Source organism: Halonotius aquaticus (assembly GCF_003605575.1).
GTDB classification, from domain to species: domain Archaea; phylum Halobacteriota; class Halobacteria; order Halobacteriales; family Haloferacaceae; genus Halonotius; species Halonotius aquaticus.
The window spans coordinates 54,198-111,868 of sequence record NZ_QKNY01000005.1 but is presented as its reverse complement, the minus strand read 5'-3'; the positions used below and the strand labels follow the sequence as shown (position 1 = coordinate 111,868).

The 57,671-nt window shown below is 63.2% G+C and carries 49 protein-coding genes and 2 tRNA genes (2 of these 51 cut by a window edge); 22 read left to right on the top strand and 29 right to left on the bottom strand.

Going from position 1 to position 57,671, the window contains the following annotated elements:
• The 6 genes from cruF to DM826_RS03640 form a co-directional block, all read left to right on the top strand.
• A protein-coding gene (gene cruF / locus DM826_RS03660) for a bisanhydrobacterioruberin hydratase (protein WP_120101796.1) crosses the window boundary here: on the top strand, positions 1–218 show its end. 688 nt of this gene lie to the left of the window's left edge; only the last 218 of its 906 coding nucleotides appear in the window; the start codon falls outside the window, past its left edge; it ends in the stop codon at positions 216–218.
• A gap of 24 nt (positions 219–242) precedes the next feature.
• Positions 243–371, top strand: a complete 129-nt coding sequence (locus DM826_RS13270) for an HVO_2523 family zinc finger protein (protein WP_267899960.1) — start codon at positions 243–245, stop codon at positions 369–371.
• Positions 372–562: 191 nt separating this feature from the next.
• Positions 563–1,516, top strand: a complete 954-nt coding sequence (locus DM826_RS03655) for a phytoene/squalene synthase family protein (RefSeq protein ID WP_120101583.1) — start codon at positions 563–565, stop codon at positions 1,514–1,516.
• Positions 1,517–1,579: 63 nt separating this feature from the next.
• Complete coding sequence (locus tag DM826_RS03650; protein ID WP_120101581.1) at positions 1,580–2,029, top strand: universal stress protein; 450 nt, start codon at positions 1,580–1,582, stop codon at positions 2,027–2,029.
• A gap of 63 nt (positions 2,030–2,092) precedes the next feature.
• On the top strand, positions 2,093–2,740 hold the full coding sequence (locus tag DM826_RS03645; RefSeq protein WP_120101579.1) for an L-threonylcarbamoyladenylate synthase: 648 nt from the start codon (positions 2,093–2,095) through the stop codon (positions 2,738–2,740).
• Positions 2,741–2,811: 71 nt separating this feature from the next.
• On the top strand, positions 2,812–3,093 hold the full coding sequence (locus tag DM826_RS03640) for a zinc ribbon domain-containing protein (RefSeq protein ID WP_133304628.1): 282 nt from the start codon (positions 2,812–2,814) through the stop codon (positions 3,091–3,093).
• A 122-nt stretch (positions 3,094–3,215) separates the two neighbouring features.
• Here the strand turns inward: DM826_RS03640 and DM826_RS03635 are convergent, their stop codons facing one another.
• From DM826_RS03635 to DM826_RS03620, 4 genes are all read right to left on the bottom strand, one after another.
• On the bottom strand, positions 3,216–3,737 hold the full coding sequence (locus DM826_RS03635) for a chemotaxis protein CheD (protein WP_120101574.1): 522 nt from the start codon (positions 3,735–3,737) through the stop codon (positions 3,216–3,218).
• 11 nt (positions 3,738–3,748) lie between these two features.
• A complete protein-coding gene (locus DM826_RS03630; protein WP_233735664.1) occupies positions 3,749–6,211 on the bottom strand; it encodes a methyl-accepting chemotaxis protein in 2,463 nt (820 codons plus the stop codon).
• Positions 6,212–6,280: 69 nt separating this feature from the next.
• Complete coding sequence (locus tag DM826_RS03625) at positions 6,281–9,907, bottom strand: PAS domain S-box protein (RefSeq protein ID WP_120101572.1); 3,627 nt, start codon at positions 9,905–9,907, stop codon at positions 6,281–6,283.
• A 354-nt stretch (positions 9,908–10,261) separates the two neighbouring features.
• Positions 10,262–13,429: an adenosylcobalamin-dependent ribonucleoside-diphosphate reductase gene (locus DM826_RS03620; protein WP_120101570.1), complete on the bottom strand. Its 3,168-nt coding sequence runs from the start codon at positions 13,427–13,429 to the stop codon at positions 10,262–10,264.
• A 386-nt stretch (positions 13,430–13,815) separates the two neighbouring features.
• Between DM826_RS03620 and DM826_RS03615 the strand changes: the two genes are divergently transcribed.
• On the top strand, positions 13,816–14,019 hold the full coding sequence (locus DM826_RS03615) for a hypothetical protein (RefSeq protein WP_120101568.1): 204 nt from the start codon (positions 13,816–13,818) through the stop codon (positions 14,017–14,019).
• A gap of 189 nt (positions 14,020–14,208) precedes the next feature.
• A complete protein-coding gene (locus DM826_RS03610; protein WP_120101566.1) occupies positions 14,209–15,093 on the top strand; it encodes a hypothetical protein in 885 nt (294 codons plus the stop codon).
• Positions 15,094–15,117: 24 nt separating this feature from the next.
• On the opposite strand, the gene trpG is transcribed toward DM826_RS03610, so the two are convergent.
• Genes trpG through trpD form a run of 4 tightly spaced genes read right to left on the bottom strand, consistent with a single transcriptional unit; the run spans position 15,118 to position 19,122 of the window.
• Complete coding sequence (gene trpG, locus DM826_RS03605) at positions 15,118–15,768, bottom strand: anthranilate synthase component II (protein WP_120101564.1); 651 nt, start codon at positions 15,766–15,768, stop codon at positions 15,118–15,120.
• Complete coding sequence (gene trpE / locus DM826_RS03600) at positions 15,765–17,456, bottom strand: anthranilate synthase component I (protein WP_120101562.1); 1,692 nt, start codon at positions 17,454–17,456, stop codon at positions 15,765–15,767. The genes trpG and trpE overlap by 4 nt, the downstream gene beginning before the upstream one ends.
• Complete coding sequence (locus DM826_RS03595) at positions 17,453–18,100, bottom strand: phosphoribosylanthranilate isomerase (RefSeq protein WP_120101560.1); 648 nt, start codon at positions 18,098–18,100, stop codon at positions 17,453–17,455. Before DM826_RS03595 ends, trpE begins: the two co-directional genes overlap by 4 nt.
• A complete protein-coding gene (gene trpD / locus DM826_RS03590) occupies positions 18,100–19,122 on the bottom strand; it encodes an anthranilate phosphoribosyltransferase (protein WP_120101558.1) in 1,023 nt (340 codons plus the stop codon). The genes DM826_RS03595 and trpD overlap by 1 nt, the downstream gene beginning before the upstream one ends.
• A 222-nt stretch (positions 19,123–19,344) precedes the next feature.
• On the opposite strand from trpD, the gene DM826_RS03585 reads away from it, so the two are divergent.
• From DM826_RS03585 to DM826_RS03570, 5 genes are all read left to right on the top strand, one after another.
• A tRNA-Val gene (locus DM826_RS03585) sits at positions 19,345–19,419 on the top strand.
• A gap of 35 nt (positions 19,420–19,454) precedes the next feature.
• Positions 19,455–19,598 carry a hypothetical protein gene (locus DM826_RS12955; protein ID WP_165853241.1) on the top strand — a complete coding sequence of 48 codons (144 nt, stop codon included), beginning with the start codon at positions 19,455–19,457 and terminating at the stop codon, positions 19,596–19,598.
• An 88-nt stretch (positions 19,599–19,686) separates the two neighbouring features.
• Positions 19,687–20,769 (top strand): FIST signal transduction protein, encoded by a 1,083-nt coding sequence (locus DM826_RS03580; RefSeq protein WP_165853240.1) that lies wholly within the window; start codon positions 19,687–19,689, stop codon positions 20,767–20,769.
• A gap of 24 nt (positions 20,770–20,793) precedes the next feature.
• Entirely contained in the window at positions 20,794–23,226 is a 2,433-nt protein-coding gene (locus DM826_RS03575) for a PAS domain-containing sensor histidine kinase (protein WP_120101554.1), read from the top strand.
• A 69-nt stretch (positions 23,227–23,295) separates the two neighbouring features.
• Positions 23,296–23,380, top strand: a tRNA-Ser gene (locus DM826_RS03570).
• 307 nt (positions 23,381–23,687) lie between these two features.
• On the opposite strand, the gene DM826_RS03565 is transcribed toward DM826_RS03570, so the two are convergent.
• The 3 genes from DM826_RS03565 to DM826_RS03555 all read right to left on the bottom strand — a co-directional run bounded on the left by DM826_RS03565 (position 23,688) and on the right by DM826_RS03555 (position 26,444).
• A complete protein-coding gene (locus DM826_RS03565) occupies positions 23,688–24,008 on the bottom strand; it encodes a hypothetical protein (RefSeq protein WP_120101552.1) in 321 nt (106 codons plus the stop codon).
• Positions 24,009–24,378: 370 nt separating this feature from the next.
• The gene (locus DM826_RS03560) at positions 24,379–26,031 is read right to left on the bottom strand and encodes a (R)-citramalate synthase (protein ID WP_120101550.1); all 1,653 of its coding nucleotides are present in this window, start codon (positions 26,029–26,031) and stop codon (positions 24,379–24,381) included.
• Positions 26,032–26,093: 62 nt separating this feature from the next.
• Complete coding sequence (locus DM826_RS03555; protein ID WP_120101548.1) at positions 26,094–26,444, bottom strand: DUF192 domain-containing protein; 351 nt, start codon at positions 26,442–26,444, stop codon at positions 26,094–26,096.
• Positions 26,445–26,494: 50 nt separating this feature from the next.
• Here DM826_RS03555 and DM826_RS03550 point away from each other — a divergent pair, with 50 nt between their 5' ends.
• The 5 genes from DM826_RS03550 (at position 26,495) to DM826_RS03530 (ending at position 30,359) form a co-directional block, all read left to right on the top strand.
• Entirely contained in the window at positions 26,495–27,031 is a 537-nt protein-coding gene (locus DM826_RS03550; RefSeq protein WP_120101546.1) for a DUF7097 family protein, read from the top strand.
• A 45-nt stretch (positions 27,032–27,076) separates the two neighbouring features.
• Positions 27,077–27,502, top strand: coding sequence for a VOC family protein (locus DM826_RS03545; protein WP_120101544.1), 426 nt, complete (start codon positions 27,077–27,079; stop codon positions 27,500–27,502).
• Positions 27,503–27,826: 324 nt separating this feature from the next.
• Positions 27,827–28,927 carry a glutamate-cysteine ligase family protein gene (locus DM826_RS03540; protein WP_120101541.1) on the top strand — a complete coding sequence of 367 codons (1,101 nt, stop codon included), beginning with the start codon at positions 27,827–27,829 and terminating at the stop codon, positions 28,925–28,927.
• Between the two features lie 85 nt (positions 28,928–29,012).
• Positions 29,013–29,714 carry a type 1 glutamine amidotransferase gene (locus tag DM826_RS03535; protein WP_120101539.1) on the top strand — a complete coding sequence of 234 codons (702 nt, stop codon included), beginning with the start codon at positions 29,013–29,015 and terminating at the stop codon, positions 29,712–29,714.
• Between the two features lie 93 nt (positions 29,715–29,807).
• Positions 29,808–30,359, top strand: a complete 552-nt coding sequence (locus DM826_RS03530) for a GMP synthase subunit A (protein WP_120101537.1) — start codon at positions 29,808–29,810, stop codon at positions 30,357–30,359.
• A 2-nt stretch (positions 30,360–30,361) separates the two neighbouring features.
• On the opposite strand, the gene DM826_RS03525 is transcribed toward DM826_RS03530, so the two are convergent.
• The 8 genes from DM826_RS03525 to DM826_RS03490 all read right to left on the bottom strand — a co-directional run bounded on the left by DM826_RS03525 (position 30,362) and on the right by DM826_RS03490 (position 39,194).
• Positions 30,362–30,766, bottom strand: a complete 405-nt coding sequence (locus DM826_RS03525) for a PIN domain-containing protein (protein ID WP_120101535.1) — start codon at positions 30,764–30,766, stop codon at positions 30,362–30,364.
• Positions 30,766–30,987 carry a DUF7557 family protein gene (locus tag DM826_RS03520; protein ID WP_120101533.1) on the bottom strand — a complete coding sequence of 74 codons (222 nt, stop codon included), beginning with the start codon at positions 30,985–30,987 and terminating at the stop codon, positions 30,766–30,768. The genes DM826_RS03525 and DM826_RS03520 overlap by 1 nt, the downstream gene beginning before the upstream one ends.
• 59 nt (positions 30,988–31,046) lie before the next feature.
• The gene (locus tag DM826_RS03515; protein WP_120101531.1) at positions 31,047–32,651 is read right to left on the bottom strand and encodes a hydantoinase B/oxoprolinase family protein; all 1,605 of its coding nucleotides are present in this window, start codon (positions 32,649–32,651) and stop codon (positions 31,047–31,049) included.
• Positions 32,648–34,699, bottom strand: a complete 2,052-nt coding sequence (locus DM826_RS03510) for a hydantoinase/oxoprolinase family protein (protein WP_120101528.1) — start codon at positions 34,697–34,699, stop codon at positions 32,648–32,650. Before DM826_RS03510 ends, DM826_RS03515 begins: the two co-directional genes overlap by 4 nt.
• Positions 34,696–35,334: a transcriptional regulator GfcR gene (gfcR, locus tag DM826_RS03505; RefSeq protein ID WP_120101525.1), complete on the bottom strand. Its 639-nt coding sequence runs from the start codon at positions 35,332–35,334 to the stop codon at positions 34,696–34,698. The genes DM826_RS03510 and gfcR overlap by 4 nt, the downstream gene beginning before the upstream one ends.
• Positions 35,318–36,391: a glucose 1-dehydrogenase gene (locus DM826_RS03500; RefSeq protein ID WP_120101523.1), complete on the bottom strand. Its 1,074-nt coding sequence runs from the start codon at positions 36,389–36,391 to the stop codon at positions 35,318–35,320. Before DM826_RS03500 ends, gfcR begins: the two co-directional genes overlap by 17 nt.
• Positions 36,392–36,491: 100 nt before the next feature.
• Entirely contained in the window at positions 36,492–37,982 is a 1,491-nt protein-coding gene (gene gatB, locus DM826_RS03495) for an Asp-tRNA(Asn)/Glu-tRNA(Gln) amidotransferase subunit GatB (RefSeq protein ID WP_120101520.1), read from the bottom strand.
• A gap of 72 nt (positions 37,983–38,054) precedes the next feature.
• The gene (locus DM826_RS03490; protein ID WP_120101518.1) at positions 38,055–39,194 is read right to left on the bottom strand and encodes an outer membrane protein assembly factor BamB family protein; all 1,140 of its coding nucleotides are present in this window, start codon (positions 39,192–39,194) and stop codon (positions 38,055–38,057) included.
• A gap of 138 nt (positions 39,195–39,332) precedes the next feature.
• On the opposite strand from DM826_RS03490, the gene DM826_RS03485 reads away from it, so the two are divergent.
• Genes DM826_RS03485 through DM826_RS03470 form a run of 4 tightly spaced genes read left to right on the top strand, consistent with a single transcriptional unit; the run spans position 39,333 to position 45,534 of the window.
• The gene (locus DM826_RS03485) at positions 39,333–39,674 is read left to right on the top strand and encodes a DUF7518 family protein (protein WP_120101516.1); all 342 of its coding nucleotides are present in this window, start codon (positions 39,333–39,335) and stop codon (positions 39,672–39,674) included.
• Positions 39,675–39,713: 39 nt separating this feature from the next.
• A complete protein-coding gene (gene smc, locus DM826_RS03480; RefSeq protein WP_120101513.1) occupies positions 39,714–43,295 on the top strand; it encodes a chromosome segregation protein SMC in 3,582 nt (1,193 codons plus the stop codon).
• Between the two features lie 17 nt (positions 43,296–43,312).
• On the top strand, positions 43,313–44,233 hold the full coding sequence (locus DM826_RS03475) for a segregation/condensation protein A (protein WP_120101510.1): 921 nt from the start codon (positions 43,313–43,315) through the stop codon (positions 44,231–44,233).
• Positions 44,234–44,289: 56 nt separating this feature from the next.
• Positions 44,290–45,534 (top strand): DUF418 domain-containing protein, encoded by a 1,245-nt coding sequence (locus tag DM826_RS03470; RefSeq protein ID WP_120101508.1) that lies wholly within the window; start codon positions 44,290–44,292, stop codon positions 45,532–45,534.
• Here DM826_RS03470 and DM826_RS03465 read toward each other — a convergent pair.
• From DM826_RS03465 to ubaA, 10 genes are all read right to left on the bottom strand, one after another.
• Positions 45,531–46,253 carry a phosphoglycerol geranylgeranyltransferase gene (locus DM826_RS03465; protein WP_120101505.1) on the bottom strand — a complete coding sequence of 241 codons (723 nt, stop codon included), beginning with the start codon at positions 46,251–46,253 and terminating at the stop codon, positions 45,531–45,533. The two genes, DM826_RS03470 and DM826_RS03465, sit on opposite strands and share 4 nt — an antisense overlap.
• A gap of 77 nt (positions 46,254–46,330) precedes the next feature.
• On the bottom strand, positions 46,331–47,743 hold the full coding sequence (locus DM826_RS03460) for a dihydrolipoyl dehydrogenase family protein (protein ID WP_120101503.1): 1,413 nt from the start codon (positions 47,741–47,743) through the stop codon (positions 46,331–46,333).
• 505 nt (positions 47,744–48,248) lie between these two features.
• Complete coding sequence (gene kdgK1, locus DM826_RS03455) at positions 48,249–49,229, bottom strand: bifunctional 2-dehydro-3-deoxygluconokinase/2-dehydro-3-deoxygalactonokinase (RefSeq protein WP_120101501.1); 981 nt, start codon at positions 49,227–49,229, stop codon at positions 48,249–48,251.
• A gap of 60 nt (positions 49,230–49,289) precedes the next feature.
• Positions 49,290–51,614, bottom strand: a complete 2,325-nt coding sequence (gene mutL, locus DM826_RS03450) for a DNA mismatch repair endonuclease MutL (RefSeq protein ID WP_120101499.1) — start codon at positions 51,612–51,614, stop codon at positions 49,290–49,292.
• Positions 51,607–52,044: an NUDIX hydrolase gene (locus DM826_RS03445; protein WP_120101497.1), complete on the bottom strand. Its 438-nt coding sequence runs from the start codon at positions 52,042–52,044 to the stop codon at positions 51,607–51,609. The genes mutL and DM826_RS03445 overlap by 8 nt, the downstream gene beginning before the upstream one ends.
• Before the next feature lie 249 nt (positions 52,045–52,293).
• A complete protein-coding gene (locus DM826_RS03440) occupies positions 52,294–52,566 on the bottom strand; it encodes a DUF7123 family protein (RefSeq protein WP_120101495.1) in 273 nt (90 codons plus the stop codon).
• A 3-nt stretch (positions 52,567–52,569) separates the two neighbouring features.
• Entirely contained in the window at positions 52,570–52,821 is a 252-nt protein-coding gene (locus tag DM826_RS12780; protein WP_133304627.1) for a hypothetical protein, read from the bottom strand.
• 231 nt (positions 52,822–53,052) lie between these two features.
• Positions 53,053–55,731 (bottom strand): DNA mismatch repair protein MutS, encoded by a 2,679-nt coding sequence (gene mutS / locus DM826_RS03435; protein WP_120101493.1) that lies wholly within the window; start codon positions 55,729–55,731, stop codon positions 53,053–53,055.
• Positions 55,732–55,791: 60 nt separating this feature from the next.
• Positions 55,792–57,141: a bifunctional hydroxymethylpyrimidine kinase/phosphomethylpyrimidine kinase gene (gene thiD, locus DM826_RS03430; protein WP_120101492.1), complete on the bottom strand. Its 1,350-nt coding sequence runs from the start codon at positions 57,139–57,141 to the stop codon at positions 55,792–55,794.
• A 114-nt stretch (positions 57,142–57,255) separates the two neighbouring features.
• Positions 57,256–57,671, bottom strand: the 3' portion of a protein-coding gene (gene ubaA / locus DM826_RS03425) for an SAMP-activating enzyme E1 (protein ID WP_120101491.1). Its footprint extends 409 nt past the window's final position; only the last 416 of its 825 coding nucleotides appear in the window; the start codon falls outside the window, past its right edge; it ends in the stop codon at positions 57,256–57,258.

The window sequence follows — 57,671 nt, the reverse complement described above, 5'->3', positions numbered from 1 at the left end:
TGTTCGATCGCCTCGACGCCTGTGACTTCATGCTCGACGACATGGTCAGCTTCGTCATCCTCTGGGGGGCGATCAACGCGTGGTTCGGCAACTGGCTGCCGGTGGTCGTGGCTACCGGCTTCGGGCTCGGGATCCTCCGAGCCAAGCGGTTCGATGTGGGGCTGCTCCGGCCCTCGACGGGCGTGTATCTCCCGCGGGTCGTCGACCGCGAAAGCTAATTGGCTGGCTCTCCGTGATCCGGTATGGCCGACAGCGAGACGCCACCCGGCCGGCCCTGTCCGCTGTGTGGCGAGTCGATGCAACACCGCCACTGCAAGTACATCTGTCCGACCCACGGCGTCGTCTACGACTGTGCCGATACATTCTACTGAGCCGTCCTGTCGCTCAGTGCCGACACGCAGTTGAGTTGAATCCGAGGCCGCACTCGGCGTGAACGAATACCAAGGAACCCGGATTGTGTACGAACTGTTATGTCGCTTGCGGCCGTATTGTGGCTATATGCTGTGCCGCCGGAACCGGCCGACGAGACCGATGACTGGCCCCCGACTACCCCCCAATTGACATGGTAGACGACGACCAAATCGCCCGGAGTAAGACCATCCAACAGCGCACGGGCAAGACCTTCCATCTCGCCACGCGGTTGCTCCCCGAACGCGTCCGTGAGGCGACCTACGTCCTGTATGCCTTCTTCCGCGTTGCCGACGAGGTCGTCGACGACGCCGACGGGGTCGCCCCCGCCGAGCAGCGCGCCGAACTCGAACGAATTCGGGCGGCCGCCCTCGGCGAGCGCGAGACCGACGACCCCGTCCTCGCGGCCTTCTCCGAGCTCCGCAAGGAGTACGACCTCAACGACGAGGACATCGAGGTCTTCATCGATGCGATGGTGTCGGATATCGACACCGACGAGTACGCCACCTACGACGAGTTAGAGGCTTACATGGACGGCTCAGCCTCAGCAGTCGGTCGGATGATGACCGACGTCATGAACCCCGACGATCCCGAGAAAGCCCTCCCGCATGCGACCGCACTCGGCGAAGCCTTCCAACTCACCAACTTTCTGCGGGATGTTCGAGAGGATATCGTCGAGCGCGACCGGATCTACCTGCCACAGTCGACGCTGGCCCAACACGGCGTCACCAACGACCAGATCCGGAACTTCGAGATGGATGAGAGCTTCGCGGCAGCCATGCAGACCGAACTCCAACGCGCCGAGGAGCTCTATGAGAAGGGTGTTGCGGGGATCAAATACCTCCCTGAGGACTGCCAACTGGCGGTGTTGCTCGCGGCGGTGCTGTATGCCGACCACCATCGGCTGATCCGCACACGCGACTATGACGTGTTGTCGGCGACACCACAACTGGGCACCGCTCGCAAGCTCTATCTGCTGGCCAAAACGCGGTGGCGGTGGATCTGGAACAAGGATCCCGAAGCCGTCTTCTGGGCGGTCACCGGCGATAGCGGCGGCGGGATGTTCACCCGCGGTGCGAAGCTCGTCGACCGGCTTCCGGTACGGTAAGGCGATTCTCACACGCCGGGGATCAACACGAGGTATAACCGCCTGCATGCTGAACCGCGAGCTATGACGCTACTCGTCCCATTCGATGGCTCAGATCTGGCAGTGACCGCACTCACGCGCGCCACCGAGTTCGGCGAGACCCGCGGTGAGGAAGTTGTCGTCCTGACTGTCGTCCCCGACGATAGCTCCTTTGCGGTCGAACGTGGCTGGATCAACGCCGGCGAGCCGTTCGATATCGACCAACTCTGTGAGAACTTCGAACAGCGCGTCGCCGAGCTCGCCCCCGAGGCGCGGTTCCGGTGTGAAACCCCAGCCGAAAGCGACGCCCTGACCGCAACCGCTATCGACGATATCACCCGCACCGTTCGCCGTGTCGCCGGCGAACTGGATGTCTCGATCATCTTCATCGGGACGGAGAACGCCGGACGGATCTCGACGCCGGTGACGAGTGTCGGCAGCCCGCTGTCGAAGGATCCGGAGTACGACGTCCACATCGTCCGACACGCAGAGTAGACTGCAATCGGGTTGCGAAGCGCAAGCACAACCACCAAACAGGATCGGCCCGCACGACGAGCCATGAGCGGCTCCCGACTCGAACCGACACCCGAGGGGATCGAAACCGCGGCCGACTGCATTTGCGACGGCGGCGTGGTCGTCGCGCCCAGCGACACCAACCTTGCACTCACGCTCGATCCATGGAACGAGGCGGCCATCGAACGCGCCTTCCGGATCAAAAACCGCGAGCCGACCGATCCCCTGACACTGTTTATCCGCGATCCAGCCGACTGGGAGCGGTGGGCGACGACCGACCGCGAGGCCGCTGTCGACACGCTCGTCGACGCCTTCTGGCCCGGCCCGCTCAACATCATTCTCGAAAAGACCGAACGTGTGCCCGACCGCGTCGTTGCCGGCGGCGAAACGGTCGCCCTCGGCTGTCTCAGCAATCCGACGTGGCGGGGGCTTTCGGCGGCAGTCGACCAGCCGCTCTGTATGACCTCCGCGAATCTCACGGGGCAGGCCGACGGGCAACTCGTCGATCTTGACCTCGCCATCGAGCAGGTCGGCGATCGCGTCGACTACATCCTCGACGGCGAGGCCCAAGGAACAACACAGTCGAGTACCATCGTCGACCTCACCGACATGGAGCCGACGATCCTGCGACACGGCGATATTACGGCCACCGATCTCGATGCCGCGGTCGACGGGCTTGCGTTCGAATCTTGAATTGAGTTGGGGGCTGAAAGAAATAGCTACTCGTTTGTGTATTGCGGTCGTAGATGCTGATGGAGGCAACCATGCTCGACAGTCAGTGGTACGTCGGCGTGCTGCTCGCCGGCACCGTGCTCCACCTCGTGGTGCTATACGGAGTGTACCGCCGCCAGCAGACAGCCGACAACGCGGCTGCGGCCGACACCACAACGTCGGTGTCCGTCGAGAACGGTGTTGTTGAGTGTCCTGACTGCGGTACCGCCAACGACGCCGATTACCGCTACTGTGGTGGCTGTGCAACGCACCTCCCGCGTGCAGGCGCACTCACCCAGCAGGATACTAGGCAACGGGGGAGCCTCTTTGGGTGACTGGTCGAGCGTGTCAGCGGTGCCGCGTGAGCTCAGTCGGCTGTCTGTGAGGCAGTTGCTCGTATCACGACACGCAGAGTAACCCGCTGTCAAAAATAGTAGACGAAACGGCAAGAAAGACCTCAGAGACGGTATCGGTCACCGCACGTCGTTTCGATGGTCACCGCTCCAGTAGCACCATCAAGGTATACCGAGCGAACCACTTCCCCACCGACATCCATGGCTGCAACCGTGATATCGAGCGTGCTCAGCGTTGCGATTGCCTGTTCGATATTTCGGTCACCGATCCCCCGCCCGACAGCAGCCGAATCGTTTCGCATGTCGATGCCGCCAGCGAGTTTCGCCACCGTGTGGCGACGCGTCGCACCGGCGGATTGCACCTCCCTGTACAGTACCTCGATCCCAGTGTCGGCAAACACAGCATCGGGTGTGGCCTGCTGCTCCGTTGCACGCGGACGTTTAATATGTGCTAAGCCGCCAACACCGGCCTGCGCGTCGGAGAGCACAACACCCAGACACGACCCCAGCCCATAGGTGGCCAGCTCACAACCCGTCTCTGTGACCGCGTACTCCCCGATGCTGACATGCCGGCGAGGTGGCTGGGTGGCTGCGGCAGCGTCGGGGGCCTCGTTTCTCTGGTGCATCGTACCGGGAACTACAGTTCGTCGGTGTCGGTCGCATCGTCCCCTGAGCCGTTGCTGTGGGGGAGTTCGTCCGATGGCGATCCGCTGACATCAGTCCATTCGACATGCCCGTTGGCTGCTGACTCGGCTGACTCCGAATCCCGGGTTGTCAGTTGTGCGGTTCCGCCTGCGGCTGCGGTGGTGCCGTTCTCGGCAGCCCTCGGTGTGGCGTCATCGGACGACGGCGCTTGACCGCCCGAGGAGCCGGTCGCTGGCGATGTCGTCGCTGACTCGCCTGCATGTGACTCTTGGGCTGCTGTTGGTGGTGTTGCAGTCGCGGCCGTAGGATCGCTGCTCGCTGCCGCTGGGCCGCCGACACTGAAGTCAGCGACGTTGTCGTGCAGATCATCGGCAAGTTGTGAGAGCTGTTGGACGTTTGTCGCTGCCTCCGACAGTGAGGAGGCTGTTTCCTCGGTTGCCGCGGAGACATCGGTTGCCTCAGCCGCGGTCTGTTGGCTGACAGCCGAAACTTCCTCAACCATCGAGACAACCTCCTCGGTTGAGGCGGCCTGATCGTCGGTCGCGCGGCTGATCTCGTCGATGCCGCGTTCGGCTTCGTCGACGGCATCGGCGATCTCATCGAACATCTCGATGGCACCCTCGATCGTGTCGGCACCCGACTGCACCTGGTCGTTCATCGACTCGATGTCGTCGACCGTTTCGCCGGTCATCGATTGGATCTCCTCGATGCGGCCTTCGATCTCCGCGGTGGCCTCGCCGGCTTCCTCGGCGAGCGTTTTGACCTCTCTGGCCACGACCGCGAAGCCGTCGCCAGCACCATCGGCTTTCGCGGCTTCGATCGAGGCGTTCAACGCGAGGATGTTGGTCTGTTCGGCGATATCCGAGATCATATCGACGATGTCGCCGATCGCCTCCATCTCGTCGTCCAGCGACTGTACCTGCGAGGAGGCAGCCTGGGCCTGCGATTCGATCGCGGCGATCTCTGTTTTTGCGGCCCCGGCATTGTCGCTGCCGGTGTCACTCCGTTCGACAGCCGTGTGTGCCGTTGCGGCGACCTCTTCAGCCGAGGAGGCGATCTCCTCGACGGTGGCTGACATATCGTTCATCTCATTCGAGACGGTGGCGAGATCATCGCTTTGATCGTCGGCACCGCGTGAGATCTCTTCGACCGACTCGGCGACATCGGTGCTTGCGGTTTTGATCTCCTCGGTGCTGGCCGATACCTCTTCTGCGGCGACGGCAACATCGTCGGCAACCGTCTGTACCTCCCGGACACTCGACCGCAACTGGGCGATTCCATCGCCGAGATTTGTCAGCACAGTCCCGTACTCGCCGGGGTAGTCGTCGTCGATCGACTGATCGAGGTTGCCGCGTTTGAGCTGCTGGCTGGCCGTCGAGATCTGACCGAAGCTATCGGCGAGTTGATCGCTGCCGCGTTTGAAGTCCGTCAGGACAGCCCCGTACTGCCCCGGCCGATCCGTGTTGATCGTCTGCTCAAGTTGGCCGGTTCGGAGTGCCTCACTGGCGTCCTCGATATCCGCGAAACTGGCTGTCAGCTGATCAGTCCCCTCGTCGACACCGGTCATGATGTCGCCGTAGGTGCCCGGGTAGTCGGTGCTGATCTCCTGGTCGAGATCGCCCGTCTTGAGGTTCCGGCTCACGTCGTGGAGATCAGCAAACATATTCTCCAAGTTTCGCTGCATGTCGCCGAAGGCATCCACCATCTGCCCGATCTCGTCGCCCATCGAATGCGTCGGTAGCTCCGTATCGAGTTTGCCGTCGCTGATATCGGTGGCAGACGCGGCGAGCTGTTTGATCGGCGGTGTCATGTGTCGACTCAGGAGGACACCGAGCCCGATCGCGAGCAGAAACGCCACGAGGGTTAGCCCGATGATCTCCATGTGGACGGTTTGTGTCGTGCTGTCGGCGGCCGCAACCTGGGCGGCCATCGCATCACCTGACAGCGCTTCAAGCGTGTGTGCCTGCTCCTCTAGCTCAGTGCGGAGTGTGCCCATTTCCGCCAGCGTCTGGGCCGCACGCTCCTCGTTGCCGGTTGCCTTGGCGTCGAAGTATGTGGCCGCAAGCGCGTTGTACTCGTCGTGTGTTGACTGTATCTCGGCAAGTTGGGTCTCCAACTCACCGGACGTCTCCCCCGCGGCGTCGGGAGCCATCGCGGCCGCGTGATCGGTGAATAGCGTGTTTCCATCCTCGAACTCAGCCTGTGCGCCAGACTCACCGAGCTCAGTTGCCTGGACAGCGACCTGTTGCTTTTCGATGCCGACGAGCATCTCGGCGGCATGATCCATGTTTTCGCCGTTCTGTGCGATGAGATGTGCCTCGTGATCGAGGGCTGACGCGCCTTGGTAGCCAACCGCTCCTGTCACGCCGACAAGGAGTGCGACGACGACGAATGTCGCGATCAACTTGGCACGGAGATTCAACCGATCAAGCCGAAGAGAGTGTGTCAGACCCATATCACTTCTTGCACTGCAGACAGGTTCAACAGACTAGCTAAACTACTAACGTGGGTTCCAACGGGGTAGTTAACTGTCTAACCCACCTTCGTGTGGAGGGTACTCGTGTGTGAGTAGCTGTTTGAGGAGCTTTTTGTGTGCAGCCTGCAGGTGTTTGTAGACCGCCGGGCTTGAGATGTCGAAACTTGCTGCGAGCTCTTCACCCGTTACCGTCCGTGGTATTTCATAGTAGCCGCCATAGTAGGCTGCATTCAAGATTTCCCGCTGGCGCTCGGTCAGTTCGTCGAGGGCCGCCCTGTCGTCCATTGCTGCATCCGGTCTCTCTTCTTGGGCGATCAACTCGGCGTGCTCGAACTGTGTGGTGATAAACTCGAAGAGTGGCCGCCGCGAGACACCGCTCGTGATCCGAAGCTGAATCCGGGTCGACGCTGGGGTCGCGGTTGCGGTGAGGAGTTGCCCGCCGTACTGTTCGACAGCCGTAGCCAAGAACGGCCTCGGCAGTTCAAGCAGGATCTGTGTGGAATCATCGGTGCCGAAGGGCGTAGCCGAGTTGATCCCTGTTGCCGTCGATGCATACTCACACACCGCCTGGCGGTCGCCGTCGATGATCTCTGCCACCACTGTCACCGTGTCGTCCGTGGCACGGACGATCGTTTTGAGCCGAATCTCGCTTGCTGTCGCCGCGGCAAGTCGTTGCAGCGGACAGGAGCCATCGGCAAGTTTGAACGTCACCGTCGTCGGCGTTTGATTCGATCCAAGCGACCGTTGATCAAGCACGCGGGTGTGATTCAACAGGAGTGACGCCGCATCGGTGAGCAGATTCGTATACATCTCATCGAAGGCATCGTCGTGTGAGGAGTAGGCGGTGAGCACGCCGTACAGCACGTCGTTATGAACAAGCGGGATGCTCAACACGGCACTGTATCCATATGAGAGTGCTTCTTTTGCCCAATCCGTGTCTCGGACGTGCTGGGAGATCGCGTTGCTGCTGAACAGTTCGCGTTCCGTTGCCGCGATATGTGCTGGAAGCGAGCACGCGCCGTGTGCCGAGCGGACAGTGTCAAGATACTGCTCGCCACCACCGGCTGACGCTGTCACTGTCAGTGCTGTCTCTGTCGCGCGTGGCCGGCCGATCCACACAAACTCAATCGGGGCTGGTGTCGCGAGCTCTGCACAGACAGCGGTATCGAGTGCTGATTGGGTGTCAGCCTGTGAGATACGGTCTTGGATCGCCTGAGTTGTGTCAACGACGGCCTGTAACGTGTCGATGTGTGCCCGTTGGATCGAGAGTTGGTCAGCGAGTTGGGCCTGACTCTCGGCACTTTCGAACCCACGAAGCACGGCTTCGGCGTTTGTCGCAACGACCTCGACGATATCGGTATCGACGTTGGTGAACTCCGTCGCCTCGGGAAGGTAGACAACGACAACACCGAAATCGCCGACAGGGACAGCTACGAGTTGGGTGAAGGTGACAGGTAGCTCCGTAGCCACGCCATCGAACTGTGGCGTGTTGACACGGTGTGATTCCCCGCTCCGATATGCCTCCCACACAGGATTGTCGCCCGGAGCAACGGTCGCAAGCGAGCCTGGACGCTCCCCGAAGGCAGCTGAGTCGCAAACCGATCGGAGGACACCGGCGTCGTCGTCAAACAGCTTCATGCTCGCGTAGGTGAGATCCAACGCGGTTTCCAGAAACGCAATGACGAATTCGGCGAGTGCCTGTTGTGATTCGAGTGGGTAGTGGTGGCGCGTTGCCGTGTGTAGTTCCCGGAGCAACCGTTCGCGCTTTTCGAGTGCGGTCATCCGATGGACGCGTTCAGTGATCTCCGTTGTAATCCCGACAACGCGGTCGCTGCCGTCGGAGTCGGTGACGACGGTACCGTGTGAGCGCAGCCACCGTTCGTACTCGTCGGTATCAAGCCGAAACTCAACGTCAAACTCCTCGTGTGAGTCGATCGCCGATCCAATGCGGTCTTTGACAACGTCTCGATCCGCTGGGTGAATCTGTTCTAGGTAGGCGTCGACATCACTCGCGTGTTCTGCAAGCCCGAGCCCATCCGGGAACTCAATCGGGGTAATCGTCTCCGACTCTGGGTGGAATGTCCACACGCCGGTATGTGTCTCCGAAAGCACCAACGCAAGCCGTTGCTGTGTTTCTTTGAGTGCTTCCTGGCGTTCTTTTCGTTCGGTAACATCCTGCTGGAAACCGATGTAGTTGGCCACGGTTCCCGACTCGTCGGTGACGGGTACGATCTCAAGATGATTCCAGAACGGTGAGCCGTCGGCGCGATAGTTGCGGATCGTTGCTGACGCCGGCTCCGCGGCATCGATCGCCGCTCGCAGTTCCGCGACAGTCTCCTCGTCGGTATCCTCCCCCTGTAGAAATCGACAGTTTTGGCCGGTAGCCTCCTGTCGTGTATATCCCGTCTGCTCGACGAAGCCATTGTTCACATAGACGAGTGGGTTGTCGTCCTGTGTCGGATCACTGACCACGATCCCGATCGGAGCCTTGTCGACAGCGTTGCGCATCTGTTGAAGTTCTCCTTCGCGGGTTTTTCGCTCAGTGATATCCTGTATCGTGCCCCGAACGCGAATCACGTCACCGTCGTCGGACTGTGGTTCGCCACGCGTTCTCACCCAGCGAACCGTATCGGTGTCGTCGATCAGCCGCAGTTCGAGATCATAGGCGTCCCCGTCGGCAACCGCCCGCTCGAAGGCATCTTCGATCGCGGGGCGATCAGCAGGGTGATACGCCGCGATAGCGCGCTCGCTGGTGATCGTAACATCCGTCGAGAGCCCGTATATCTGGTATACCTCGTCAGTCCAATAGAGATCAGCTGTTCGCAGGTCATACTCCCAGGCGCCGACGTTGGCGATATCCTGGGCTTTTGTGAAGAGATCGACCTGTCGATCACGTGCGTTGGCGTGTGCGCGGCGAGCCGTGATATCGGTAAGCGTCAGTAAGACCCGCTCGACCGCAGCGTCGTCAGTCTGGATCGGTACGGCATTCACCGAGGCCACGACATCGTCGTCGTGCGGTCGTGTGATCGTACATTCATGCTCGGAGATCGGGTCGGCTGTATCGATCACGTCGGCGAACGGAACCCCGTTTTCGACGCTCAGTTTTGTCCCGTCGTCAAGTGTGATCCAGCCATCCGCGTTGTAGGACTGCCCAACGAGTTCGGTGGGAGAGATATCAAACAGCTCGCCGGCACGCGTATTCGCCCGTTCAATCGTCCCATCAGCCCCCACGATGAGCTTCGCCAGCGGGCTTGACTCGAAGATCGACCCGGTGAGCTGTTTTGTGTCGGCGAGCTCCTGTGAGAGCCTCCGCCGCTGGAAGAGGTTATCAATCCGACGGGTGAGTGCCGCCGTCGGTGTCGACGTCTCAATAACGTCATCGTATCGAACGGGAGCCTCAGTGTCTACGCCTTGGTCTGTCTGCGATGCGGGATCGGCGAGCAGCACAATCGGGGCAAAAACCGGCGATTGCTGTGCTCGCCAGTCGGCGACGAGTGCGGGCTGTGTCTGGATCGTTTCCGCATCAACGAGACACAGATCAACAACAGCCGGTACGCTGTCGTCACAGTCGATCAGGGCATACCCGTCACACAGCTCAGTCGGTACTGGATCCGCCTGAGAACCACTGACGACAACGCCGATCGTTGCCTGCTGCTGACCATCCGTGGGTGTCATACACGATCCCACCGACGGGCCGCAGTGGACAACTGCACCACTGGGGCTGCGGCAGTAGACGCAGTAGCCGGACGGAGCGCTTCGCGACGGGCTGCTGGACTACGGTCAGCGATACGACGGAGGTGCGCGGGAACTGCAGAACCGGACGGCGGCGTGTGTGTCGATACCCCGATAGAAACCACTACTGGTGGTGAGTTGCCCCCAGGTGTGGGGATTCGGCGAAAGCTGCGACCTATCATTACCACTACATCGGGTTGCAGCAAAATAAGTTATCAGGGCGGAACGCCCCCGACAGTGGAGATCGCTACTACGAGATGTGATGTCGACGGGGCGAAACGAAACCGTGCCGGGAGGCTAACACTCCGACCAGCCGCAGGACTCGCAGGTCTTGCAGCCTTCCGAGAAGTACAGCGACATGCTGCCACACTCGGGGCATTCCGGCGATTCGCCGGCCGCGAGGAGCTCCTCGGTCGCGTCGTCGGTGGCCGCCTCATCGGCCGGCGGCTCGGTCATCGAATCCGTCGTCGCGCCGCTGCTCGCGCCCGCCGAGACGGCCGCGCCGCCGTCGGTTTCGGGTGCGGTCGGCTGTCGCTCCGATTCCTCGTCGCTCTCGTTGAGCTCAGAGAGGTTCTGCTGTTTCGGGTACGGCTCCTCGATATCGCCGTCGAGGTAGCGGCGGAGCGCGGTGCCGATAGCATCGGGGATGGAGTTGATCTGCTCGCCTTTGTCCCAGGCGACCTTCGGCGATCGAATCCCGTTCAGTTCGCCGGCGATCTCCTCGGGGTCGACGCCCGAGCGCAGCGCGGTCGAGATCGTCTTGGCGAGGGCCTCGGTGAAGGAGGCCGTGAACCCACCGGAGTTGCCGATGTTGGCGAACAGTTCGAACGGCCGGCCCTGCTCGTCTTCGTTGATGTTGACGTAGACCTTGCCGTAGCCGGTGTCGACCCGTTGGGTGACGCCGTAGAGCACGTCCGGTCGCGGGCGTTTCTTGCCGAGGCCTTCCTCGGTCGTCTCGGGTTGGGTGAACAGCTCGTCGAGTTCGGCGCCGAGTTCGGCGCGCACCTCCTCGTTGTCGAGGAAGCCCTCGATGCCGCCGAAGACCTCCTCGATCTGGGTGGTAATCTGTTCGGCAGCCTCGCCGTCGTCGGCGAACTCGGTGTTCTTCGCGCGCGTCGTGAGCACCTGCTTCGAGCGGGTGCCGTCGCGGTAAACGGTGACGCCTTTCCCGCCGTTCTCGTAGATATAGCGGTAGACCTCATCCATGTCCTCGGCGGTCGCCGAGTTCGGGAAGTTACACGTTTTCGAGATGGCGGAGTCGACGCCGGTTTGGCAGGCACACTGAACGCCAGCGTGTTCCTTCCCGGAGAGGTCGGAGGTGACGACGAACAGTTCGCCGATGGCCTTCGGGACGGTCTCAAGGCCTTCGACGCCGTCGAACTCGTTTTCGGCCATCTGCTCTTGGGCTTCCTGCTTGACAGCGTCAACGTCGATGTCGTTCTCCTCCAGGACGCGGAGGAAGTAGTCGTCAAACTCGACGAGCATCTCGTCGCCTTGCACGTCGTCGGAGACGTTCTTGTAGTAGGCGACGTTGTAGATCGGCTCGCAGCCGCCGGTGGTGTTGCCGATCATCGAGGTCGTGCCGGTCGGCGCGATGGTCGTCGTGTTGTGGTTGCGGATCGGGAAGCCGTCGGCCCACTCGTCGGCATCGAGACCGGTGTGGTGTTCGAACCACTCGCGGTACTCGGTCGGGTCGGCGTACTTCGAGTCCGCGTAGTCCGAGAAGGGGCCGCGTTCCTCGGCGAGTTCGTGAGAGGCCCACTTGGACTCGTGGTTGATATGGGTCATCAACTGCTCGGCGATGGCGTTGGCTTCGTCGGAGCCGTAGCGGACGCCGATCTGGATGTAGAGCTGGGCCAGGCCCATGATCCCGAGGCCGATCTTCCGCATCTCGCGGACTTTTTGCTCGATCTCGTCGACCGGGAAGTCCGACATCGTGACGACGTTTTCGAGGAAGCGCGTCCCGGACTCGATCCGGCGGTTGAACGCGTCCATGTCGACAGCCTCGTGCATGAACGCCTCGGCGGCCGCCTCAAGTGAGTCATACTGGTCGCCGTTGTTGTCGTACCAGACGCGCCAGTCGGGGGCGTCCTTGTCAGCCAGTGTTGAAAGGTTGATGTGGCCGAGGTTGCAGGCCTCGTACTCCTCAAGCGGCTGCTCGCCGCAGGGGTTGGTGGCGAGAATCTCGTGGTCAGGGTGTTCCTCGACGTCGAAGGAGTGCTGTTTGTTGACGCGTTCGAGATAGATGACGCCCGGTTCGCCGTTCTCGTAGGCGCCGTTGACGATGTGATCCCAGAGTTCCTCGGCGGGAACCGAAAGCTCCTCGCCGACCTCGACGTACTCGCCGAGGCCGTGGAGGTCGTACAGTTCCTTGGTCTCGGGGGTGGCGATGTGGGGTTCCTCGGTACGGGGGTTCGTGAACGTGAACTCCTCGCCGTTGAACAGGGCCTCCATGAAGTCGTCGGTGACGCCGACGGAGATGTTGAAATTCGAGAGATGGCCCTCGACGGCGTTGCGGAGGTGTTCGGGGACACGGCCTTCCTCGTCGATCAGCTCGCGGGCCTCTTCGAGCGCCTCGGCGAAGGAGTTGTGCGTGAAGTCGTCGGGGTCGTTGAGCCGCAGTGAGTGCGCCAGCGAGACATCCTTGTTCTTGGCGTGGATGAACTGGATCACGTCAGGGTGGGAGACCCGCATGACACCCATCTGCGCGCCGCGTCGCGCGCCACCTTGGGCGATGGTCTCACACATCTGGTCGTAGGTACGCATGAACGTGATCGGCCCGGAGGCGATGCCGCCGGTCGAGCCGACCGAATCGCCGTACGGGCGGAGCTTCCAGAACGCATACCCCATGCCACCACCGGACTGGAAGACCTCAGCGGCCTCCTTTGCGGTCTGGTGAATATCCGTGATATCGTCGCCGGGCGAGTCGACGAAACAGGCCGACAGCTGCTGGAGTTCGTCGCCAGCGTTCATCAGCGTCGGCGAGTTCGGCATGAACGAGAGCTGGGTCATCAGCTCCTCGAACTCGTCGGCAACACTCTCAACGTGGCTTTGGATATCGTCAGGAAGTTCGGGGACGATCGTTTCGTACGAGAACTTGTTGACGTTGTAGACCGACAGCGTCGTTTCGGCGTCGTCCGCGGCGGTCGTCCCTTTGCCAAAGACCTCCGCCGCGAGTTCGTCGCGCCGTGGGTGGTCGGGCTTGATCTGGTCGGGCGTGACCGTGATCTCGGTGTCCTGTTTGTCGGCCTCGAAGACGGCTTCGGCGAGGGCGACGTTTTGGGCGACGCGTTCGAACAGCTCCTCTTGGCTTTCGTCGACGTTGCCGTCGGCATCCTTGCGGAGATACCGGGCGGGGAGGATATTGTTGTAGGCGTTGCTCGTCAGTCGGTCTTCGAGCGTATCGCCGGTGGTTCGTTTGATCGGGAGTTCGAGTTCGTCGGCGGAGAGCTCCGCGCGGCTCATTCGTCGGCCCCCTGCGGTGCGTCGGCGTGTCGGATGGTGGTTTTGGTCTGGTGGCGCATCTGTGTACTCCGTAGCGAAAGACGGGACTGTGATACCGATGGCACCCTCATAACAGCTACGGTTGCGGTAGCACAAGCAGAATTGCACTGTTGAGTGCTGCCGCTCGCTGTGCTGCGGTCTGGAGAGGGTCGGTTCTGTCCGCGTCCGGTAGCTATTGTGTGATGGGACTGATCTGGTATAAGCATGCCCAAACCGGACTGAAAGTGAAACGACGACCGCGGCTGGCTGGGCGGCCGATACGTGGCGATTACTGCCGTACTGCCCGATATGTTGGAATCGAACGTAGTCCCCACAAGCTTATTCCGATTCGGTGTCTCGCTCAGGATATGTCACCCCTCGCGCTCATCGGCGGACTCGCAAGCGGCGGGATCGCCGGGCTGAGCCTCCCGCAGCTGCTGATCGTCCTCATCGGGATGCTTGTCGTCCTCATCGTGGGGCGGATCGTCCTCAAGATCGCCTGGCGGCTCGTCACCATCGGCGTCGTTGTCGTCGGCGCGCTGCTCATTCTTGTGCAGTTCGGGCTGTTGTAGCTGCCGGCAATATCACGAGGACGACTAGGCCGAATCAACAGACTCGGGAGCGACACCGCAGCCAGTTATCTCGGCTGATATTTGTGGGGCGCATTTTAAGAGGAGAGAGGGGAGTACGTTTACACACCACCTGTGGGATCGCCCGCAGGCATCCATGTTCAACACTGCGAACCGAGGTAGCCAGCGGCTATGACGAGCCGCCGTCAACTCCTTCGTGGGGTTGCCGGCACCCTTTCCGTGTTCGGAGGGCTCCGCTGGGGCGGCCTCGTTGCGCCTGCCGACGCCCAATCAAACGACGAGACGGCGTCGGATAGCGACGCGTCCGGCGACGACGGGTCGTCGAGCGCGGACAACGAGGACGACCCGAGCGGGCTCCCCGGATACACGGTCGGCCAGATATATCTCCGCTACGAGGAACACGTCGGGATTACCACGTTTGTTGAGCTTGAAAACGAATCCGAGCAGAACAACGAGCGGGTGCGACTGAAAGCAGATGCCGTCAGCGCGAATGACACCCTCGGCACCGACGACACGTGGAAAGATATCCCCGCAACATTCGAGCGAACGATAAAACTCCGTCTCGACAACGTATTTGACCTCTACAACGCGGTCGACAACATCTCCGAGTTTGTGATCCGCGGTCGAGTACCCAACGGCGAGTACACGGTGCTTGCGGCGTTTTCCGGCCGCGCATTCCGCAAGGGGATTGAGAAGGATGGCCCCGCCACACCCGATGGTGGTGCTGATGCTGCCGTCGAAGTTCAACCAGAAACAACTGACGAAGCCAACAACAACGGTGGCCAGTCCGGTGACGCCGAGACGGCTGGCGAAAGCGGGAGCGACGAGCCCACAGCCGACGAATCGACAGCGTCGGACGCCGGCACGGAGCCGACCGATCCAACCAACCAAACCGGCGTTGACGTCAGTAATCCCGATGATGTCGTCGATATTGGCGGTGCCGGAGGCGATGATGGTGGAAGTAATGATGGCGGAGGCGATGATGGCGGAGACAACGAAAGCGGTGGCGGCGGCGGACTACTGGAAACGCTCTCTTTTCGCGTGTTTGGCGGCTAACCAATACGATCAGAGCAGCGTCGATCAGGCGTCCGAGCGCGGCGGTGACGCGGCCGTCGATTCCCCCACAGCCTGTCGGAGGAAATTGTCTATCACGTCGTGACCGACCGCGGTCAGCACACTCTCAGGGTGGAACTGCACGCACTCGATGGGGTGCTCGCGGTGGCGAATCCCCATTACCAGCTCCTCGCCCTCGTGGTCGGTCGTCGCCGACACCTCGAAACAGTCCGGCACCTCGGTCGCAATCAGCGAGTGATACCGACCCGCCTGAAAGCCTTGTTCGATGTCAGCGAAAACACCCTCGCCGTCGTGATCCATCGGGTAGGCCTTGCCGTGGATCGGTGCGGGCGCGTGGCCGACGCTGCCGCCGTACTCGTAGGCCGCAGCTTCGAGGCCGAGACAGACGCCAAGCGTCGGGATGTCGGGACTCAGCTCACGCAACACGTCCATCGTCACGCCCACGTCGCGGCTGTTTTTCGGGTGGCCCGGCCCGGGGCTGATGAGGATCGCGTCGGGGTCGGCCTCGCGGATCTCATCGAGGGAAGCCGTGTTTTTCAGTACCGTCACATCGATATCCGCGAACTCGTCGTCGCCGTCAGGAATCCGAGTCTCGGAGACGTACTCGACGAGGTTGTAGGTGAACGAGTCGTAGTTGTCGACGACGAGGACGTTCATTGCTCGCCCTCCGGCGATTCAAGCCGCTCAATGGCGGTCAACACGCCGTCCATCTTCTGTTCGGTCTCCTCGTACTCCGAGGTGGGATCGCTGTCGGCGACGAGGCCCGCGCCGGCTTGGACGGTAATCAGGTCGTCACCCTCGCTTGCGCCGGCGAGATCGCCGTCCACACTGTCGCCGTCGGCACCCCCGTGTTCGACGGTCGCGGTGCGGATCACGATCGCAAAATCGGCGTCGCCGCTCCACGAGAAGTAGCCGACCCCGCCGCCGTATACGCCACGCGGTGCGGCTTCGAGGTCGTCGATGATCTCCATGGCGCGAACCTTCGGCGCGCCGGTGAGCGTCCCCGCGGGGAAGGTCACACGGGCAGCATCGAAGGCGTCGTACTCGTCGGCGACGCGGGCGGTGACGGTCGATTCGATATGCTGGACGTGGCTGTATTTCAGGACGCTCATGAACTCCTCGACTTCGACGCTGCCGGGATCGGCGACCCGGCGCACGTCGTTGCGCGCGAGGTCGACGAGCATCGTGTGCTCGGCGCGCTCTTTCCCGTCGGCAAGCATCTCACCAGCGAGTCGGCGGTCTTCGACGGGGCTCGACCCTCGGGGGCAGGTGCCTGCAATCGGGTTCGAGACGATGCGGTCGCCCTCGACAGAAACGAGCGTTTCGGGGCTCGCGCCGACGATGGAGAGATCGTCGTGGCGCATGAGATACATGTACGGCGAGGGGTTGACCGAGCGAAGGGCCTCATAGAAGCTGATCGGGTCGATGTCGCCGGCGAGTTGGCGGCGACGCGAGATGACACCCTGATAGATGTCGCCGTCGAGGACGTGTTGTTTGGCCGTGCGGACAGCGTCCTCGTAGTCGGCTTGGGAGCCGGCGGTCTCGTCCGTTCGCTGGAAGCCGGTCGGTTCGGGTTCGTCGGCCGCGGCGAGCGTCGCGGCAACGTCGGCGGCTTCGGACACGAGGTCGTCGTAGCACTCGCCGGGGTCGTCGTCGGGCCCGATGACGGGGGTAAAGACGAGTTCGACCGTCCCTTCGGCGTCGTCGAAGACGAGCGTCCGGGTCGTCAGCGCGAACTGGGCGTCCGGGAGGTCGGTGTCGGGTCGCTCGCGGCCGACTTCTTCAAGCACCAGATCGTAGACGGCTTCATGCGCGAGAAACCCGACGAGGCCGCCCGAGAGCGTGCGGCGGTCGACATCGGGGAAGCCGCGGCGGTCGACCGCTGGGAGGCCGCGCCGGAGGCGGTCGAGCACGTCGCCGTCGGTCGCGGCGTCGCCGCGGTAGGCGTCGACGACGAGGTCACCGGCGTCGCCGAGGCGGTCGACCTCGGTTCGGGTCGGATACACCGAGATGATCGCTTCGGGGTCGTAGCCGACGAAGGAGTACCGCGCGTGGCGTTCGGCGTCGGTCGCCGCGGTGAACGCGCCGTCGGGATCCGAGGAGGCGACCTTTTCGGCACTCTCCAGGAGGAAATTGTACTCGCTGCGGTCGGCGAGGGCGGCGTAGGCGGCGAGCGGCGAGGTATCGAGTTCGAGCGTTGCGGCCGCGCGGGCGACGACCGGCTCCTCGCGGTCGTCGGCAACGAGGGCGGCGTACTCATCGCGGTCGCGGTCGAAGCTGAATAGGTCGCTGTCGGCGGCGGCTGCGTCGGCCGGGTCATCGCTCGCCGTCTCGCCGGTTGTCATGCTGGCACCTCGATTTCGCGGCCGGCGTTCCGGACGAAGGTGGCGACGGCGGTGTGATCCTTGCTGCCCTCCGAGCGTTCAACGCCGGAGGCGACATCGACGCCGAACGGCGCGGCCACCCGGATCGCCTCGGCGACGTTCTCGGGGGTGAGGCCGCCGGCGAGGATCACCGGGGTCGTCAGCGTATCGGCGAGGTCGGCGGTCGCCTCCCAGTCGTGGGGGTCGCCGGTGCCGCCCGCGCCCTCTTCGGTCGTCGAGTCGATGAGCAGGGCGTCGGCGACGCCGTCAAGCGCGCTGGCTCGGTCGGTATCCTCGTGGTCAACAGCGGCGATGACTTTGACGCCGGTTTCGGCGCGGATGTAGCCGAGGTCGTCGGCGTCGAACTCGCCGTGGAGTTGGAGCGCGTCGGGCTGGATCGCTTTGACGAGCTCGACGGCGTGGTCGGCGTCCTCGGGCATCGAGACGAGCGTGGCGGTGACAAACGGCGGCACCGCGGCGACCAACTCGGCGGCCGTGCTGCGGTCGACCTCCCGTGTCGTCGCCACGTCGACCGCCGAGATGATCCCGACGGCGTCAGTGCCGGCTTCGATGGCGGCTTGGAGGTCAGCGCGGTTCGTAATGCCGCAGATCTTGGTGCGTGCCATCAGGCGTCCCCGGCCTCCGGTGCGGCAGTCGACTCGCGTAAGGCGTCGAGTTTGGCTGCGGCGTCACCCGACTCGATGGCCTCGGCGGCCGCTTCGACGCCGGCTTCCAGCGACTCGGCTTCGCCAGCGACGTAGATTGCCGCGCCCGCGTTGGCGAGGATGAGGTCGCGTTTCGGGCCGGTTTCTTCGCCGGTGAGGATCGCTTCGAGGTCGGCGGCGTTTGCTTCGGGGGTGCCGCCAGCAACGTCTTCGATGGGAGCCGCGTCGAGCCCGAGATCGTCAGGCGTGAGCGTGAACTCGGTGACCTCGTCGCCATCGACTTCGGCGACGGTCGTTGCGTCGTGGAGGGCAATCTCGTCCATCCCCGCGCCGTGGACGACGAGCGCGCGTTCGACCTCCATCTCGGTGAGCGCGCGGGCGATGACGGGCACGAGGTCGGGATCGTAGACGCCGAGCAGTTGGGCGTCCGCGGCGGCGGGATTCGTGAGCGGGCCGAGGACGTTGAAGATGGTTCGCATGCCGAGTTCCTTCCGCGGGCCGATGACGGCCTTCATCGCGGGGTGGAAGACGGTGGCGAGCATGAACCCGATCCCCTCGTCGTTGATCGCGTCCTCGACAGCGGGCGGTTCGGCGTCGACGGTGACGCCAGCGACTTCGAGGACGTCCGCGCTACCGGAGGATGAAGAGACGGAGTAGTTGCCGTGTTTGGCGATGGGGACGCCCGCGCCCGCGGCGACGATAGCACTCGTCGTCGAGACGTTGATCGTATCGTAGTCGTCGCCGCCGGTGCCGCAGGTATCGACCAGCGGCGAGCGGTTGGGCTCGATGGTGCGGGCGGCGTCGCGCATCCCCTGTGCGAAGCCGGCAATCTCGGTTTCGGTCTCGCCCTTGGCCCGTAACGCAGACAGCAGCGCGCCGATCTGCGCCTCGGTTGCTTCCTCGAACACGAGGCGGGCGGCATCCCGCGCCTCGTCGAGCCCCAAATCCTCACCGTCGGCCACACGTTCGATATAGTCCTGCATTGTTAGTCACCAGTGTATGAGTTCGGCTTATAATGTACACGTCTGTACATCGCTAAAAGGCTATCGACCGACAGCGCGACCCGGATGTCGACGACGACGGGACGAACACACGACGACCGACAGCAAGCGGACACGTCGGGAACCGCCAGCGGGGCCGCGCTTCGAAAGCTTCAATTACGTCCCCCGGATACTGACGAGTGCGTCAGAACGCACAACCAGCACGGGTTTGTGGTCTAGTCTGGTTATGACACCTCCTTGACATGGAGGAGGCCGGCAGTTCAAATCTGCCCAAACCCACTTTCTGATTTCTCGTACCGAAGCGCAATACCACTATGCCTGGCCTCCAGCACCCCTCAATCACCATCGGACTGGCAGAGTTCGATGCCGCAGCCGGGTTCTACGTCGCCGTCGCCGTTGTCACCCTGCTCATCGTGTTCGCCACGGTGTGGGTCTGGCTGAGCACGCGCCGCGGCTGATCAGTGCCGCCAGCACCGCACCGAGGCGATCCCGCCACCACCCACCCCGACGGTGGACTTTTTATCGCGGCCGGTGTGGATGGCAGTCATGGAGGCTGCGTACTGCCGGACGACCGGCAGCGAGTTTCACACGACGCTCCGAGAGTTCGACGCCGACCCTGATATCGACGGACTCCTCGTGCTTGCGACACCAGACGACGCGTTTACCCCGGCGGCTGTCGATGAGACGCTTCGAAGGCTTTCAACGCCGGTGTTCGGCGGCCTGTTCCCGAAGGTCATCTACGACGGCGCGGTCCGCGCCGACGGCGCGGTCGTCGCCGGCCTGGATGTTGAGCCGACAGTCGAACCGATCACCACCACCGACGAACCGCTTGAGGCCGACGCGGACGGCGACGACGAAACAGCGTTCGTGTTCGTCGATGCCTACGCCGACGCCGGCGACCAGTTCGTCCAACAGCTGTTCAACACCTACGGCGTCGAGTACACCTACATCGGCGGCGGCGCCGGCACGTTCGACGGCGACAGACGCCACTGTCTGTTCACCCCTGAAGGGCTCGTCGGCGACGCCGCCGTGGTGGCGATGGTCGCCGCCGAAAGCACCATCGGCGTCGAACACGGCTGGACGGATATCGGCGGCCCCTTCGAGATCACTGCCGCCGACGGCCGCCGACTCGAAACCCTCGACGGCCAGCCGGCCTACGACCGCTACGCCGCCATCATCGACGCCGAGACCGACCGGACGGTGACGACAGAAACCTTCGCCGAGATCGCCACCTCACATCCCTTCGGCATCAGTCGGTTGGGCGCCGAGCGGATCGTCCGCGACCCCTTTGCGGTCGACGACGACGGCTCGCTGCAGTGTTTCGGCGACCTCCCCGAAGGTGAGTTCGTCCACATCCTCCAGGGCGACCCCGAAACGCTCGTCGCGGCGGCCGACCGCGCCCACGCGGCCGCCAGCGAGGGAGCACACACCGACAGCGCGATGGTCACCTTCGATTGTCTCTCACGGGCACAGTATCTCGACGCCGACTTCGACCGGGAGCTAGCAGCCCTCAGTCAGACGGCCAACACGATCGGCGCGCTCACCATCGGTGAGATCGCCAACGACGGGCGGGGCCATCTCGAATACTACAATAAAACCGCGGTCGTCGGAGCAATCGATGGCCTCTGAGCGAGCCGCGGGGAGCGGGTAAGGATGGCTGACCACCCCCACCGAACCCAAATCCTCCATGAAATTTCACTGGCGATCTCGCCGGGGGAAACGCTGGAATCGACCGCTAAAACCGCCCTACAGGCGTATCTCCAGAAACTGAACTGTACGGTCGGCGGCGTCTTTAGCCGCCACGAGGATGGCGGCTACGATCGGGTCGTCTCCCAGCCTGCGGCCGCCGTCGACGATCCGGTCTATCTCGCTGCACGCGCTCGGCTCACCGAACGGACAGCGGGCGACACCGAGGGCGAGAACGACACGGGCGGCGAGGAAAGCACCAACGCCGAGTCGTTCCCGATCGTCGGCGAGGTCGGCGAAGACGGCCACTACTACCTCTTTGAGCTCTGTGAGTTCGGCGTCTTGCTGCTCGGCACGCGCGGGTCGGGGCTTCCCACGGCAGTCATCGACGCTCTCGGGCCGCTCAACGACAAGCTTGCAACCGCGTGTACGGCCACGGCGGCCGAAGCAACCCTTCGCAACGAGCGACGGCGGTTTGAGGCCCTGTTTACGACCATCCAAGAGCCGATGGTGACCGTCTCTCCCACCGATGGGACGGCGACGATCACCCGCCGAAACGAGGCCTTCGAGACGACCTTCGGCGACGCCACCTCGACGACGGAGGGGAGTCGGCTCGAACCCACGATCCCGGCGACTGACAGCGAGGAGACAGCCGCAAGCGACGAGGGAGGGACAGCCGATATCGACGCCCAACTCACCGACGGCCAGCCGGTGACCGCGGAGGTCAGCCGACAGACCACAACCGGCAGCGGCGACTTCCTGCTGCGGGCTGTCCCGATCACGATCGCAGCCGGCCGGGAGTTTTTCCTGCTCTATGTCGATATCACCGACGAGAAACGACGCCGCCGAACCCTGGCATCGCTGTATGCGGAGTCACAGGCGGTGTTGACAAGCGAGGATCGACAGACGGCCTGCGAGCGGACGATCGAAACGGCGATGGCCGTCATCGACGCGTCAGTCGCGGAGGTACACCTCTACGATCGGGCTACCGACGCCCTCACACCGGCGGCGACGACGGCCGACGAGCCGATGTTTGCGGCCGCCAGCGGCGACGACGAAACACCGCTGTGGGCGGTCTACGGCGGGGAGACCCGGTGTATCGATCAACTGTCGACGGCCGACGACTCGATCGCCCACGCAGGCCCGGAAATTGAAAGCGTCCTGCTGTGTCCGCTCAGCGACCACGGCGTGCTTGTGATCGGCGACGAGCGGCCAGGGGCTTTCGATGAGACCGACAGACAACTTGGCCGGCTGTTGAGCACACTCGGGAATATCGGCCTCACCCGGGCCCAGCGAACCCAGAGCCTCGAAGCCGTCCAGACGATCACCCAGGAAGCCGTGACCGCCGAAGCGAAGCCGGCGATGATCGATGCGGTGCTTGAGCAGCTTCCGACGGCGCTCAACTTTCCGATCACGGGGGTGTGGGAGTACGATCAGATCGACGACCGGCTCACCCCACTGGGGATGACCGATCCGGCCTTCGATCTCTTTCGATCACCGCCGGCATTCGAGCGCGGTGACGGGATCGCGTGGGACGCATTCGAGCGCGGCGAAACCGAACTCGTCGGCGATGTCGCCGCCCGGCCCGACGCCTACAACGAGGATAGCGTGGTTCGCTCGGAGGTTATCGCCCCGATCGGCGAGTTTGGCATCCTGATGGCCGGCACCGTCCGACCACAGAATCTGACCGACGCCGACCGGAGTATCGCCGAAACGCTGACCTCGAACCTTGAAACGGCGATCCAGCTGGTCGACAACCGCGAGGAGCTCCAGCTGCTTGAGGCGGTGTTCGACCGGGTGCTCAGGCATAACCTCCGGAATGATCTGACGGTGATCAAAGGGTACGCCAACGCCATCGCCGAGGACTGTGAGACAGCCGCCTACGCAGCCGATATCATCGAGCACTGTGAGAATCTCGAACGTACCGCAACCAACGCGCGGACAATGCGTGAAGTCGTCCAGACACGGGAACAGCGACACCGGGTCGCGATCAACACCGTTGTCGAGGATGCAGTCGAGATGGCGCCTGACCCACCGGCGGCTGTCGACGTCAGCGTCGACAGCGAGACAGCGGCGTCGGTTCTCGCCCACCCGAAGCTCCCGGTTGCCATCACGCAACTCATCGAAAACGCGCTGGAACACGCTGTCGACGACGGCGGTGAGATCCGGGTGACGGCCACCGAAGCCGGCGACGACGTTGTCATCGAGGTCAGCGACAATGGGCCCGGTATCCCGAGTACCGAACTCACCGTCATCGACGGCCACGACGAATCAGAGTTAGAACACGGCAGTGGGGTTGGCCTCTGGCTGATCGATCGGATCGTCGACTACTCCGATGGGCAGCTTACATTCGACAACAGCGGCGGGACAACTGCTCGCATCACACTCGGGGCGGCGTAGCGGCGATGAATCGGCCGAAGGCGGCCACATCGGAATCTTTTACTTTCGGCACAGGCGAAGAGGAAGTGAGCCGAGGTAGCCTAGCCTGGCCAAGGCGGTAGATTCGAAATCTACTGTCCATTCGGACTCGGGAGTTCAAATCTCCCCCTCGGCGTTTCTGCGCGGACACAAATCACTTAGCGGCGCGTCTTGTCGCGCCGCGACCCCGTGTCCCCGCGAACGGTAGTCGGGAATTTGAACGAGGGAGCGACCACCGGGAGCGACCGTAGTTCAAATCTCTCCCTCGGCGTTTCTACCGCGAGCAACACGCCAAGAGCCCTCTGTGGCTCTCGGTTACCGCGAGTGGGTATCGGAGAGTCGAGAGATTTGAATGAGAGAACAAGCGAGCAACGCGAGCGAGGTGACCGTAGTTCAAATCGCTCCTAAAATCGCATTGCGACGTCGACAGCGATACAACCAAATTACTCGGAAAACTGCTCAGCCAGCCCCTGCTGTTGACTGCTGTCGCCGCCGCGAAGTCGACGCCGCCGCTTGTCGAAGGCACGTTCTAACTCACCACGCGTATTCCGCGAGACGAGATACGCGTCGACCGCGGAGTTGTCCTGTGGGTGAGCGGACTGAATCCAGACATGATCCCGTCCCCCGCCGGTCAACTCCTCGGCCCACCCCTCAGCAGCGTCTCGATCCGCGAAGCGGTGAGTCGATCCCTCAGTGTTGATCGTCCGCCCGACCTCGGGGTTTCGCTTGCGCGCAGAGGGTTTGATTTCGACGACGTACGCCACAGCGACGTTTCAGCGGCATCGCTCTTAGACGTACGGGTTCGATACGGATTCGGATGCGAGAAATAGGTATAGAAAGCCCTCGGCTCTCTCGGCCGCCGAAAGACTCGCTTGCGCTCGTCTTTCGAGGTTCTGCTCGCTTCGCTCGCAGAACTCCCGGGACTCGCTGCGCTCCTCACTCGCTTCGCTCACTGCGGTGCTTGCGTCGTCACCAGAAATCGAAGATTTCTGGTTGGCTCACGAGAGCAAGCTCTCGTGAACGTCCGGGTTCGCCGGGAGAGCCTCGCCCTTTCAGTCCGCCAGGAAGTCGGTTGATCGGCCGGCCGGCCCACCTGCTTGCCTGCTCAGATTGAACCGCAAAAACGGATAGAGATCAGTCGTCGGCGACCGGCTGTTCCGGCGGCGACGCCGCCAGCAGGCGGTCAAGGGCGTCGACCATCGCGTCCACCGAGGCGCGCGTGATATCGGAATCCGAGGCAGCGACCGTGACGGTGTGGTCGCCGCGAGTCATCTCGACTTCGACGGTGACGACGGCGTCGGTGCCGCCGGTGATCGCATCGACATGGAAGGAGTCGAGTTCGGCGTTCGCGGCGGGGCCGAGCGCCTGACGGACGGCTTTGACAGCGGCGTCAACCGGGCCGGAGCCGGTGTTGGCAGCGGTGCGTTCCTCGTCGCCAACGCGGAGTTTGACGCTGGCGGTCGGCACCTCGCCACCGCTGGCAGTCGTTAGCGTCAGGAGTTCGACGTACCGCTCGCGGTCGCGACCCTGGACATCCTCGGCGATTGCCAGCAAGTCGGCGTCAGTGACGCGTTTGTCGCGCTCGCCGAGCGTTTTGACGCGCTCGACGATGGCGGCGAGTTCGTCGTCGCTCACGTCGATGTTGTGTTCGTTCAGCGCGGCTTCGACGCCGGCGCGACCGGCGTGTTTGCCGAGGACGAGCCGTCGTTCCCGACCCACCGTTTCGGGTGGATACGGCTCGTACATCGCGCCGTCTTTGAGCGTGCCGTCGGTGTGGATCCCGCTCTCGTGAGTGAAGGTGTTCTCGCCGATGACGGCCTTGTTCGGCGCGAGCGGAATCCCGGTGTTCTGGCTGACGGTCGTCGCCAACTCGTAGACAGCCGGGAGATTGAGGGTCTCGATATCGTAGCTGTGCGAGAGGGCGATAGCGACCTCCTCGATGGCGACGTTGCCGGCGCGCTCGCCGATGCCGTTGACCGTTCCGTGGACGAAATCCGCCCCGGCGCGCAGCCCGGCGTGGACGTTCGTCATCCCGAAGCCGAGGTCGTCGTGAGTGTGGACGCTGGTCGGGCCTAACTCGGCGAGTTTCTCGACGACTTCGTAGGTGTGTTCCGGGCTGGCGTGACCGACGGTGTCGGCGTAGCAGAACCGGTCAGCCCCCGCCTCGTGGCCAGCTTCGGCGAGTTCGACGAGGAACTCGGGATCGGCGCGGGAGCCGTCCTCGCCGAGCAGTTCGACCCACAGCTCGTGGTCGGTCGCGTACTCGACGAGTTCGACCGAACTCTCGATGACCTCTTCGCGGGTCGAGCCGACCTTCGTCTCGATGTGTTTGTCCGACGACGGCACGACGAGCGTGATGCCATCGACGTTGCAGTCCAGCGCGTGGTCGATGTCGGATTTGATCCCGCGGGCGAAGCTGGTGACCGTCGCGTCGAGATCGAGATCGGTGACCCGACGGATGCAGTCGCGTTCGCCTTCGGAGGTGCAGGCACTGCCGGCCTCGATCACGTCGATGTCGGCGGCCTCCAGTGCCTCGGCGATCTCGACCTTTTCGTCGGGGGTCAGCGAGACGCCAGGGGCCTGTTCGCCATCCCGCAGCGTGGTGTCTAAGAGCTGTACGTCGTCGGGAAACGCCGAGCGAGCCGCGTTGTCACTACGCAACTCATCTGTTGTGTTTGAGTACACGGATGAATACCTGTCACCGGAGAATTTCGCGGCCAGCCGGGTCGCCCCGACTTCCTCTATCCTCGTTGGAGGCTGAATGCTCCATTGTGCATAATTCTTCATACGCACAACAAAATAAAGCTGCCGTCTCCGTCGCCGTGACCGGGTGTTCGCAGCGGTCGACACTACTCAAGTGTCACGCGGTCGCCGACCGCGACATCGTCAGCCGCGCCGGCTGGCAGTTCCACCAGCGTCTCAGCAGTTTCGCGACCGAGGCCGATCCACGGTTTCAGCCGCTTTTTTGCCACGACCTCGTTGTCAACGAGCCACAGCGCGTCGATAGCGAACGGAACGAACAGCATGTGAACGTCGCGTTTCGCCGCACTATCGAACTGAAAGACGAGCGCGCTGTCCTCGGCCAGCGACCGCCGGAACATCAGCCCGCGGGCCTGTGCGAGAAATGAATCCGCGATCTCGATGTCGCTGGCGAGTACCTGACTGCCGCCACCCGATTCGGGCCGGTGAACAAGCTGCACACAGGACGGTCGGGCGGACGATATTTAGCTCTGGGGGGCCGAGGCTGGCCATGGAAGAGACGCCCGAGGGCACGCCCGTCGGCGTCGACGACCCCTACGACATCGCGGGGCTCTGTGACCACCTCACCGACGACGGCCGGTGTCGGTTCGCCCTCAACCACGCCGGCGTCGACCCCGAGTTCGCCGAGGAGCGGGCGGCCAACGACTACGCCTGTCACGTCGGAGAGGCCGACGAGTGGCGTGGCTGCCCGCACTACCGCTGGACGACCACCGACGACGAGTGTCGGCGATGCGGGCTCGAAGAACTCCGGCTCGCCCACGACGACAGCCGGCCGCTGATCGAGGAACACCACTTGTCATATGCCGACGCGGACACCGGCGACGGCGATTCGGAGAGTGTCGACGCCAGCCACGAACTCACGGTCGCGCTGTGTCGGTGGTGTCACGCGAAAGTGCACCAGTCGTTTGCCCGCATCGACGACGATGTCGACCCCGACCCCGAAGCGGTCGCCGAACGGGAACAACGACAGGCAGCCGAAGCCGAGGAGTTGGGGTTCCAGTCCGCGCGCGATCGGTTCGAGGAATAATCCGCCAGCAGTAGTTCTATCACGCGTCCGGTTCCTGTAACGCGTATGGCCTCGCACCTCGGTCACGTTCATGTGATCGTCAGCGACCTCGACCGGGCGATCTCGTTTTACACCGATCTGCTTGGGCTGTCAGTCACCGAACAGCAAGCCAACTACGCCTTCCTCTCGTTTGGCGACCACCACCACGATCTCGCGCTGCAGGCCCGCCCCGAGGCCTCGTCGCCACCGCCGAACAGCCGCGGGCTCTACCACGTCGCCTTCGAACTTGACACGCCGGCTGCCCTCCGGGCGTGTTACGAGTCGCTGCAGGAGCGAGAGACCGAGGCTCAGCCGGTCGACCACGGCATCAGCAAATCGCTGTACTTCGACGATCCCGACGGTAACGGCGTCGAGCTCTACATCGACACCCGCGACGACAATGGCGAGCAGTGGAACGGCGAAAATACACAGTTCGATCCGATGGCACTGTAGCCGGGCGGGATAACACCGACAGCGACCGCGTGGCTGGCGGCAATAGTGCTGTCGACGCAATGTGTCCTGGGCGGTAGCGATCGAGTAGTGGGCATTTGTCCGTTCTGCTGGTTGTATCTAATCAGAATTCATACATAGACTATATTAACCAGTTTAAATCCTATATTAGCCAAAATTTGGAATTTTCTATTGTGTCTGGATACTATTTAAGGATATATTGAGTTGATTGTCCAAATTTTTTTGTAGGCGACCACGGCTTACAGTTGCATGTGAACACGGCACACGAACTGGTGCGACACTGACGCCGAGCACCGCCTACCCCTCATGTCATCTACCCCATCACTCAAGCGGAGTATCGAGGTCGAATACTGGGTCGTCAACGAGGCGGGGTATCTCACCCAACCAGGCTCGTTGATCGACCTCCCGGGTGCCGAACGCGAGTTCGTCGAACCGATGGTTGAGATCAAGACGACGCCCTGTACGTCGACCGCCGAACTCCGCGGAGAACTCTTCGAGCGGGTCAGAGCCGCGCTGGATCGAGGCAAGGAGTTCGGCAAACAGCTTGTCCCGCTGGCAACGCCACTAAATCACGAGGCGATCCGCGAGATCCCCTGCGACCGAACGCGGATTCAAAACGAGGTCGTCGGCGAGGACTTCCAGTACGTCCGCCACTGCGCCGGCACCCACATCCACATCGAACAACAGCCCGGCAGAGCAGTCGACCAACTCAACACGCTGATCGCACTCGATCCCGCGTTAGCGTTGGTCAACTCGGCGCGACACTTCCGGGGGAACGCGATGGCACCGGGCGCGCGCTCGAAATGTTACCGATGGCTCGCCTACGACAATCTCCGGAACCAGGGCGAACTGTGGCCCTACGTCGATGATCGCGAAGACTGGAATCGACGCCTGCAGACGTGTTACGATCGGTTCCGCGAGCAAGCCATCGCCGCCGGCATCGACGAATCGACCTTCGAGTCGTGTTTCGATCCCGAAAGCGCGGTGTGGACGCCGGTACAGCTCCGCGAGGAATTCGGCACCGTCGAGTGGCGATCGCCGGACACGACGTTGCCGAGCCGAACCGTTGCGTTGGCTGACACTCTCGCCGAGGTTGCTGGTGAACTGGACGGTCGCCCTGTCGACATCGGCGGTAACACTCCCTGCGTCGACGACGAGCGCATCGTCCTCCCCGACTTTGAGACCGTCAGCGACTACGTCGACACCGCGATCGAGGAAGGGTTGACCGAGTCGCTGGCGGCGTACCTCTCGCGGATGGGCTTTGAGCCGGACGCCTTCGACCCGATCGCAGATACCTTCGACCACGACGGGCCGATCGACCGCGAAACGGCCCGCCAACTCCGGCTGGAGTATGCGACGCGGCTCCGCGAGGATGTCCGGCAGTCGCCCGCGATGACAGCAGATTAATCCAGCACCAGATGAAACCAAACGTTCGTCAAGAGAATCGAAGCAACGCAACAGCTTTTCACTCCAGTATGTGCGAAACAGGTGCATGAGTCGGCCCAAGATCGCTCTGTTGAATGCGGCACACGCGGCCGACGACACCGAACGGAACTTCGTCCGCGAACTCGACGCTGACGTTGTCGAATTTCGCTGTCCGGCCGGCGAGTTCCCCGATGACTTCGCGTTCGACGGCTTCGTTGTCACCGGCTCCAGCGCGTCAGTCTACTGGGACAAGGAATGGATCGGTCGACTGAAAACGTGGGTTGGCGGCGCTGTCGAAGCCGGTCTCCCGGCCCTCGGCGTCTGTTACGGTCACCAACTACTGGCCGACGTACTCGGTGGCCGCGTCGAGGACATGGGCGAGTACGAGATCGGCTACCGCACCGTCGAACACAACGGCGACAATCGCCTGCTGGCCGGTATCGACGAGTCGATGACTGTTTTCACGACCCACTCAGATCGCGTCGCCGAACCACCGCCGGGCGCGACCGTCTTCGCCGAAAACGACTACGGAATCCACGGCTTCCGCAAGGATCGCGCCATCGGCGTGCAGTTTCACCCCGAGTATGACATGCAGACCGCCGAAACCGTGACCACCGGCAAGGACGAACTCTCCGAGGAACGGGTTCAACAGGTGCTGGATGGGATCACCGAATCAAACTACGCGGCAGCCTGTGAGGCCAAGCAACTCTTCGACAATTTCCTCGCGTACGTCGCCGAGATCCGCGGCGACCGGGTTGCTGCCGACTGAGGGCTGGCCGCCGTACTGGGAGGTAGCTGCCCAAACACCCAGTTTCGCGTCCGGTTTCGGTTTCCTTTTGAGTCCCAGCAGCGAAGGCTGCCCATGACTCGCATTGCGGTCATCGACAACCACGGGCAGTTTACCCATCTGGAGCAGCGCGCGCTCCGGGATCTCGGCGTCGACGCCGACCTCGTCGACAACGATGTCGACCCCGGAGAGGTCGAGGCCGACGGCTTCGTTCTCTCCGGTGGCCCCGATATGGATCGCGTGGGCCGATCAGCAGAATACCTCGACCGCGACGAACCCGTCCTTGGCATCTGTCTCGGCATGCAACTCATCGCCGACGAGCTCGGCGGCAGCGTCGGCGGCGGCGAGTACGGCGGCTACGCCGACGTCACCGTCGATATCACCGACGACGACGACCCACTGATCGGCTCGCTCGCCCCGGAAACCCGCGTCTGGGCCAGCCACGCCGACGAAGTAAAAACGCTCCCCGAGGGCTTCAGCCGCACCGGCACCTCCGACGTGTGTGGGATCGAAGCCATGAGCGACACCGACCGCAACCTCTACGGCGTCCAGTGGCATCCCGAAGTGATCCACACCGAACGCGGCGAGGAGGTCTTCGAGAACTTCCGGGATATCTGCGAGCAGTAGAATCAGTACGGATCATACTGTGCGATTGAGAGCACCTCTTCTATTTCCGGTTTCCAGAAGTGTTTGTCCGCGGTTGCAAACGTCCCACCGTGTTCTCGGGCTGTCGCCGCGATCAGAATATCTGGACTGTCGGCAGGAACGCCGGAGTCCAACAGTTCCCGCTGAAGCGTCTCGGCTTCGGCAGCCGTCTGTGACGTAACATCAACCACAGTCATCGACGTGTTGACGGCTTGCCTGACCATCGCCGGTGTTGCGTCAATGTACCCATGCGCACATCCCATGTACGCTTCATAAAGAACGAGAGACGAAACGGCCCAAACATCCTGTTCATACTGTTCTAAGAACTGGCGAGCGGTATCAACACCAGCCAGATAATCGCTAAGAATCGTATTATCGAGCAGGAGCATTACTCCAGATCCTCAATCCGCTCGTCCATTCCCGACCGCGTCTGTTCACGCATTGCTTCCATTCCAGAGCGAATATCCGAGTCGGCAAGCGCGCCGAAGCCCGCCCATTTGTCGTCCTCAGTCAGGCGATGAATCACCTCATCATAGCTCTCGTCGTCGCGTTTGTGGAGTTCAAGCCGCTGTTTCGTCTCGTTTGAGACACGAATCGAGGTGTCACTCATGTATGCACATACGTATGCGTATGCAATAACTGTTACTCCGCGCTGTCCTCGCCCGTTTTTCAGTCGATTCGGTCTTGCTCCCGCTTCCCAGCGTCGCGCTCGCCCGGATCGCCATGCCCGCCGCCGCCCGGCGTTCGCACCGTAACCACGGTATCGGCCGGCACGTCAACCGTCGTTTTTGCTGCCACCGATTTCTCGCTCTCGTCCGGCAACTGGAGCAGATTCTCGCCAGTCGATCCTGGCTCGCCGCCGTCAACACCCTGCGGTGCGTGGCGGCGTCGCTCAGTGAGGAGTGAGACGGTCGCGTCCTGCTGAACGCGCAGGCGACGTTCGAGGCCGAGGCCGCCGCGATGGGTGCCGTCACCGCCAGAGTCGGGCCGCAACGCGTAGCGTTCGACCCGTAGCGGGTACTCGGCTTCCAGTGCCTCGATTGGCGTGTTCAACGTGTTCGTCATCCCGACCTGCACGCCGTCCATTCCGTCAGCACTCGCGCGGCCGCCGAATCCGCCGCCAATAGTTTCATAATAGGCGAACTCGCCGCCGCGACCGCCGATGATGAGGTTGTTCATCGTCCCCTGGCCCTGTGCGGGCACGCTGTCGGGTGCGGCCTCGGCGAGCGCGAGGAAGACCACGTCGGTCACGCGCTGGCTGGTCTCGACGTTGCCACCGACGACGGCGGCGGGCGGCTCGGGGTTCAGCAGACAGCCCTCAGGTGCCTCGACCGTCACCGGCTCGTAGCAGCCGTGATTCGGCGGGATTTCGGGATCTGTGATGCAGCGAATCACGAAGTAGACCGCGCTTTTGGCGACCGCCAGCGGGGCATTGAGATTGCCGTCGAGTTGGGCATCCGTCCCGTCGAAATCGACAGTGATCGTCGCGCCGTCGACGGTGACGGCCGCCTGGATCTCGATGTCGTCGTCAGTTACCCCGTCGCCTTCCAGCACGTCGGTGGCGCGGTAGGTGCCGTCCGGCAACTCCGTGATGGAATCCCGAATCCGCTCACGCGAGTAGTCGATGACGGCGTCGAAGCCATCGCGGATGCGGTCGTGCCCGTGGTCGTCGATCAGCTCAGCGAGTCGCGCCTCGGCGCGCTCAGTAGCCGCGAGTTGAGCACGGAAATCGGCCCGTCGCTGGTCGGGATTGCGAACGTTGGCGAGAATCAGCGAGAACAGTTCCTCGTTGCGCTCGCCAGCGTCGACGAGGCGCGTCGGGGGGAGCCGCAGACCTTCCTGATAGATTTCCTCCGCGCCCGCGGGCATGCTGCCGGGTGTCATCCCGCCGATGTCGGCGTGGTGGGCTCGCGAGACGGCGTAGCCGAGGATCTCCTCGCGCGGCGCGATGGGCGCGACTAACGTCACGTCTGGGAGGTGTGTCCCGCCGGCGAAGGGATCGTTGAGGATGAACACGTCACCTGGCGCGGGGTCGTGATCGAGAACGGCGTCGACGGCCTCGGGCATCGCGCCGAGGTGGACGGGGATGTGTTCGGCCTGAGCCACCATCCGGCCGTCGGCGTCGAAAATCGCCGTTGAGCAATCCTGGCGTTCGGTGATGTTCGGCGAGTACGCGCCGCGAATGAGTACCTGGCCCATCTCGTCAGCGACGCTCTCGAACTGATTTCGGAGGACTTCGAGCGTGACCGGATCGATGTCGCTTGTGCTGATCATTGGTTTCTCTCCTCCTCGTGCCGCCGCATCACGAGCGCGCCGTCACTTCGAATTCGGCCCCGCCAGCCAGGCGGGACGACGGTCGTGCTTTCGGCCTGTTCGAGAATCGCCGGGCCGGCTATCGCCGCCTCGGCGGCGAGTTCCGGGCGGTCGTAGACGGTCGCCGACACGCGCGCTCCGGTATCGCCGTCCGCCGTCGGAAAGATCGCCTCGCGGCTCCCGACGACTGCGTCGCCCGCGCCGTCGTGGCTGATCGCGGGTGGCGACCCCTCGATGGTCGCGGTCACCCGGAGATTGACGAGTTCGACCGGCGCGGAGAGGGTATAGCCGTACGCGCGCTCGTGGGCTGCGTCGAAGGCCTCGGCGACCGATTCCGGAGAAAAATGATCGACCGAGACGGTGAGTTCGAAGCTCTGACCGTCGTACCGGCAGTCGGCGGCGCGCTCGATCGTGGCGGCCGCCGGTTCGGAGGCGTCTGCCAGCACGGACTCAACCAATTCGTCGTACATCGCGTCGATTTCTTCGGGATCGCTATCGGCGAGCGGCTGGGTGACGGTGCGGACGGCGTCGTGAGTTTCGTCGGCCGCGAGCAGGCCGTACGCCGAGAGGACGCCAGCCGGCGCGGGAACGACGACGCGATCCATCCCGAGGTCGGCGGCGAGCGCGGCGGCGTGCATCGGCCCCGCGCCGCCGAAGGCGACGAGGTCGAACTCGCGGGGGTCGTGGCCGCGCTCGACGGTCGTCGCCCGGATTGCCCGTGTCATCGTCGCGTTGGCGACTCTGACGACGCCGCGGGCGGCCGCCTCAGCATCCGGGAGGTCGGCCTCGTAAGCGAGATCGTCGAGCACAGCGTGGGCGGCCTCGACATCCAGCGTGAGTTCGCCGCCGAGGGCGGTGTCATCGCCGATGTAGCCGAGGACGACGTTGGCGTCGGTCACGGTCGGGCGGTCGCCGCCACGGCCGTAGCATGCGGGGCCAGGCTCAGCACCCGCGGACTCGGAACCGACACGGAGCGCGCCGCCGCTGTCGACCCACGCGATCGAGCCGCCGCCCGCGCCGACGGTCGTCACGTCGACCATCGGCGTCCGGATCGGGATCCCGTCGATGTCGGCCGCGGTCGTGCGTTCGGCCTGGCCGTCGCGAACGAGGCTCACGTCGCTTGAGGTGCCGCCCATATCGAAGGTGACGACGCTGGGGGCGGTGGTCGCATCCGATTCGGCGGCTGTCGCCGCCGCGCCGACGACGCCAGCCGCGGGGCCCGAGAGCGTCGTCGAGACGGCGCGGTCGCTGACGGTCTCGCTGTCGGCGATCCCGCCGTTGGCCTGCATGATTCGCGGTTCCGGCACACCGGCGTCAGTCGCTTTCTCGGTAAGTCGGTTCAGATACCCGCGGATCGCCGGTGTGACGTAGGCGTCGACGGCGGTTGTGGCGGTACGCTCGAACTCCCGAAACTCCGGGAGCACCTCGTGAGAGGCCGAGACTGGCACGTCGAGTGTTTCTCGGAGGCTGTCGGCGACCCGCTGTTCGTTTTCCGGATGGGCGTAGGCGTGGAGCAGACAGACCGCGACGCTTTCGGCGTCGGTCGCGGCGATTTCGCGGGCAAGATCGCGCACATCGTCGGGGTCGATCGGCTGCTCGATGCCCTCGGTCGTCGCGCGTTCGTCGATCTCGAAGCGGCGGTTGCGGGGGACGAGCGGGTCGGCCTTGGTGGCGTTGAGATCGTAGAGATCCGGGCGATCCTGTCGGGCGATCTCCAGCACGTCGCGGAAGCCTGCGGTCGTGACCAGTGCGGTTTTCGCGCCGTCGCGCTCTAAGAGGGTGTTGACAGAGACGGTCATCGCATGCGCGAAGGCATCGATTGCGGCGGGGTCGATGCCGGCGGCGTCGCAGGCCTTTTGAATTCCGTTGAGGATGCCGACGCTCTGGTCGGCCGTCGTCGGCACTTTCGCGGTGTAGCGGTCGCCGTCGACGACGAGAACGACATCGGTGAAGGTACCACCGACGTCGACGCCGATCCGGGTTGGGTCGATCGCTGGCGGCGGCGTCATTCCTCGGGGGCGACGCTGACGACGTTCATCAGCGAGGAGACGGGGACGCCGTCGATCTCATCGAGACCCTGTTTGTCGACGAGGACGACACAGCCGACCGGGGTGCCGCCGTGCTCGCGGACGGCCGTGATCGTCTCCCGCATCGTCGTCCCCGAAGTGATGATGTCATCGATGATGTAGCAGTGCTGATCGGAGACGGCCGAGAAATTCTGGGAGAAGCCGCCGTCGATCTCGTCGATATCGCCTTCCTCCCACTGGTGTTTTGCGGGGCCGTAGGCCGCGATATCGGTGTCGAGTTCGTTGGCGATGACCGTCGCCAGCGGAACGCCGGCCTTCTCGATGCCGACGGTCAGCCCGACATCGGTGTCATCCTTCGAGATCAGGTCGGCCATCGCGTGGCTGACGTGGGTGAGCCGCCGGCTGTCGCGGCCGATCGCACTCCAGTCGACGTGGATATCCTGTGGACTGGCGGTCGCACGCGGTTCTTGGTCGGCTTCGTGTTCGACCCCGCCGCGCTCGACGAGCCAGCTTGCGGTCTCCCGAGAGACGTTGAGTTCATCGGCGATCTCGCCGCGGGAGAGCCCCCGCCCCGCCAACTCGGTCGCGCTCTCGATGAGGTTATCGACGTTTTTCATACTCGCTGAATTGAATCGCGTTTTTGATAGTCCTGTCGTCGTCGACGAAGGCGGCTTCGTAGTCGTCGAGCTCGAAAATTCCAGTCACGAGATCGTCGAGGAACGAGTCCGACAGCGACGCAAGCGTGTCGACAGCGGCCTCGAAGTGGCCGACATGGGAGTTGACGCTGCCGACGACAGCTTTGTTGTGCAACACCAGTTCGCGGTGGAGCTTCCCGCCCTCGATCTCGAAGTCCCAGTCGCCCGGAATGCCGAGCGCCGCGAGGACGCCGTTTGGCGCGAGCGCTTCGATCGATTCGAAGGGGTGTTTCGCATACCCCGTCGACTCGTAGATCAGATCGGGTGCCTCGTGGACGTCGGGGATCTCAGGCACCGGTGTCTCGGTGCTGTTGACGTAGGTGCTCCCCAGCGATTCGATGATATCGATGGTCGGATCGGGTCGCTCACGCCGACCCAGACAGTAGGTGCGGTCGAACCGCTGTTCGAACATGGCCAGCGTGATGAGTCCGAGGCTGCCGTTGCCGAGCACGAGGGCTGCGTCGGGGTTCCACTCGAAGGCCGACCGGCTGGCGTCGGCGTGTTCGACCGCCTTTTCGGTAATGGAGATCGGCTCAACAAGAAAGCCCAGTTCGGCCAACTCTGGTGGCACCGTGACGAGAAACTCGGCGGGACTGGTGAAATACTCGGCCATGAAGCCATGTGCGCCGACGATGCCGCGCTCGTGGTACTGGCCGTCGGGTGCCATATCCGGCTCGCCGCGCTCGAAGTAGGCGTTGTCGCCGTTGGGTCGCCGTCTGACGGTTGGGACGACGACATCGCCCTCGCTAAGGTCGGTGCCGTTTGCATCCTCGACGACGCCGACGGCCTCGTGGCCCAACACCATGTGGTCGGTGTCGGCCGGATAACCGCCGTGGCCGCCGCTGATGACTTCGTGGTCGGTGCCGTCGACGCCGACCCGCAGCGTCCGAACCAGTGCCTCGCCGGCGTCGGGATCGGGTCGCGGCAGGTCGATGAGTTCGGGCTCCGATTCGCCCTCGTAGACCGCGATAGCGTGCATACCGTGTCGGATGATCCCACGGCTCAATAGCGTTACTCTTCTGTGAGTAAGAATTTCACACGCGCGAATGAAACGCGGATCGGTCGTAACGGCGGCTGTCTCAGGCGTCGAGTTCCTCGCGCAGCAGTTGATTGACGCTGCCGGGATCAGCCGAGCCGCCGGATTTCTGCATGACCTGGCCGACGAGGAAGTTCAGCGCGCCGTCCTCGCCGCTGTGGTAGTCGTCGACAGCGTCGGGGTTCTCGTCGATGGCTTCGACCACGAAGTCGGCGATGGCGTCGTCGTCGGCCTTGCCGAGGCCTTCGCGGTCGATGATCGTCTCGGGGTCGTCGCCGTCGTCGAGCATCGACCGAAGGACGACCTCCTCGGCGTTTTTGACCGTGAGTTCGTCGTTTTCGACGAGTTCGATGAGCCGCGAAAATTCGTCGAGGCGGCCCTCGATGTCGGTGATCAGCATATCGCGGTAGTTGAGTTCGCCCAGCAGGTTGTCGGCGACCCACGTCGCAGCCACGTTGGGATCGAACTGCTCGGCGACAGCCTCGAAGAAGTCCGCGACTTCCTTCGTCGAGGTAAGTTTTGAGGCGGCCTCGCTGTCGAGGCCGTAGTCGGCAACGAATCGCTCCCGTCGAGCGTCGGGGAGTTCCGGGATGTCGATTTTGTCCTTCCAGTCGGCGACTTCCAGCGGCGGAAGGTCGGCTTCCCGGAAGTACCGATAGTCGGCTTCTGATTCCTTTGAGCGCATCGAGACGGTGATCCCGCGGGATTCGTCCCAGTGGCGGGTCTCGGTTTTGAGGGCGCGGCCACGCTTGACGGCGTTCTTCTGCCGGCTGACCTCGTAGGCGAGGGCCTTCTCGGCGGCTTTGTGACTGGAGATATTCTTGACCTCGGTGCGATTTGCGTCTTCGAGGACGCTGTCGTCGATCGCGCCCTCCTCGTCGACTTCGTCGGCATCAACAAGCGAAATGTTGGCGTCAACGCGGAGGCTGCCGTCGCGGGTCGCATCGAAGACGCCGAGATATTCGAGGACTTCTTCGAGTTTCGCGAGGAAGGCCCGCGTTTCGGCCGGCGAGCGGAAATCCGGCTCGGTGACGATTTCGACCAGTGGCGTCCCCGCGCGGTTGTAGTTGATCAGCGTCGCCTCGGCGGTGTCGATGCTGCCGCCCTTGTGCTGGAGGCTGCCGGGATCCTCTTCGAGGTGTGCACGGGTGATCCCGATCTCCCGGCGGTCGCCCTCGACGCTGATTTCGAGTTCGCCCTCCTGGCAGATCGGCGCGTCGTACTGCGTGAGCTGGAAATTTTTGGGGAGGTCGGGGTAGTAGTAGTTCTTCCGGTGGAACGTGGTGCGCTCGGGGATGTCGGCGGAGAGTGCCTTCCCGATCTTGACGGCGGCTTCGACCGCGCCCTCGTTGAGCACCGGCAGTGCGCCCGGCAAGCCGAGACAGACCGGGCAGGTTCGGCTGTTCGGTTCCTCGTCATCATCGGCCGCAGTCGAGCAGCCACAGAAGATCTTGGTGGCCGTCTCAAGCTGGACGTGCACCTCCAGCCCGATGACGACCGCGTGTTCGTCGGTTTGGACGGCCTGCGCTGTCATTGGCCAGGATTTGCTGCCCGCCCGCTAAAGCCTAACGGAGCCACGGGATCGACTGCTAACGCCGCGAAAGCATCACACGACGCGTCGATCCCCGTGGTGGCCAAGGGTGCCCAGCCGAACCCGCGAGCCGGTGCTGGAGCCCTCGACGCCGGCCCGCAGCGCGTAGATGTGTGTGTCGTCGCTGCCAACAAACAGGGTGCCGTCGACAACCGTCGGCGAGGAACGACCACCGATCGGGAGGCTCCACTGCTGGGCACCGGTGGCCGCATCGACAGCGTAGACCTTGCGTAAGGATTCGAAAAAGACCGTCTCGTCGGCGACCGTCGGCGAGGAGTGCAGCGAACTCTTCGTCTCAAAGGCCCACTCGCGGTCGCCGGTTGCCGCCGAGAGGGCGTAGAGCAACCCGCCAGCACCGGTAACGAAGACCGTGCCGTCGGCGACGGTTGGCGAGGAGACAACGGTCGCATCGACACGCCACTGTTCGTCGCCGGTTGCAGCATCAATGGCATGCAACTGCTCCCAGCCACCGACGAAGACCGTCCCATCGGCGACCGTCGGCGACGACTCGATCTTCCGGTCGGTCTCAACCGTCCATTGGCTGTCGCCAGTCGCGGCAGCTAGGGCATAGAGCGTGCCGTCATCGCTGCCGACAAAGACCGTCTCGTCGACAACTGTCGGCGACGACGTCACGTGATCGCCGGTGTCGACAGCCCACTGCTGGTCGCCGGTCGCGGCGTCGACCGCGTAGATCGAGGCGTCGTTGCTGCCGACGAAGACCGTGCCATCGACGACGGTCGGCGAGGAGCCGACGCTGTCGCCGGTGTCGAATGTCCACTGCTGGTCGCCGGTTGCAGCGTCCAGCGCGTACAGGCTGCCGTCATCGCTACCGATAAAGACCGTCCCGTCGGCGACTGTCGGCGATGCGTAGACGTAACCCCCCGTTTCGGCCGTCCACTGCGTGTCGCCGGTTGCAGCGTCCAGCGCGTAGATGTTGCCATCCCCGCTGCCAACAAAGACCGTCTCGTCGACGACGGTTGGCGAGGATGCAACGGCGTTGTCGGTGTCGACCGCCCACCGTTGTCGGTCGCCTGGTTGTGCACTCGCCCACGACGCAGCAACCCCCGTGGCGAGTCCGACGCCGACAACCGATTTCAACAGTGTGCGGCGGCTCGGACGATACGTGCCGTCCCCCAGCGGCTCATGGTACGCCATCAGTAACACTATTGCAAGTTTTCATATAAATAACCAGTGCAGCGACGGCTCGATCGGCACACCTCGCGTCGATCATCGGTCGGGAATCAGACATGTGTCTGACACAGTTTTATACAGAGACAGAACGGTTGTCATGGTATGAGTAATCGGGTCGATGAACTCGAAGGACAGCTCGCAGAGCTCCGCGCCGCAGTCAACGGTCTCACCGAGGAACTCGTTGAGACGAAAGACCGGGTTCGTGAACTCGAAGCCGAGGCCGCAGCCACTGACGCCGAGACACCGACCCCGGAGACCGAAACGCCGACGAAAAGCGACGATCACGTCGTTGTCGTCGAACAGGAGCAAGACGATGTCGACGTCGCCACCGACTCGCTGGCGGCAACCGAGTCGGAGGCCGATCCGATCGACGAGGCTGTTGAAACGGAAGACACAACTGAGGAGGAGTCCAACGAGTCGACCGACGACATCATCGTCGCCTAACCGACCGGCGACGACCTAGGCTGTCGCCCGAGTTCATCCATGCACATCAAAGCCCTCGTCTTAGACGGTTTCAAGAGTTTCGGGCGGCCGACGCGTATTCCGCTGTACGAAGATTTTACGGTGATTACCGGGCCAAACGGTTCGGGGAAATCGAATATCATCGACGGCGTACTCTTTGCCCTCGGACTCGCGAAAACCCGTGGCATCCGCGCCGAGAAGCTAACTGATCTGATCTACAACCCTGGCCACGACGGCGAAGCCTCGACCGACGATGGCCCACGCGAGGCCAGCGTCGAGGTCATCCTCGACAACAGCGCGGGGACGCTCACCCGAGAGCAGGTCGTTACCGCCGCCGGCACCGACCGCGTCGGCGATGTCGAGGAAATCACGATCAAACGCCGGGTCAAACAGACCGACGACAACTACTATTCGTACTACTATCTCAACGAGCGCTCCGTCAACCTCGGCGACATCCAAGACCTGCTTTCGCAGGCCGGCATCGCCCCCGAAGGGTACAACGTCGTCATGCAGGGCGACGTGACCGAGATCATCAACATGTCCGCCGGCCAGCGGCGCGGCATCATCGACGAGATCGCCGGCGTCGCCGAGTTCGACGCCAAGAAGGAATCAGCCTTCGAGGAACTCGACGCCGTCGAGGAGCGGATCAACGAGGCGACGCTCAAAATAGAAGAAAAAGAAGAGCGACTCGACCAGTTGGCTGACGAACGCGATACGGCCCTCGAATACCAATCGCTGCGCGACGAAAAACAGGAGTACGAGGGCTACCTGAAAGCCGCCGAACTGGAGGACAAACGCACCGAACTCGACGAGATCGAAGCCCAGATCGACAGCCACGAGGCAACCCTCGCTGAGCGACAGGAGACCCTCGACAGCGCGCAGGGCCGCCTCACCCGGCTGGAAGACGAACTGGAGGAACTCAACCGCGAAATCGAACGCAAAGGCGAAGACGAGCAGTTGCGGCTCAAACGCGAGATGGAGTCGATCAAAGGGGAGATCGACCGCCTCGAAGGCCGGATTGAGGCCGCCGAAGGCCGGATCGAGGATGCCGAGGACGAACGCCGGCAGGCCTTCGTCCAGATCGACCGCAAACAGGAAGAACTCGATGAGATTGAGTCGACGATCAAGGATCTCAAAGTCGAGCAGGCGTCGGTCAAAAGCACAATCCAGAGCAAGCAGGCCGACCTCGCCGAGATCCAAGACGAGATCGACAACGCCGACACCGAGTTCGACGAACTCAAAGCCGAGTTGGCCGACAAAAAGGAGCGACGCGAGGAGCTAAAGACGCAGGCCAACGACATCCAGCGGAAAAAAGATCGCCTGCTCGACGACGCTCGGCGACGCTCGACGGAAGTCGAGGAGGCCCAAGCCGATCTCACTGAGGCCCAAGAGGCGATTCCGGATCTCAAAGCCGAACTGTCGAACCTCCAGAGCGAACTCGACAAAGCCGAAAAGAACAAATCAAAGATCGAAGCCTCAATCGGGGCGCTCCGGGATGACCGCGAGGAGACGAAAGCCGAGTTGGAGGAGGTCGAAGCGCAGCTCCGCGAGAAGCAGTCCGAATACGCCGACATCGAGGCCCGCAGCGACGACGACAGCTCGTGGCCGCGGTCGGTGACGACAATCCTCAACGCCGGCAAACGCGGCGTCCACGGCGCGGTCGGCGATCTCGGTAGCGTCGACAGCGAGTATGCGACCGCCTGTGAAACCGCCGCGGGCGGCCGGCTCGCCAACGTCGTCGTCGACGACGACGGCGTCGGCTCGGAGTGTATCGACTACCTCAAATCCCGCAACGCCGGCCGGGCGACCTTCCTCCCCATCACGGAGATGGACAACCGCGGGCTACCGACCCTCCCCTCCCATCCGGGTGTCGTCGACTTCGCGCGCAACCTCGTCGAGTACGACAGCAAATACGAGGGCATTTTCTCGTACGTGCTCGGCTCGACACTCGTCGTCGAGGATATGGAAACAGCCCGCGAGTTCATGGGCCAGTTCCGGATGGTCACGTTGGACGGCGACCTCGTCGAGAAAAGCGGTGCGATGACCGGCGGCTCCGGCGGCGGCTCCCGCTACGCCTTTTCCGCATCGGGCGGCGGCAAACTCGAGCGCCTCGCTGAGGAAATCGACCAACTCGAAGACAAACGCCGCCAGCACGAAGACGAAATCCGCGACTTAGAGGAGCAGATCGACGCCGCCCGCGACCGCAAATCCGACGCCGTCGAGAAAGTCCAATCCATCGAGGCCGACATCGAACGTACCCACGAGGAGATCGACGACGCCGAAAGCGAGATTGACGACCTCGAAGCCCGCCTCGACGAGATCGAGAGCGAACGCGAGGCTGTCGAAGAAGAGATGGCCGAGGTCGATGCCGAACTCGATGAGATCGAGAGCGAACGCGAGGAAGTCGACGCCGACATCGAGGAGCTCGAAGCCGAGTTGGCAGAATCGAAGATCCCCGAGTTGACCGACGAGGCCGACGCGATCCGCGAGGAGATCCGTGACCACGAAGACCGGATGGACGACCTTGAGGGCCGACTCAACGAACAGCAACTCGAACAGCAGTACGCCGAGGAGGCCATCGACGACCTCCACGACACCGTCGAAGCGGCCCAAGACCGGAAGGCCGACGCCCAAGACGAGATCAGCGAGTTGGAAAGCCAGATCGAGGACAAGGAGGCCAACCTAGACGAGAAACGCGAAGCCATCGAAGAGCTCGAAGCCGAGTTGGTCGATCTCAAAGACGAGCGCGAAGACCTGAAGGCGACAGTCAAAGACGCCCAAGCCGGGCGCGACGAGGCCAAGGAGGCCGTCGGCGAAATCGAGTCAAAACTCCAGTCGGCCCGCGAGGAGCGCGACCGCCTCGAATGGGAGATCGACGAACTGGAACAGGCCGTCGGCGACTACGACCCCGAGGAGATCCCCGATCACGACGAGGTCGAATCCAACATCGACCGCCTCGAAACCGAGATGGAAAAGTTGGAGCCGGTCAACATGCTCGCTATCGACGAATACGAGGAAGTCGAAGCCGACCTCGACGAACTCGTCGACGGCCGCGACACCCTTGAGGAAGAACGCGACGGCATCCGCGACCGGATCGACCAGTACGAATCCCAAAAGAAGGCGACGTTCATGGACGCCTTCGAGTCGATCAACGGCCACTTCCAGGACATCTTCTCGCGGCTCTCCGACGGCACGGGCGAACTCGTCTTAGAAGACCCCGAGGATCCCTTCGAGGGTGGGCTAACGATGAAGGCCCAGCCCGCGGACAAACCGATCCAGCGACTCGCAGCGATGTCCGGCGGCGAGAAATCGCTGACAGCGCTGGCGTTCATCTTCGCCATCCAGCGACACAACCCCGCGCCGTTCTACGCCCTCGATGAGATCGACGCCTTCCTCGATGCGGTCAACGCCGAGCGCGTCGGCGAGATGGTCGACGATCTGGCCGGCGACGCCCAGTTCGTCGTCGTCTCCCATCGCTCCGCGCTCTTGGAACGCTCCGAGCGCGCTATCGGCGTGACGATGCAGGACGACAACTACAGCGCGGTGACCGGCATCCAGTTCGACAGCGACGACGCGGATGCAGAGGTGCCAGCCGATGACTGAACCGGAGGTGCCAGCCAATGACTGATCTGCCCGACGCCGTCGGGCTCGACGGGATCAGCGGTGAGTACAGCGACGACCACGAGCGACCACCCGAGCCGACCGCCGAGAATGACGAACTTGAACCCGTCGAATTGCTGGTGCAGTTGGCCGAAGAGGGCGAGATCGAGCCGTGGGATATTGACATCGTCGAGGTCACCGACGCCTTCCTCTCGAAACTCGAAGCAACTGATCTGCGGACGAGCGCGCGAGCACTGTTCTACGCCAGCGTCCTCCTGCGGATGAAAGGCGACGAACTGCTCGATCCCACCGATGACGAACCAGACGACGAGCCTGAACCGTGGGAACAGGCCTTCGAGGGCGGCGCGGGAGCCGCCGACGAGACGGGCGGTGCGCCCGGCTTCGACCCGGTCGACGAGCTCGAAGCCGAGATGGATCGCCGCCTCGACCGGAAAAGCACCCGTGGCAACCCCGAAACACTGGATGAACTTGTCCGCGAACTCCGGGAGGCCGAACGCGACAACTGGTGGAAGCGACGCCGGGAGTACGACACCAGCGACACCGGCGGCGGGGGCTACGGCACTCAGACGGTCGATTACCGCGCGGCCGACGATTTCCGCGAGGACGACGAGCCGACCGAGGGCGACGTGACCGCCAACACCCACACCGAAGATATCGACCACGTCATCGAACAGGTGCAGGCCGCGCTTACCCCCGAGTTCGACAATGGCCGCAGCGAGGTGCTGTACGCCGAAATCAAGTCCGCCGGCGGCCGGCCGTTCATGACCTATCTCGCACTGTTGTTCCTATCGCACCGCGGCGAACTCCGGTTGCAGCAGGACGATCTTTTCGGCGACCTCTGGGTGCAGGATCCCGCACAGCGATCTGAAGACGATGCACAAGAGGAACCCGACGAAGAACTCGAAGCAACGGCCGACTGAGTGACGACGACCGAGCGGCGGTGTGTTTATGTGGCATCTCACCCGACACGGAAACAGTGACCTCCGACCCGTCTCCCACGCCGCCCGAGGAACGGATTCTCGGCCTCGACGTGCTCCGTGGGTTTGCCTTACTTGGGATACTCATCATCAACATCCAGGTCTTTGCGATGCCGTTTACGACGCTGAACAACCCGACAGTGTACGCGTCGACAATGCCTTACGGCGAGTTTGCCGGAGCAAACTACCTCGTCTGGCTGGTGAGTCACATCGTCGCCGAGCGGAAGTTCATCACCCTGTTTACCGTCATGTTCGGCGCTGGGATCATCCTCTTTACCCAGGGTAAGGATGAAGACGAGGTGTTGGGCCTCCACTATCGGCGAACCGGATTTCTGCTGGTCGCCGGCCTCGCGCATGCGTACCTGCTGTGGTACGGCGATATCCTCGTCCCCTACGCGCTGTGTGGTTTGGTCGTCGTCTTCGTCCGCGATTGGGAACCAAAACAGCTTGCGCGAACCGGCTTGGTGTTGGTGGCGGTTCCCTCGCTGCTGTATATTATCTCAGGGCTCTCACCGGGGTCGACACAGGCGGTCGCCGCCCAGTGGGCACCCGCCGAAGCCACGTTGCTTGCGGAGGTCGAAACCTATCGGAGCGGCTGGCTCGCCCAGCTCGACCACCGCGTGCCGACAGCGTTCGCCCAACAGACCGGCGGCTTCATCAGCGTCGTCTTCTGGCGGACAAGCGGGCTGATGCTGTGCGGGATGGCACTGTTCAAGTGGGGTGTCCTCACGAATGAACGATCAACGTCATTCTACCGGCGACTCCTCGCTGGCGGCCTGTTGGGCGGACTTGCGCTGATTCTCGCCGGCGTCTGGTATACCGAGGCAGTCGACTGGGCCGCCCGCGAATCGCTGTTTTTTGGCTCACAGTTCAACTACTGGGGGAGCCTCCTGCTGGCCGGCGCGTATATCGCCGGCATCATGCTGTTGTGTCGGCGGTTTGGTGGCGGGATCGTGACGACCGCGCTGTCGGCCGTCGGCCGAACCGCCTTCAGTAACTACCTGTTGCAGACACTGGTCGCCACCTCGATCTTCTACGGCCACGGCCTCGGACTGTTCGGGAGTGTGACCCGCGTCGAACAGGCTGGGATCGTCGTTGGCATCTGGGCTGGACAGATCGCCCTCTCGGTGCTGTGGCTGCGGTACTTCCGGTTTGGCCCCGCCGAATGGCTCTGGCGTGCCGTCACATACGGGCGTCGACCACCGCTACGAAACGATCGAGCCGCCGACGCAACCGGGGATTAGTTCGGTGTCGACGCGGCGTGAGCGTCGGTGACACCCTCGACGGTTTCTCGAACCGCATCACAGCCGTCCTCGTGGAGGAGGTCGCCGACGACGATCACGTCGGCGTGCTGGCCCATCTCGTAGGCACTGTCGTAGTCGCCGATCCCGCCGCCGTAGAACAACGTCGCGTCGTCGAGGCCGTCGGCGGCAGCCTGGACGATCTCGGGATCGCCGAAGGTCCCGGAGTATTCGACGTAGACGATCTCCTGGCCGAACATCTTCTCGGCGACGCGGGCGAAGGCGCCGACATCCTCGGCGGACTGGTCGCAGTCGGCCTCGGTGTACTCGGCGACGGAGGCTTCAGGGTTCATGACGATGTAGGCCTCGGTCGTCGTGCGATCCCAATCGAGGCCATCCTCGATGCGCACCCACTCTTTGTGAGCCCCAACCATCCAGAAGGGATCCGTCGAGTTGAACACCGTCGGGATGAGGTAGCCATCGAGAGCCGGCGAGTCGATGACGACACTCGGGTTTGATGGCTCCTGGTAGAGCGGCACATCGTACTCAGCGCAGGCATCGACGACGCGCTGCATCTTGTCTTCGGTCATCCCGAGGGTGCCGCCGATCTCGATGGCGTCGGTGCCGGTCTGACAGACATCCGCGAACGTCTCGCCCTCGACGAGGGGCTTGTCGGGGTCGATCTTGAGGATATGATCCCACTCCGCCCAAGGTGTGCTCATTGGCTATTGGATGCTCGCGCTGAGAATAAAAAGCGTACGGTGGCGAGAAAGGCGGTGTGTCGACCAAGCGGCCGAACCTACGCCAGTTTCGATGCCGTCTCCCGGAGTAACCCATCGAGCAGTTCCGGCAGCGTCGGGTGATAGGCCCGATCCGGCACCTCGCGGACATCGAGTTCGTTCTCGACGAGCACCTGCAGCGTTTTCGCCATCGTGTCGGAGTGGGCATGGAGCCCCTGATAGCCAAGCACGGTGCCAGTGTCGGCATCGACAGTCAGGCGAGCGAGGCCGTAGGGAAGATCCTTGACGGTGAACACGCCGTCGTCTTTGGCCCACCGGGTCGCGGTGACGACCTCGTGGCCGGCGGCGTCGGCCGTCTCGGGTGTGTGGCCTACCCGAGCGAAGGGATAGACGCTGGCCCCTGAGAAGATGACGTGATGGTGGACAGTTTCGTAGGGCTCCATCGGCTCGCCGGCGTGGTGAGCGAGGATATTCTCGGCGGCAGCGAACCCTTGTTCTTTGGCGACATGGAGGATCGGTTCCTTGCCGTTTGCGTCGCCAACGACAAACACCTGCTCGTCGTCGACAGCAGCCATCGTGTCGTCGACCCAGCCCGCACCAGGGTCGATCGCTGTGGTGTCGAGGCCGAGGCGATCAATCGAGGGGCGGCGACCGGTAAACGTGAACAGTGCGTCGGCTTCGATAGCCCGGTCGTCGGTTTGGTCGTCCTCGTCGTCGACGTAGAGACGGACGCCGCCATCGTCGGTTGATTCGATCCGCTGTTCGGTTGTGTTGGTGAGGATGTCGACGCCGAACGCCTCTCGATAGAGCGTCATGAGTTCGTCGCCGAAAATCGGATCGGCCTCGTCGATCGGCCGGGCATCGTGTTCGATAACGGTGAGGTCGACACCCGCCTCAGCGAGATACGGCACGAGTTCGAGGCCGATATAGCCAAAGCCCATGACGACCCCCGAGTCAGGGAGATCGGTCGCCGCGAGCACGTCCTTGCTCGTCATCGGCTCAACGGCGTCCATACCAGGCAGATCGGGGATGGACGGCGAGGAGCCCGTGGCGATGACGACGTAATCGGGCTCGTAGCGGTCGCCGTCGATATCGATAACGCGGTCGTCGACGAACCGGGCGGTGTCGTGGATGAACTCGACGCCCGCGCGGTCAGTCAGCTCATGGATCGCCTCCCGGCGATGGGCTGCGAAGCGGTCGACGTGCTCGTCCTTCCGGGCGACGACACGGTCAAGATCGATCGTCGGCGGGTCGCCCGCAAGTCGGTCGTCGACGCGAGCCTGAAACCGGTGGGCCGCCGTCGACAACACCTCCTTTGAGGGCATACAGCCGTTGCGAATACAGAGCCCGCCGCCGGGGTCGCCGTCATCGACGAGCGTCAGTCGATCGATCTCGCTGCCGACATGCTCGGTCAAGGTGTCAGCGACGGCTGACCCCGCGCTGCCGTAGGCACCGATAACGAGGACGTGCATGGTCGGCGGTCGGCCCGCGGCTACAAAACCGTATGGCGGCTGGCCGGCGCGGCATCACAAGCGCGCGGCTAGACGATGATAAGAGGGTGAAATTCACCAACGAGAAAGGCGTAGATGTGGGAAGCACGTATCACTTCCCGACCTGTTCCGGGCAGGCGTGTTCGACAGTCGCCGTCGTTGACACGAGGCGACAACTGTGCATTTCGACGTGGGATATAAATAAGTGGTGTTTAGAATATCAATTAAAATAATACAATGGATATATCATGATTGGATCCAACCTAAGGTAGCGAGGATAACAGTGCTATGGGTACACTCAAATTATAGTTTTTGAGAACCTGATCCTGATTTTTATTATGCTCGCACGTGTTGGTTCAGCTACCGTCTGACCGTGTTCCGGGCAGGCGGTGGCCGTCTCCGGGCAGGCGGCACGCGACTTCCGGGCAGGCACCGCAGTTCATTCCGGGCAGGCGTGCGGTGCAGCAGTTGCGATCGGTTTTTGTTCTTATCGAGCGATCCCAGCCGACTCATCAGCAAGCACCGACTCGATCTCCGCGCGTGTCGATACCAACACATCACCCGTGATCGTCCGCTTGACCGCCGCAGCCGCCGCCGCATACGCCTGGGCGGTTTCGACATGCTCCGGCGTCAACGCGCCGTCGCCGTTGGTGAGCAGTTCACCGAGGAAGCCGCCGACAAACGCGTCGCCGGTGCCGATGGCATCAACCGTCTCATTCGAGTAGATCCCCTCTTCGATGACCGTTTCGTCGACGAGTGCGAGCGAGCCATCCGCGCCGCGAGTGACGACAACCGCATCAAGCTCATAGTCGGCGGCCAGCTCACGAGCGACCGCTGCGGCGTCGCCGTCGTAGCCGAGGATGCTTTTGGCATCTCTGAGCGGCGCAAACAGGAGGTCGACGCGGGGCAGCAGGCTATCATAGGCGATCGCGGCCGCCTCCTGTGACCAGAGCTTCGAGCGATAGTTGAGATCGAACGAACACAACGTGTTGGCCTCCGCAGCGATGTCTAAGAGGTCGCGTGTCGTCTCGGCGGTGGCGTCGCTGAGCGCGGGCGTGATCCCGGTGGTGTGGAACACGTCAGCGTCGGCGACGGACTCGGTATCAAGTTCGTCGGTACCGACCGTCGTGATCGACGCATTGGCACGGTCGTAGACGACAGTCGTCTCTCGTGGGTCGGCCCCGTATTCGAGATAGTAGGTGCCGAGCCGGGCGGTATCGCTGTCATCCCACGCAACCGCAGGCGTCACGTCATGACCGCGAAGCGCGCGAGTGACCCGCCGACCGAGCGGGTTTGCCGGGAGCTTCGAGCACCACGCCGCGTCGACGCCGAGACAGCTTGCGGCGGCGGCAACGTTGCTTTCGGCGCCACCGACCTGTGCGTCCAGCTCACCCTCCGTTTCGAGCCGCGTGCCGCGGGGCGGCGAAAGCCGGAGCATCGTCTCGCCGAACGTCACCAACTCAGCCATAGTATCGACCGCCGTGCATACCGCGTAGTTGGGCGGTACGGCTCTTAATTCCAGCCGTTGTCACTCCGCTCGCCGACCGTGGCCGGGGTAGTCGCGCTCGAAGCGGTCGGTGATCTCCTCACGGGTGATCTCGATGAGCACCGGCCGGCCATGCGGGCAGGCATAGGGATTCTCACAGTCGTCGAGGGCCGACAGCAGGTCAACAACTGAGCCCTCAGTGAGCGAGGTGTTGCCGGTCACCGAAGGATGACAGGCGAGATCGGCGAGCAACTCGTCGATGGCAGCTTCAACAGTTGCGTCGCCATCAGCTGATTCGACGACACCGAGCAGCGCGTCACGAAGGAACTCGGGTTCCAGTGTCGTCTCGAAGATCGCCGGCACACCGGTGACAGCAACCTCGCGGTCGCTGACGCGCTCGGCGCGGAAGCCGATCGCAGCGAGGGAGTCGGCAACCGACTCGAAGAGGGCTGCCTCGCGGGCGGTGAGTTCTAGAGAAACTGGCTCGGCGAGTGTCTGGGTCGCCGGCGACTCGCCGAGAGCGGCCTGCAGGCGTTCGTAGTTGACGCGCTCGTCGGCGGCATGCTGGTCGATCAACACCAGCCCATCGTCGGTCGCCGCCAACAGATAGGTGTCATACAACTGGCCGAGCACTCGAAGGGTCGGCAACGTGTCATACCCCCGCTCGGCGGTTGTCGTCTCGCCGGTGAGCGTTCGCTGAGTCGTTGGCTGCGTTGGCTCGAACGCCCGCGCGTCAGGGGGTGGGTGTGCAGTAGTGTCTTCGTTAGTGGCAGTGCTGTCAGTCTCGCCGTGCTCGACTGGGGGGGATTCGGCCGACGATTCCGCTGGTGTCGTCGCTGCGGTGGTGTCCGGCGTTGCGGGAGTATCTGTTGCGGGGGTGTCTGTTGCGGAGTCGTCCGGCGTCGACAGACCATCTGCTGTCGACTGCTCGTCCGGTGTCGACGAGTCGGCTGCTGTCACCGGATCGGTCGCCTGCTCGACGGATTCGGTCGGTGTCGACTCGGTTGCGATGTCGTCAACGACCCAACTGTCCTCCGCGCTCGGATCGACCGGCTCGGCAGGATCGACGCCGTCAGCGGGCTCTGTAGGCGTCGCCTCTGACTCCGAGGTCTGGGGATCGGCCGTAACGTCAGCGGCGTCGTTGACGGTGGAAGGTTCAACAGGAGAAGCAGTATCATCGCGGTCAGACGAACGATCGGCGTCGACATCGCCGACCCCAACAGCGTCACCAGCTTTATCACGGTCGCCACCGCCGACAGCGGTTGTGTCGGGGGATTCCGGCTCGATAGCTGTCTCCTCGGGTGCCGATCGCCCGCGGGGGGCCGACGAGCGGATCAGGCCATCGTCAAGCAGGGCCTCGGTCACAGCCTCGCGGACAGCGGATTCAACGGCATCCTCGTCGTCGAACCGTACCTCTGTTTTGCGCGGGTGGACGTTGACATCGACCGATCCTGGCGGGACATCGACAAAGAGCACAGCGAAGGGATATCGGTCAGGAGCCAGTTGGCCGCCGTAGGCGTCGACAACCGCGCCCCGCAGCAGCGACGCCGTCACGTATCGATCGTTGACGAACGTCGCCAGATACGATCGAGTGCTTCGGGTCGTCTCCGGGTCGCTGACAAGCCCCGAGATGCGTGCAATTGGCCCATCGCTGTCTGGCTCATAGTCGACTTCGATCATCGCTTCGGCGACATCGCGGCCGTACACCGCGAGCACAGCCGAGCGCAGCGAGCCGGTGCCCTCGGTCGCAAACACCTCCCGACCGTCATGTTCGAAGGCGACGGCGACATCGGGGTTTGCGAGGGCGTACTGGCTGACGACCGTGTTGACGTGATCGAACTCGGTGCGGTCGCGGTTGAGGAACTTCCGGCGGGCAGGCGTGTTGTAAAACAGGTCGTCGACTTCGACGGTCGTCCCGACCGGGCAGCCGGCAGGATCGATCTCGCCAACGTCGCCGCCGTCGACGGTGAGTTCGGCTCCCGAGGCGGCGTCGGCCGGCCGCGAGCGAACCGTTAGCCGGGAGACAGCACCGATCGTGGCGAGAGCCTCACCACGAAAGCCGAGAGTGCCGACGCCGGCGTCGAGATCGTCGATATCGTTGATCTTGCTCGTTGCGTGTTCGGCGACCGCAAGCGAGAGCTCGGATTCGGGGATTCCGTGGCCGTTATCGCGGACGCGGATGTGCTCAGTACCGCCACCTTCGATGGCGACGGCGATCCGGGTTGCGCCCGCATCAAGGCTGTTTTCGATGAGTTCCTTGACGACGGAGGCAGGTCGTTCGACGACCTCGCCGGCGGCGATCCGCTGAACCGTCTGTTCGTCGAGATGGCGGATAGCGTCGTCAGTGGGGGCAGCGTCCTCAGTCATCGGTGGCAGCCGTCTGTCCGATCGGCGACTCTTCGGCAGCCAACAGCCGATCGATCGCCGTCTGGTGGATACTCACCGTCAGAAACGCATCGCGGGCGGTCGACGGCGAGACCCACTCGTAATCACAGTGCTCGTCGCTGAGCTCAACATCGGTCGTTTCAGCCTCACAGTAGTAGACGACGCTGAACCGGCCGCGGCCAACGTCGTTGCGCCAGGCGGCGGTGTGGATCGGCTCGCCGACGGTCACCGAGAGGCCGGTCTCCTCGGTTACCTCCCGTTTGAGTCCGACGATCGGGGCCTCGGTAGCCCCCATCCGACCGCCGGGGAGTTCCCAGGTATCGGCGTCGACCTGCATCACCAGTAGCTCGTCGGCAGGCGACCGGATGAGTGCCTTCTGGCTGACTTCGGCGATCAACGGTTGGTCAGTCATCGGTAGGTAGGAGGTGTCGGCGGTGATTCACCTCGTCCGGCTGGCAGCCGACCCCTCGGCTGCTGGCGGATCGATGGGAAGCGAACGATTGCATTAGCTGAGTTTTGTGGGTGAGCGGTATGAATCCATTGTTGCTTCCGTGTCATGTCAGCGCGACGAATGCGTTCCACGGCGCCGGAAGTTGATGGTAGTTGTTGCTGGTGGTGAGAGAACAGCACCGAAAGGAGTGGGTGGATCGACGGTGAGCACTCAGGCGGTTCGCTCGACGCGCCACGTCGTCGCGCCGGTGTACGACCACCGTTCGATCGAGAGATCGTCGATCGAGTCTTGGAGCTTGACGATCAGGGCACCGATCTCTTTGGCGGAGAGGCCGACTTCCTCAGCGATAAACTTGCTTTTGAAGTACATATCGCCGGCGTCGGCACGCTCACGCAGATAGTTGGCAAGCCGTGCCTCCTTCGATTGGGGGCTATCTACGTCGGGCGATTCCTCGGTCTGAACGGGTTGGGTCGTCACAGTCATGGATTATGGTCTCTTGTACTGGTGGCCAGCAAGCAATGCGAGCAGTTGACAACCGAGCAGTCCAAGGAAGACTGCCCCAGTGTGCGTGCCGATACCGAGGGAGAGGACTGGCAGGTAGACTGCCGGCAGGACGATCGCCGCCCAGAAGCCAAGCCAGCGGATCGGCTGGGTGAGCGACAGACTATGGGAGGCCTGCGGGGGCGACTCGGCTTCGGCCGGCGGCGACCGACCAACGGTTGATGGGGAACCTGTCATTGAGTGCTCACCGTCTACCCGTGTCAACAGGCCGTACCCATATATAATAGCCCGAGCGTTCGGAAGAATTCATCGTCTAAAACGTCGTAAAACGTACTCAACTGATAGTTTATAATGCTCTCAAACGCCGTTAGACCTTTTACAATTGTATCTCAACCACTTACTTTCATTCAAGCAAAAATCACCGGTGAATGAACGACCACCGTGTTTAAATATGAGTTTCAGTGCCGCTCAGTGCTGGGCGTCATCAGCGTCGGCGAGCTGTTCTTGCCACTGCTGTACCTTCGCCATCAGCTCGACCGGCGGTGTTTCGTCGATATCGGTCGCCTCTAGCTCCGAGAGTACCGATGTGACCGCCGGATCGGGCGCCTCACTCGTCTCGGTTGCCGCGGCAGCGTCCGCACCGTTGTTGGCCGCCCGAAACTCACCCGCACTCAGATCAAAAACCGCCTGTGTCGGCTCATCGGAGCCGCTGCCTTTCGCTTCGACAGCCTTCTCCGACCGAAGTTTGTCGAGGACATCGCGCGCGCGGCCAACAACAGGATCAGGGACGCCCGCAAGGTCGGCGACGTGAATCCCATAGGAGCGGTCTGTCGCGCCCGCTTCGACCGTCCGGAGGAAGGTGATCTCCTCGTCGCTTTCGCCCTCGTTGGCGACGGCGACGTGGACGTTGCCAACGCGGTCGAGATGGGAGGCCAGCGCGGTCAGCTCATGGTAGTGGGTCGCAAACAAACAGTGACAGCCGATTCGGTTGTGAATATACTCTGTTGCGGCCCATGCGATCGAAATCCCATCGTAGGTCGCGGTACCACGACCGACTTCGTCGAGGATCACCAGCGATTCGTCGGTCGCCGAATGGAGGATGTTGGAGAGCTCCTGCATCTCAACCATGAACGTCGATCGACCCTGCGCGAGTTCATCGAGTGCGCCAACGCGGGTGTAGATCCCGTCGACGACGCCGACGGTCGCCGCGTCGGCGGGAACAAAGCTGCCGACCTGTGCGAGTAAGGTAATCAGCGCAGCCTGTCGCATGTAGGTCGATTTCCCGCTCATGTTCGGCCCCGTCACAAGCAGAAAGCCGCGGTCGTCGTCAAGCCGGAGGTCGTTAGGCACGAACTCGGTGGTCTGTTCGACAACGGGATGGCGACCAGCCGTGATGTCGAGGGTGCCCGGCTCGGCCAGTGTCGGACGACACCAGCCGTTGGCGGCGGCATGAGTTGCCAGCGAGCAGTAGACATCAAGTTCGGCGATGGCTCGGCCCACGTCTTGCAGCAACGCTGCCTGCTCGGCAACGGTTTCGCGGAGTGCCTCAAAGAGCTCATATTCGAGGTCGCCGCGTTGTTCTTCCAAGCGAAGGATTTCGCGCTCACGCTCGGCTAACTCGTCGGTGACGAACCGTTGTGAGTTTTTCAGCGTCTTGACGTGCGAGAAGGAATCGGGGACGGCGTCGGCTTCCGACTGGCCAACCTGGACGTAGTAGCCGTCGGTTTTGTTGCGGCCGACCGAGACGTGGGTGAGTCCATGTCGCTGTTTGAGACGGTCAGCCAGCCCATCGAGCCACTCCTTGGCGGCCTCGTGTTGGTCGATGAGATCATCGAGGTCGTCGTCGTAGCCGCGTTTGAAAAGTTCGCCCTGTGTCACCGTCTGTGGTGGATCCGCAACGATGGCATCGCCCAGCGTTGCCCGAAGGTCGGCTGCGGCGTCCCGGTCGATGTCGGCGAGAACGCCGGATAGTGGCGAGTCTGCGAGTTCACCATCCGTGAGTTCACTGGCGATATCGGGCAGCAGTGCCAGTGTGTCACGGATCGATAGCAACTCGGTTGCGCCCGCGCTCCCGCTGGCGACGCGGCTGGCGAGGCGTTCGAGATCGCTCGCGCCCGCAAGCGTTTCTTGGAGTCGTTGGCGGGAAAGCGCGGCCGAGGCGACGGCGGCGACGCTGTCGAGGCGGCGATCCAACGTTGTGTGGTCGCGGCGCGGCCGGGTCAGCCACTCCCGCAGCAGTCGACGCCCCGGACTCGTTTCGGTGTGATCGAGTGTCGCCAACAACGAGCCGTCGCTGTCGCCCTGCATCGTCTCAACGAGTTCGAGGTTGCGCTGGGTCGTCGCATCGAGCGTCAGATGGTCGTCGGCTGTATACGGCTGAAGCCGCGTCATCGATTGCCGGACGCCGACGCCAGTTTCGGCGACGTACGCGAGAATTGCGCCCGCAGCCCGACGTGCCAACTCGGAGTCCAGCCCGATGCTGTCGGCGGTTTCGTCGCCGAACTGTTCGGTGACGGCATGGGTCGCTCGTCCGGGCGCAAAGGCATCGGTGGTGTGCAGCGTCACCTCGGCGTCGCTGCGGTCGGTGACCGCATCGAGAAACGCGTCGTCGGTGCGGACGGCCGGGCCAGGCAGCAGTTCGACGGGGTCGAACCGATAGCATTCGGCGACCGCGCTGTCGCCATCTGCGACCTCGGTGACAAGGAACTGGCCGGTTGTGATGTCGGCGAAAGCAAGTCCGTAGGGGCCGCTGTCGGCGGCGTTGTCGTCGACAGCGGGTGCGACGACCGCTGCGAGATACTGGGCGTCGCTGTCGGCGGTTTCCAGCAGTGTGCCGGGCGTGACGCGGCGGGTGATTTCTCGGTAGAAGTCGCCCGAATCATCCTCGAACTGGTCGGCGACAGCGACGGTGTAGCCGCGTTCGACGAGCGCGGTGAGGTACGGTTGGAGTTCCGAGACCGGCACGCCAGCCATCGGGTAGGATTCGCCGCCGGAGGATTTCGTGGAGGTTGTCAAATCCAGTTCGGCAGCCACACACTCGGCGTCATCGTCGAAAAACTCGTAGAAATCGCCGCACTGCATCGCCACCAGATCGGCGTCGCTGTCGGCCTTCAACGCGTGAAACTGGCCGACGATTCCCTGAGACATACCGGCCGTGGGGCGGACAGTCGCTAAAACGCTACGATGCAGGTGGCAGTGGTGCCGCCGTCACTCCGTAATTAGCGCGTCGTGAAGCCCCACCAGCCGCTTGCGGAGCGTCGCCGCCGTGGGTGCAGCCACGATCACCGCAGGCTGTCGATCCGCACCACCGGCGTCGATGATCGCTGCCGGGGGCACGTCAGCATCGTCGAGTGCGGTTGCGACGACCTCGGTCGCGCTCGCCCCTGAACCGCGGACGACCGCCCCATCGAGTGTGTCGAGAGCCTGCTCGACAGCGTCGTCAAGGCGACAGGTGGCCGCAAACCGGAGCGCGGGGAACACCTCGCGGGCAGCTAAGAGTTGGTGGGCGAGGTCGCTGCCGACACCAGATCGAACCCCGGCGTTGTGTCGGATCCCGGTTCGCGTTTGGCTGAGGCGGCCGTCAACGCCGACAACCTCGGCGGCTGACTCGGCGTATCGGGTCGCGCCGACAACATTCATACCGCCGGCGGGAACGAGGGGTTCGACGTTGGTCTCGACCAGTCGGGCGACGATCCGCTCGACGGCGGCGGTTGTCGCCTCGCGGTCGGCACGTTCACGCATCTCGACGAGGTGATGCACCGATCCCGGCCCCTCGCCAGCGTCGATCCCGTAGCGAACGGCCCGCTCCATGAACGCGACGCCGCCGGCGACGGCCTCGGTGAGCGTTTCCTCGTGGGCCAAGCGGGCGGCGATAGCACTGGAGAGCGTACAGCCTGATCCATGTGTCGCGTCGGTGTCGATGCGCGGATGGCTGAACCCTTCGGTGTGGGTTGCGTCGGTGGCTGACTCGTCGATGACGAGCGTGTCGACAACGTCGTCGCCGTCGATGTGGCCGCCCTTCACGAGCGCGGCGTTGGCCCCTAAGTCGACGATATCGCGGCCCGCGGCCTCGGCGGCGTCGACGCTGTCGACCGTCCGGTCGGTCAGGAGTTCGGCCTCATCGGCGTTCGGCGTCACGAGTGTCGCGTGATCGAACAACGCCTCGTAGGCGGCTTCGGCGTCCTCGCTCAGCAGGCGGTCGCCGGTCGCCGCGACCATGACGGGGTCGACGACAACCGGGCCGTCGAACTCGGCGAGGCAGTCGGTGACGGTCTCGATCACCGCAGCGGTGGCAAGCATGCCGGTTTTGATCGCACCGACATCAAAGTCGTCGACGACGGCGTCGTACTGGGCGGCGATGTGGTCGGTCGGCAGGACGTTGATGTCCTTGACGCCGGTCGTGTTCTGGGCGGTCGTCGCGGTGATCGCCGAGGTGCCGAAGGCGTCGTGGGCTTCGATCGTTTTGAGATCCGCTTGGATGCCCGCGCCGCCGCCGGAGTCGCTGCCGGCGATGGTGAGGGTTACCGGCAGGGAGACAGGTGCGTGTGTGCGCGTCATGGGTTGATTCGGGTGCTAGAAGCGGTCGGTTGGGTGACACCACTCGTCATAGCTACCGATACGTCGGTTTCGGTAAAAAGTCGCGGGACTCGCTGGGTGCTGTCGGCGTCGATCTCAGGCGTTCGGTTGTGGGTCGTCGATCCCACAGCCGTCGCTGTAGTCGACCGCGGCGATCGAGTCGATGCCGCCCTCGCCGCAGACCGGGCAGTCCGGCGACTGCTGGTAGGGGACGCGTTCGGTCGCGAGTTCCATCGCATCATACGAGAGCAGCGTGCCGACCAGCGGGTCGCCAACCCCGACCAGCAGTTTCACGGCTTCTGTCGCCTGCAGACAGCCGATGGTGCCCGGCAACACACCCAACACGCCGGTCGTCGCACAGTCGGGGACGGTACCCGGATCAGGGGCCTCAGGAAACAGACATCGGTAGCAGGGCCCGTCGGGAACGAGCGTCGTGACCTGGCCCTCAAACTTGTAGACCGCGCCGTTGACCAGCGGAACCTCCGCCAGCCGACAGGCGTCGTTGAGCAGGT

What these genes read in the sequence shown, in the direction of transcription:
- DM826_RS03645 (WP_120101579.1), top strand. Translation starts at nt 2,093, where the DNA reads ATGAGCGGCTCCCGACTCGAACCGACACCCGAGGGGATCGAAACCGCG.
- DM826_RS03640 (WP_133304628.1), top strand. Translation starts at nt 2,812, where the DNA reads ATGCTCGACAGTCAGTGGTACGTCGGCGTGCTGCTCGCCGGCACCGTG.
- DM826_RS03485 (WP_120101516.1), top strand. Translation starts at nt 39,333, where the DNA reads ATGAGTAATCGGGTCGATGAACTCGAAGGACAGCTCGCAGAGCTCCGC.
- DM826_RS03575 (WP_120101554.1), top strand. Translation starts at nt 20,794, where the DNA reads ATGGCTGACCACCCCCACCGAACCCAAATCCTCCATGAAATTTCACTG.
- smc (WP_120101513.1), top strand. Translation starts at nt 39,714, where the DNA reads ATGCACATCAAAGCCCTCGTCTTAGACGGTTTCAAGAGTTTCGGGCGG.
- DM826_RS03625 (WP_120101572.1), bottom strand. Translation starts at nt 9,907, where the DNA reads ATGACACCCACGGATGGTCAGCAGCAGGCAACGATCGGCGTTGTCGTC.
- DM826_RS12955 (WP_165853241.1), top strand. Translation starts at nt 19,455, where the DNA reads ATGCCTGGCCTCCAGCACCCCTCAATCACCATCGGACTGGCAGAGTTC.
- DM826_RS03445 (WP_120101497.1), bottom strand. Translation starts at nt 52,044, where the DNA reads ATGACTGACCAACCGTTGATCGCCGAAGTCAGCCAGAAGGCACTCATC.
- DM826_RS03510 (WP_120101528.1), bottom strand. Translation starts at nt 34,699, where the DNA reads ATGACGCCGCCGCCAGCGATCGACCCAACCCGGATCGGCGTCGACGTC.
- DM826_RS03620 (WP_120101570.1), bottom strand. Translation starts at nt 13,429, where the DNA reads ATGAGCCGCGCGGAGCTCTCCGCCGACGAACTCGAACTCCCGATCAAA.
- thiD (WP_120101492.1), bottom strand. Translation starts at nt 57,141, where the DNA reads ATGACGCGCACACACGCACCTGTCTCCCTGCCGGTAACCCTCACCATC.
- DM826_RS03545 (WP_120101544.1), top strand. Translation starts at nt 27,077, where the DNA reads ATGGCCTCGCACCTCGGTCACGTTCATGTGATCGTCAGCGACCTCGAC.
- DM826_RS03460 (WP_120101503.1), bottom strand. Translation starts at nt 47,743, where the DNA reads ATGCACGTCCTCGTTATCGGTGCCTACGGCAGCGCGGGGTCAGCCGTC.
- DM826_RS03650 (WP_120101581.1), top strand. Translation starts at nt 1,580, where the DNA reads ATGACGCTACTCGTCCCATTCGATGGCTCAGATCTGGCAGTGACCGCA.
- DM826_RS03535 (WP_120101539.1), top strand. Translation starts at nt 29,013, where the DNA reads ATGAGTCGGCCCAAGATCGCTCTGTTGAATGCGGCACACGCGGCCGAC.
- mutL (WP_120101499.1), bottom strand. Translation starts at nt 51,614, where the DNA reads ATGACTGAGGACGCTGCCCCCACTGACGACGCTATCCGCCATCTCGAC.
- DM826_RS03440 (WP_120101495.1), bottom strand. Translation starts at nt 52,566, where the DNA reads ATGACTGTGACGACCCAACCCGTTCAGACCGAGGAATCGCCCGACGTA.
- DM826_RS03540 (WP_120101541.1), top strand. Translation starts at nt 27,827, where the DNA reads ATGTCATCTACCCCATCACTCAAGCGGAGTATCGAGGTCGAATACTGG.
- DM826_RS03580 (WP_165853240.1), top strand. Translation starts at nt 19,687, where the DNA reads ATGGAGGCTGCGTACTGCCGGACGACCGGCAGCGAGTTTCACACGACG.
- DM826_RS03655 (WP_120101583.1), top strand. Translation starts at nt 563, where the DNA reads ATGGTAGACGACGACCAAATCGCCCGGAGTAAGACCATCCAACAGCGC.
- DM826_RS03500 (WP_120101523.1), bottom strand. Translation starts at nt 36,391, where the DNA reads ATGCACGCTATCGCGGTCTACGAGGGCGAATCGGAGCCCGAACTCATC.
- DM826_RS03515 (WP_120101531.1), bottom strand. Translation starts at nt 32,651, where the DNA reads ATGATCAGCACAAGCGACATCGATCCGGTCACGCTCGAAGTCCTCCGA.
- DM826_RS03635 (WP_120101574.1), bottom strand. Translation starts at nt 3,737, where the DNA reads ATGCACCAGAGAAACGAGGCCCCCGACGCTGCCGCAGCCACCCAGCCA.
- DM826_RS03475 (WP_120101510.1), top strand. Translation starts at nt 43,313, where the DNA reads ATGACTGATCTGCCCGACGCCGTCGGGCTCGACGGGATCAGCGGTGAG.
- DM826_RS03490 (WP_120101518.1), bottom strand. Translation starts at nt 39,194, where the DNA reads ATGGCGTACCATGAGCCGCTGGGGGACGGCACGTATCGTCCGAGCCGC.
- DM826_RS03630 (WP_233735664.1), bottom strand. Translation starts at nt 6,211, where the DNA reads ATGGGTCTGACACACTCTCTTCGGCTTGATCGGTTGAATCTCCGTGCC.
- DM826_RS03615 (WP_120101568.1), top strand. Translation starts at nt 13,816, where the DNA reads ATGTCACCCCTCGCGCTCATCGGCGGACTCGCAAGCGGCGGGATCGCC.
- DM826_RS03610 (WP_120101566.1), top strand. Translation starts at nt 14,209, where the DNA reads ATGACGAGCCGCCGTCAACTCCTTCGTGGGGTTGCCGGCACCCTTTCC.
- DM826_RS12780 (WP_133304627.1), bottom strand. Translation starts at nt 52,821, where the DNA reads ATGACAGGTTCCCCATCAACCGTTGGTCGGTCGCCGCCGGCCGAAGCC.
- trpE (WP_120101562.1), bottom strand. Translation starts at nt 17,456, where the DNA reads ATGACAACCGGCGAGACGGCGAGCGATGACCCGGCCGACGCAGCCGCC.
- DM826_RS03465 (WP_120101505.1), bottom strand. Translation starts at nt 46,253, where the DNA reads ATGAGCACACCTTGGGCGGAGTGGGATCATATCCTCAAGATCGACCCC.
- mutS (WP_120101493.1), bottom strand. Translation starts at nt 55,731, where the DNA reads ATGTCTCAGGGAATCGTCGGCCAGTTTCACGCGTTGAAGGCCGACAGC.
- DM826_RS03520 (WP_120101533.1), bottom strand. Translation starts at nt 30,987, where the DNA reads ATGAGTGACACCTCGATTCGTGTCTCAAACGAGACGAAACAGCGGCTT.
- trpG (WP_120101564.1), bottom strand. Translation starts at nt 15,768, where the DNA reads ATGAACGTCCTCGTCGTCGACAACTACGACTCGTTCACCTACAACCTC.
- DM826_RS03560 (WP_120101550.1), bottom strand. Translation starts at nt 26,031, where the DNA reads ATGAAGAATTATGCACAATGGAGCATTCAGCCTCCAACGAGGATAGAG.
- gfcR (WP_120101525.1), bottom strand. Translation starts at nt 35,334, where the DNA reads ATGAAAAACGTCGATAACCTCATCGAGAGCGCGACCGAGTTGGCGGGG.
- DM826_RS03530 (WP_120101537.1), top strand. Translation starts at nt 29,808, where the DNA reads ATGACTCGCATTGCGGTCATCGACAACCACGGGCAGTTTACCCATCTG.
- DM826_RS03595 (WP_120101560.1), bottom strand. Translation starts at nt 18,100, where the DNA reads ATGGCACGCACCAAGATCTGCGGCATTACGAACCGCGCTGACCTCCAA.
- DM826_RS03525 (WP_120101535.1), bottom strand. Translation starts at nt 30,766, where the DNA reads ATGCTCCTGCTCGATAATACGATTCTTAGCGATTATCTGGCTGGTGTT.
- kdgK1 (WP_120101501.1), bottom strand. Translation starts at nt 49,229, where the DNA reads ATGGCTGAGTTGGTGACGTTCGGCGAGACGATGCTCCGGCTTTCGCCG.
- DM826_RS03550 (WP_120101546.1), top strand. Translation starts at nt 26,495, where the DNA reads ATGGAAGAGACGCCCGAGGGCACGCCCGTCGGCGTCGACGACCCCTAC.
- DM826_RS13270 (WP_267899960.1), top strand. Translation starts at nt 243, where the DNA reads ATGGCCGACAGCGAGACGCCACCCGGCCGGCCCTGTCCGCTGTGTGGC.
- gatB (WP_120101520.1), bottom strand. Translation starts at nt 37,982, where the DNA reads ATGACAGCGCAGGCCGTCCAAACCGACGAACACGCGGTCGTCATCGGG.
- trpD (WP_120101558.1), bottom strand. Translation starts at nt 19,122, where the DNA reads ATGCAGGACTATATCGAACGTGTGGCCGACGGTGAGGATTTGGGGCTC.